This window comes from Streptomyces sp. NPDC096132 (assembly GCF_044763345.1).
Classification (GTDB): domain Bacteria; phylum Actinomycetota; class Actinomycetes; order Streptomycetales; family Streptomycetaceae; genus Streptomyces.
This window is the reverse complement of the sequence record NZ_JBIWGA010000009.1, coordinates 227,344-283,880: the sequence shown is the minus strand read 5'-3', so window position 1 is coordinate 283,880 and position 56,537 is coordinate 227,344. Positions and strand designations below refer to the sequence as shown.

The following is a 56,537-nucleotide window of genomic DNA, read 5'->3' as shown; positions in this document are numbered from 1 at the left end:
CGCCACAGCAAGGATCCGGCCAACTACCCACAGCTATCCACGGGCCCGGGGTGAGGTGCTTGCGAAGTCGGGGACGAGCGGGAACAGTCGCGGCCGTTCGAGCATTGAACCGAAAAAGCAGAGCGTGAGAGAGTGCCCGGCAACCTCGGCGGCCCGTTCCGCTGGCGCGATCTGTGGGGTGGTGCGTCACCCGGTGTGTCCTCGATGTGACGGGCACATGAAACGGTTTGCCGAACATGCGTAGGGTGCAGAGAACTCTTCAGAACACCCACGGTCTCGACGAGCGAAGGAGGGAGCCGGAGCGATGGGCGACCACAAAGAACAGCCCCTGCGCGTGGGCGCGGCCGTGCGGCGGCGACGCCGGTCCCTGGACCTCACGCTCGCCGTCGTGGCCGAGCGCAGCGGCCTGTCGGTCCCGTTCCTGAGCCAGATCGAGAACGACCGCGCACGGCCCAGCACCAGCTCCCTGGAGAAGCTCGCCGACGCCCTGCGCACCACGGCCGTCGAACTCCTCGCCGCCGCCGACCCGGCGTGCAGCGTCGACGTCGTACGCGCCGAGGACACCGAGTCGCCGGGACCCGAGCCGCGCTCCCGCTCTCTGGTGCGCGGTCACCACCAGATGCATGCCACGGAGTTCACCGGCGACCACGAGGCCGGCCGTGAATTCCAGTACCGCAACGACCAGTTGATGTACGTGGCCGACGGCGCCGTGGAGATCGAGGCCGAGGGCCGCGCCTACCGTCTGGGCCGCGGCGACACCCTCTACCTCACCGGCGGGGTCCGCCACCGCTGGCGGGCGACCGTCCCGGACACCCGGGTGGTCGTCGTCGCCGTCGCGGAGCACATCGAGGCGGTCCGGAACCGGAAGCGCTAGCGCCGGTGCGGGTCGTCTCCCTGGTGCCCTCCCTCACGGAGGCCGTGGCCGTGTCCCTGCCCGGCGCGCTCGTCGGCGCCACCGACTGGTGCAGCCATCCGGCGGACCTCGCCGTCACCCGGATCGGCGGCACCAAGAACCCTGCCGTGGAACGCGTCGTCGCCCTCGCCCCCGACCTGGTGATCGCCAACGAGGAGGAGAACCGCGAGCCGGACCTCTCCGCCCTGCGGGCCGCGGGTATCGAGGTGCTGGTCACGGAGGTACGGGACGTCCCGCAGGCCTTCCGTGAGCTGGCCCGGGTGCTGACGGCGTGCGGGGCGCGCTCCCGGCCGCGCTGGCTGGACGAGGCGGAGGAGGCGTGGGCCGCGCCGAAGCCGCCCGACGACCGCAGGACGGCCGTCGTACCGATCTGGCGCCGTCCCTGGATGGTGCTGGGCCGGGACACCTTCGCCGGGGACGTGCTGACCCGCCTCGGCGTCGACCACCTGTACGCGGGCCACGAGGAGCGCTACCCGAAAGTCCCCCTCGACGAGCTGCGGGCGGCCGCCCCCGACCTCGTCGTCCTGCCCGACGAGCCCTACCGCTTCACCCCCGACGACGGCCCGGAGGCCTTCCCCGGGCTGCCCTGCGCGTTCGTCAGCGGACGGCACCTGACGTGGTACGGCCCGTCGCTCGCCGAAGCACCACGGGCGCTGGGCGAGGCCCTGCGAGCAGCGCACCGCTGACCACCCCGCGGACGGTGTGCGCGGCGACGACGGTCCAGGCCGCCACGAGGACGACGTACAGCACGACGGCGAGCACGTCGAACGCGACCAGCCCGGTGTGCCGGGCCAGGCCGGCCACACCGGTCACACAGGTGCCGACCGGGAACGTGAACGCCCACCACGACATCGCGAACCCCATCCCCTGCCGGCGGGCGCGCACCACATGGGCGGTGGCCAGGCACAGCCACAGCAGCGCGAACCCCATGACCGGGACGCCGTACAGCACGGAGAGCACCGCGAACCCCCGGCCGTCCGGGCCGGGCACGACCCCGGGCGCGACCTCCGCGAACTTCCCGACGGCGGTGGTGGACTGGCCGAGCGGGCCCAGGACGAGGAAGAGGGTCGGGGCGAGCGCGAGCGGCAGCGGACCGCCGGTCACCAGCCGCCCGAACACGACCGGCAGCATGACGAGCGTGGCGAGCAGACTCAGCCCGAACAGCGCGAGGCACGCGAGCAGCAGGGTCTGCCGGGGCTGACCGGGCGGCAGATGCGGCACGAGCAGCGGCCCCGAGGCGGCCGACACCATGGGCGCGACGAGCGGCAGCAGCCACACCGGCGACGCCTGCCCGGGGCCCGCCCCATGGCGTACGGCCATCAGGTACGGCACTCCGACGGCGGCCGCGAGCGCCACGACCGTACCGGCGCCGAACAGCACGGCGTCGAGAGCGACCGCGGCACCGGTGCCGATCCAGTCCCGTCCGACCGTCAGGGCACCGGCGCCGACGGCGAGCAGCGCCATCGCGAGGCAGCCGTAGAAGGGGGCCGTCGCCGGGTCCAGGAGGTGGGCGCGGGCCCGGTCGGGGTGGTGGCGCCAGTGCAGGGCGCGCGCGGCCAGCAGGGCCAGCAGAAGGGCGAGGGACAGCGCCCACAGGGTGGCGCAGGCCGGCCGCAGCCCGGGGGGACGGACGGGGAGGGAGGCTCCCGCCGTGCCCACCATCGCCGTGCCCATGACCGTGACGTACCAGTTCGGTCCGAGGTGGCGGACGGCGGTGTGCAGGGGCGGCGGGGCGACGGTGACCATGATCTCCACGGTCGTGGGCCGGTGACCCCGCGACCAGGGACGACGTCTCTATGAGGACATAAACTGGCCTTATGGGTGAAGCGGGTAGGGCGGCTGCGGCGCGCACGGCGGAGGAACAGGCCGGGACCACCGGACCCCTCGCGCACCGCGTCCCGGACCTCGGGGCGCTGGAGCTGCTGCTGGCCGTGGCCCGGCTGGGCAGTCTCGGGGCGGCCGCGCGGGAGCTGGGCATCACCCAGCCGGCGGCGAGCAGCCGCATCCGCTCCATGGAACGGCAGCTCGGCGTGGCCCTCGTGGACCGTTCGCCGCGCGGGTCCCGGCTCACCGACGCCGGGGCGCTGGTGACGGACTGGGCGCGGCGGATCGTGGAGGCGGCGCAGGCCTTCGACGCGGGGGCGCAGGCGCTGCGGGACCGGCGGGACTCGCGGCTGCGGGTGGCGGCGAGCATGACGATCGCGGAGTACCTGCTGCCGGGGTGGCTGCTCGCGCTGCGCGCGGGGCGGCCGGACACGGCGGTGTCGCTGCACGCCGGGAACTCGGCGGCGGTGGCGGAGCGGCTGCTGTCCGGGGAGGCGGACCTGGGGTTCGTGGAAGGGCTGACCGTGCCGACGGGGCTGGACTCGGCGGTCATCGCCCACGACCGGCTGACCGTCGTCGTCGCGCCGGGGCATCCGTGGGCCCGGCGGCGGCGGGCGCTGGCCGCGGCCGAGCTGGCGTCGACACCGTTGATCCTCCGGGAGAAGGGCTCCGGCACGCGGCAGGTCCTGGACTCGGCCCTGGGCGGGCTGGCCCGGCCGCTGATCGAGCTCTCCTCCACCACGGCCGTGAAGGCGGCGGCGGTGAGCGGGGCGGGGCCGGCGGTGCTGAGCGAACTCGCGGTGGGGGAGGAGCTGGCGCTGCGACGGCTGGTCGCCGTACCGGTGGACGGCGTTCCCCTCGCCCGGGACCTCCGCGCGGTCTGGCCCACCGGCCACCGCCCGACGGGCCCGGCCCGCGACCTCCTCTCCCTGACCCGCGCCGGGTAGCTCAGCCCGTCCGGGGGCACCCGGCGGGGGCGAAAATCCCTCGCGGGAGGTGACGCGCGGCGGACACCATGACTCATGGTCACCTCCGCCCCGCCCGCCGAAGGCACCCGCACCCCTTGGGAAGCCCTTCCCACCCCCGTCCGCACCGCCGTGGCCGACCTCCTGGGCGCCCCGGTCACCCACGCCACCACCCAGCCCGGCGGCTTCTCCCCGGGCGTCGCCGCGAGGGTCCGCACCGCGGCCGGCCACCGCGCGTTCGTCAAGGCGGTCAGCGCCGACACCAACCCGCACAGCCCCGACCTACACCGCGCGGAGGCCCGCAACGCCGCCGCCCTCCCACCCGGCGTCCCCGCACCCCGCCTCCTCGGCACCTACGACGACGGCACCTGGGTCGCGCTCCTCTTCGAGGAGGTCCCCGGCCGCCAGCCCCACGTCCCCTGGCACGCCCCGGAGTTACGGCGCGTCCTCGACGCGGTCGGCGAGCTGAGCCGCGCCCTGACCCCGGCGCCCGTGCCGGCCCCGCCCGCGGCCGAGTCGCTCGTCGACTCCTTCGCCGGCTGGGAGCGGCTGCGGGCACCGGAGGAGGAGCGGCTCCGCACCCGCCTGGACCCCTGGACCCTCGCCCGTCTCCCCGCACTCGCCGACCTCGCCGCGGGCTGGGCCGATGCCACCGCCGGGGACACCCTCGCCCACGGCGACCTGCGCGCGGACAACATGCTGCTCACCGCCGACGACCGCGTCGTCTTCGTCGACTGGCCGCACGCCGTGCGCGCGGCCCCCTGGTTCGACCTGCTGGTCATGCTGCCCTGCGTCCGGGCGCAGGGCGGACCGGACCCGGAGGAGCTGTTCACCGCGCACCCCTGCGGCCGCGACGCGGATCCGGACGGCGTGACCGCCGCCCTCGCCGCGCTGGCCGGGTACTTCGTCGAGCGCTCCCTGCGCCCGTCCCCGCCCGGTCTGCCGACCCTGCGCGCCTTCCAGCGCGCCCAGGGAGAAGCGGCGCTCGCCTGGCTCAGGAGGCGGTGGAAACAGCCGTAGGAGCCGTCGCGTTCGTGGTCCGAGCGGCCAGAGCCGCTTCCACCAGGGCCCGCATCACCCGCACGTCCTCGCCCATCTCCGGATGCCACTGCACCCCCAGCACCCAGCCGTCGACGGAGGACAGTTCCACGGCCTCCACGGTCCCGTCCGCCGCGTACGCGCTCGGGATCAGGCCCGTGCCGAGGCGGTCGACGGCCTGGTGGTGGTAGGTCGGCACGGAGGTCTCCTCGGGGACGACACCGGCGTACCGCGTGCCCGGGACCGGCTTGACCGGGTGGCTGCCGAAGACGCCCGGCACCTCCGCGTGCCCGTCGATGTGCTGGGTCAGCGTCCCGCCGAGGGCCACGTTCAGCAGCTGCATGCCCCGGCAGATGCCCAGCAGCGGGACGCCCGCCGCCAGCGCCGCGTCGACGAGGGCCAGTTCCCACGCGTCCCGCTCCCGCGCCGGAGGCCCGGTACGGGGGTCGGGCTCGGCGCCGTACTGGACCGGTTCGACGTCCGGGCCACCGGCGATGACCAGCCCGTCGAGGCGCGCGACCGTCGCCGCCGCGTGGTCCGGCGCGTCCGGCGGGAGCATCGCGGCCAGGCCGCCCGCCCGCTGCACCAGCCGCGGATAGCCGGCCGGCAGCAGCGCGGCCTCCAGCTCCCACACGCCCCAGCGCGCCCCGGCCTCCAGATAGGTGCTGACGCCGATCAGCGGCCGCCCGCCGTCCGTCATGTGTCCTCCCGCCCCCGCAATGGACCGTTTCCAGACCAATAGCATGTCATGCGAGGAAGCCCCTGAGCAGGGCGGCCGTGCCCGCGCAGTGCTCCCGCATCATCTCCCGCGCCCCGTCCGCGTCCCCGTCCAGCACCGCCTCGACCAGCGCGGTGTGCTGTCGCTGCGAGTGCTCCAGGTTGCGCACGAGCAGCGGGATGCAGTCGAGCAGATCGTTCACCGTGGCCCGCACGGCCGCGTACTGCGCCGTCAGCGAGGGTGAGCCGCACAGTTCGGCCAGGGTGAGGTGGAGCAGGGTGTCCAGACGCCGGTAGTCGGCCAGCGGGGCGTCCGCCGTCCGTGCGAGGGCGTCGCGCAGCCGCTCCGCCTGCTCGTCCGTGAGCCCGTGCGCCGCGCACAGCCCGGCCGCGCCGACCTCGAGGACCTCGCGGAACCGCAGCACGTCCTCGATGTCGACCTCGGCGATCCGGCGCCGCAGCTCGTCCTCGCCGCCGGCGTCCGTACGCGGCAGCACAAACGTTCCGCCGTACCGGCCCCGCCGGGACTCCACCAACCCCTGGTCCTGGAGCACCTTCAGCACCTCGCGCAGCGTCACCCGGCTGATCCCGAGCCGCTCCGCCAGATCGCGCTCGGCCGGCAGCCGCTCGCCGCCCGGCACCAGACCCAGCCGTACGACCTGCAGGATCTGCTCCAGCGCCTCCTCGAAGCCGTTCCCCGCACGCACGGGCCGCAGCACCGGCGTCAACCGGTCGTCCAGTCCGCCGTCAGCTTCCACAGACATCTGGCCGTGCCCCCTTCCCAAGCAATGGTTCTCGGCAATACCTTATGGCTCCCGGCCGCCAGAGCCCACAGCAGCCCCGGAAGCCAGAGAAGCAGAGACACAAAGAAGCCATTGAAGCCGAGGAAGCCCTGAGGAGGCCCTCCCGTGGCAGACCGCACACCCCCGCTGAGCGTCGAGGAACTGCACGCCCTCGTCGCGAGCGGTGAGATCGACACTGTCGTCCTGGCCTTCCCCGACATGCAAGGGCGCCTCCAGGGAAAACGGTTCGCCGCCCGGTTCTTCCTCGACGAGGTCCTCCAGCACGGCACCGAGGGCTGCAACTACCTGCTCGCCGTCGACACCGAGATGAACACCGTCGACGGGTACGCCATGTCCTCCTGGGACCGCGGCTACGGCGACTTCGCCATGCACCCCGACCTGTCCACCCTGCGCCGCGTGCCCTGGAACGCCGGCACCGCGATGCTGATCGCCGACCTCGCCTGGAACGACGGCGGGCCCGTCGTCGCCGCCCCGCGCCAGATCCTGCGCCGCCAGCTGGAACGCCTCGCCGAACACGGCTACACCGCCCAGGTCGGCACCGAGCTGGAGTTCATCGTCTTCAAGGACAGCTACGAGCGGGCCTGGGACGCCAACTACCGGGGCCTCACCCCGGCCAACCAGTACAACATCGACTACTCGATCCTCGGCACCGGACGGATCGAGCCCCTGCTGCGCCGCCTGCGCAACGACATGGCCGGCGCCGGCCTCACCGTCGAGTCCGCCAAGGGCGAGTGCAACCCCGGCCAGCACGAGATCGCCTTCCGCTACGACGAGGCCCTGGTCACCTGCGACCAGCACGCGATCTACAAGACCGGCGCCAAGGAGATCGCCGCCCAGGAGGGCGTCTCCCTCACCTTCATGGCGAAGTACAACGAGCGCGAGGGCAACTCCTGTCACATCCACCTGTCGCTGACGGACGCGGACGGCCGCAACGTCATGGCGGGCGCGGACGGTGACGGCATGTCCGACGTCATGCGGCACTTCCTCGCCGGACAACTCGCCGCCCTGCGCGACTTCTCCCTGCTCTACGCCCCCAACATCAACTCCTACAAGCGGTTCCAGCCGGGCTCCTTCGCCCCGACCGCCGTCGCCTGGGGCCACGACAACCGCACCTGCGCGCTGCGGGTCGTCGGCCACGGCCGCTCGACACGCTTCGAGAACCGGCTGCCCGGCGGTGACGTCAACCCGCACCTCGCGGTCGCGGGCCTGGTCGCGGCGGGGCTGTACGGCATCGAACAGAAGCTGGAACTTCCCGAGCCCTGCCCGGGGAACGCGTACGCCGCGGACTTCGCCCACGTCCCCACCACCCTGCGCGAGGCCGCCGAGCTGTGGGAGACCAGCCCGATCGCCAAGGCCGCCTTCGGCGACGAGGTCGTCGCGCACTACCGCAACATGGCCCGCGTCGAACTCGAGGCCTTCGACGCCGCCGTGACCGACTGGGAGCTGCGCCGCTCCTTCGAACGCCTGTGAGAGGTTCCTTCTTGTCCGAGCAGACCGAGCAGACCGAGCTCAGGGTCCTCAACCCGGCCACCGAGGAGGTCGTCGCCACCGTCCCCGCCGCCGACGCGGCCGACGTGGACCGCGCCGTCGCCCGCGCGAGCGCCGCCCAGGGCCCTTGGGCGGCCGCCGCCCCCGCCGACCGGGCCCGGCTGCTGCGCCGCTTCGCCGACGTCGTCGACGGGCACCTCGAGGAGCTCGCACAGCTGGAGGTCCGCGAGGCCGGCCACCTCCTCGGCAACGCCCGCTGGGAGGCCGGCAACGCCCGCGACCTGCTGCTCTACGCGGCCGGTGGCGTCGAACGGCTCCTCGGCAAGCAGATCCCCGTCCCCGGCGGCTGGGACGTCACCTTCCACGAACCGCTCGGCGTGGTCGGCGTGATCGCCCCCTGGAACTTCCCCATGCCGATCGCCGCCTGGGGCTCCTTCCCGGCCCTCGCGGCGGGCAACGCGGTACTCCTCAAGCCCGCCGAGACCACCCCGCTGACGGCCCTGCGCCTGGCCGAACTCGCCCTGGAGGCGGGCCTGCCCGAGGGGCTGTTCCAGGTCCTGCCCGGCTACGGCGCCGTCGCCGGACGCGCACTCGTCGACCACCCCGGCGTGGCGAAGATCGTGTTCACCGGCTCCACCCGCACCGGCCGCGAGGTCATGGAACGCTGCGCGCGCCAGGTCAAGCCGGTCACCCTGGAACTCGGCGGCAAGAGCCCGAACGTCGTCTTCGCCGACGCCGACCTGAAGGCCGCCGTCGACCCCTTCTCCTTCCTCGACAACTCCGGCCAGGACTGCTGCGCCCGCACCCGGATCCTCGTCCAGGAGTCGGTGTACGACGAGGTCGCCGACCTGCTCGCCGCCGCGCTGTCCGCCGTGGTGGTCGGCGACCCGGCCGACGAGGCGACCCAGATGGGCCCGCTGATCTCCCGTCAGCAGGTGGACCGCGTACGGTCGTTCGTGCCGGACGACGCCCGGGGACTGCGCGGCACGGCCCCCGAAGGACCCGGCTTCTGGTTCCCGCCGACCGTCCTCACCGGCGCCGCGCCCGACTCCGACGCGGCCCGCGAGGAGATCTTCGGCCCGGTCGCCGTCCTGCTCCCCTTCACCGACGAGGCGGACGCGGTCCGGCTCGCCAACGACACCCCCTACGGCCTCTCCGGCTCCATCTGGACCCGGGACGTCGGCCGCGCCCTGCGCGTCTCGCAGGCCGTGCGCGCCGGGAACCTGTCCGTGAACTCCCACTCCAGCGTCCGCTACTGGACCCCGTTCGGCGGCTTCAAGCAGTCCGGCGTCGGCCGTGAGCTGGGCCCGGACGCCCTGACCGCCTTCACCGAAACCAAGAACGTCTTCATCAGCACGGAGGGCCCCGCACAGTGACCGCTGAGACCCCTGAGATTGTGTGCCGCCGTCTCGTCGGCCGTACGGCCGTCATCACCGGAGCGGGCAGCGGCATCGGCCTCGCCACCGCCCGCCGACTCGCCTCCGAGGGCGCGCACGTCGTCTGCGGCGACGTCGACGAGACCCGCGGCAAGGCGGTCGCCGAGGAGATCGGCGGGACCTTCGTGAAGGTCGACGTCACCGACCCCGAGCAGGTCGAGGCCCTGTTCAAGACGGCCTACGACACCTACGGCAGCGTCGACATCGCCTTCAACAACGCGGGCATCTCCCCGCCCGACGACGACTCCATCCTGGAGACCGGCCTGGAGGCCTGGAAGCGCGTCCAGGAGGTCAACCTGACCTCCGTCTACCTGTGCTGCAAGGCCGCGATCCCCTACATGCAGCGCCAGGGCAAGGGCTCCATCATCAACACGGCGTCGTTCGTGGCGAGGATGGGCGCGGCCACCTCCCAGATCTCGTACACGGCCTCCAAGGGCGGTGTCCTGGCCATGTCCCGCGAGCTGGGCGTGCAGTTCGCGCGGGAGGGCATCCGCGTGAACGCCCTGTGCCCCGGCCCGGTCAACACCCCGCTCCTCCAGGAACTGTTCGCCAAGGACCCGGAGCGGGCGGCCCGCCGTCTGGTCCACATCCCGGTGGGCCGGTTCGCCGAGGCCGAGGAGATCGCCGCCGCCGTCGCCTTCCTGGCCAGCGACGACTCCTCGTTCGTCAACGCCACCGACTTCCTGGTGGACGGCGGGATCGCCGGGGCGTACGTCACCCCGCTCTAGCCCGTCGTCACAGGAACGTGTGGCCCTCGCCCCGGTAGGTGGGCACGGTCGCCGTGACCGTGTCCCCCTCCACGAGGTGCAGCACGTCGAACCGCTCGCACAGCTCACCGGCCTTCGCGTGCCGGAACCACACCTTGTCGCCGATCAGCAGATCGTCGGCGGGGGAGCCGAGCAGCGGCGTCTGCACCTCGCCCGGGCCCTCCTGGGGGTCGTAACGCAGCCCCTCCGGGAGGTACGGCACGGGCAGCCGGTCGGGCCCGGCGGCACCGGAGGCCGGGTAACCGCCGCCGAGGACGGTCACGACCCCCACCCCCGGCCGCCGTACGACGGGCTGGGCGAACAGGGCGGCCGGACGCCCGCTGAACGACGTGTAGTTGTCGAACAGCCGCGGCACGTACAGCCCCGACCCGGCCGCGATCTCCGTCACGGCCTCCTCGGCGGCGGTGTGCTGCACACTGCCGGTGCCGCCGCCGTTGACGTACTCCAGATCCGGTGCGACGGCACGCACCGCGCGGACCACCGCGGCGCGCCGCTCGGCCAGTTCACGGCGTGCCGTGGCCTGCATCAGCCGGATCGCCCGGGAACGGAAGGGCCGCCCGGCGACGGCGTCGCCGACACCGGCGACATGACCCTCGTACGCCATGATCCCCACGAGCTTGAACCCCGGCCGCCGGACCACCGCGCGGGCCACCTCGGCGACCTGGGCGGGGGAGTGCAGCGGGGACCGCAGGGCGCCGACCCGGAGCCGGCCGCCGAGCAGCTTCAGCGAGGTGTCCAACTCCAGGCAGACGCGGACGGGTTCGGTGCCGCCGTCGCGTGCCGCGTCGATGAGATCGAGCTGCGCGACGTCGTCGATCATCACGGTGACGGCGGCGGCGAGCTTGGGGTCGGAGGCCAGTTCGGCGAAGGCGGCGCGGTCGGCGGAGGGGTAGGCGAGCAGGATGTCGTCGAAGCCGGAGCGGGCGAGCCACAGGGACTCGGCGAGGGTGAAGGACATGATGCCCGCGAAGCCGTCCTTGGCGAGGACGCGCTCCAGCAGGGCCCGGCAGCGGACGGACTTGCTGGCGACACGGATCGGCTTGCCGCCGGCCCGACGGACGAGATCGTCGGCGTTGGCGTCGAATGCCTCCAGGTCGACGATCGCGAGAGGGGCGTCGAGGTGCTCGGTGGCCCGGTCGTACCGGGCCCGGTCGGCGGCGCGCACAGTCATGAACGAAGCCTGCCAGACTGGATTACCGCAGGGTAGGGGGACGTTCCGGGCAGATGCCCCGCAGGTCGCGGACTGGTTCCCGTTCGCCCGGCGGCAGGCCGTAGAGTGACGCGCACGCACGGAGGACGGCTCCGGCCGGAGATCCACGCCGGGATGCCGGTCCGTCCGCGCGGGTATGCGTGCCCAGGAGGACCATCGCGTCCGCACCGGGCCGCCGGGCACACGCACGTCGGCCCGCGTACGAGAACGACGGCCCGGGCCTGAGGAAACGGGGGGTGCATGAGCACGGAAGCACGCCGCGCCTCGATCCCCCCACGCCCGAACGTCCCGCCGCCCCCCACCACACCACCCCAGCCCCCGACGGAAACCCCGGACGACGTGCCGAATCCGGCCACACCGGTCGTTTCTTCCGACCCGGCGGGGTCGGGCTCTGGCACGCCGGGATCTTCCGGGGCGGACGCGACGGGCTCCGCCGGGCCGCGCACCTCGGGCCCTTCCGGGGGTGCGCGCGGCTCTTCCGGGGTGGACGTCCCCAGGGGCGTCGGGGAGGGGACGTCGGCCTCGGCGGGTGCCTCGCCGGACATGCCGAGGGCTCCCCGGGACACCTCGCCCTGGGTTCGGCCGTATGCGCCGGCGCCCGGTGCGCGTGCCTCCGACACGGCTCCCGCCGCCCCTCGTGTCCCGAACCTGCGGACCCCGTCCTCCCCCCACCCCACGGACCCCATGAACCCGCCCCCGCCGCCCGCGTCGGCCCGATTTCCGGACACCCCGCCCCAGGCGGGCCGCCCGAGGCCTTCCGGCCCCGCGGTACCTCGACCTGCCGGTTCTGGCCCTGCGGCGCCTGGTTCCTCCGGTCCGGCCGTGCCTCGGCCCGCTGGCCCTGCGGCGCCTCGTTCCGGCGACGCGGTCGGGCCCCGTGGCTCCGATCCCGGAAGTTCCCGTGGGGACGGTTCCGGCGGGTCGCGCGGTGGTGTGTCGTCGGGGACCTCCCGGCCGGTGGGGTCGGAGGCGTCGCGGGGCGGGGAGTCCTTCGGTGCGCGTTCCGCCGCCGAGAGCGGGCGCGACAGTGCCTGGAGCCCGCTGCCCCGCAGCTGGGTGCCCGCCCCGAGCCATGCTGTCCAGGAGGGCACGGGTCAGGGTCCGACGGCTGCCGCGCCGCAGGGATCCGCGACCGCCCCCCGGCAGCGTGACGCCGCCTCCGTGCAGCGCCCTACCGCGCCTCCGCCCCCCGTGGACCCGGATGAGGACGCCCGGCCGGCCTGGACGCCCGCCTCTCCGGTCCGGCCCCCCGAATTCGACGTCCCGTCGGCAGCCCCGGACCCGTCCGCCCACCCCACGGCGACCCCACCCCCCGCACGCCCCGGAACAACTCCCGGCACGCTGCCTCCCCACCCGGGTGCCGCCCCTGGCGACCGCTCTGCCGGTTCGGGGAAGGCCTCCGGGGACCGCTCGGCCCAGCCCGGGACGACTCCGGGCACGTTTCCTCCTCGCCCGGGTGTCGCCCCTGGCGACCGCTCTGCCGCCGGTCCGGGGACGGCCTCCGGCGACCGCCCTGCCCGTCCTGGGAGTGCTCCCGGTAGGTCCAGGTCTGCCTTCGGTGACGGCTCGGTCCGGTCTGGGGTGGACCCCGGCTCGTTCCCTCCTCGGCCGCGCGTCGCCCCCGGCGACCGCCCTGCCGGACCCGGGACGTCCCCGGGTGACCGCTCCGCCGGTCCCGGGAGTGTCCCCGGTGGGTCCGGGTCGGCCTTCGGTGACGGCTCGGTCCGGTCTGGGGTGGACCCCGGCTCGTTCCCTCCTCGGCCCAGGAGTACCCCGCGGTCCGAGGCCGCCTTCGGCGATGGCCCTGCCAGGCCCGGGGCCGACGACGGCACGCTTCCCCCTCGGCCCGGCACGCTGCCCCCGGGGCCCCAAGCCGCCTTCGGTGATGGCCCGGCCCGGCCCGGGGCCGATGCCGGTACGTTTCCTCCGCGGCCCGGGGCCGAACCCGGCACGCTGCCGCCCCGCCCCGCCGTCGCCCCCCGCGTTCCTCCCGCTCGCCCCGGAGCCGCCTCCGGGGTGATTCCGCCGCGGCCCGTGGGGGACCCCGACGCCGGGGGCGGTGGGGTCTCGCCTGATCCGGCTCTGTCCTGGAGTGCTCCCCTGGCGCCCGGTAGTAGCGCCGGGGCCACGCGGCCCGTCGTGACGTTCGCGGAGCCGGAGGGGTTCCGGGACGCGCCGCGAGTCGTCAGCCGGCGGACCCGTACCCTCGCGGCCGCCGCCTGCGTGGTCCTCGGGCTGGGCCTCATCGGCGGTGCGGTCACCGGGAGTTGGCTGATCGGGGACGCGGAGGGCAGCGGCGCGCGCGACACGTACGCCGTCGCCGGCGGGCTGTGGCACAACGTTCCCGTCGACGAGCTGTTCCCGCCCACCGTCGAGGGCCAGGGCGCAGGCCCCGGCGGCGCCGACCGCGTCTGGACGCGGATCGCCGTCGCCCCGGACAGCGGCTGCGCCGACGCCTTCGACCCGCTGCTGCGCCAGACCCTCACCCCGGTCGGCTGCCAGCGGCTCCTGCGCGCCACCTACACCGACGCCACCCAGAGCTACGTCACCACCGTCGGCCTGCTGTTCACCACCGCCGACGCGACCGCCATGCGCTCCCTGGAGACCCGGTTCGACAAGGAGGGGCTGGCCAAGCGGACGGACCTGATGCCCCGGCCGTACGCCGCCAAGGGCACCGTCGCCGCAGGCTTCGGCGACAAGCAGCGCGCCTCGTGGACGATCTCCGTCCTCACCGACGCGCCCGTCGTCGTGTACGCCGTCTCCGGCTGGGCCGACGGCCGTACCGTCGACTCCCCGCAGTCCGCGCAGCAGGCCACCGCCTCCGGCGCGACGACGGCCCCCGCGCAGGCCGGCCTCGGCAACGAGGCCCAGGGCCTCGCCGACCGCATCGAGCGAAGCCTGCGCAAGACCGCCGTCACGCCGCCCTCGGAGCAGCCCTCATGAGCCCTCGTACCCGTCGCAAGGCCGGCACCCGCCGGGCCGCCGGGCTCCTGTGCTGCCTCCTCGCCGGCTCCGTCGCCCTGCTGCCCGCCGCCCCCGCGTACGCCGACAGCATCCGTGCCCAGCAGTGGGCCCTGGACGCCATGCACACCCAGGAGGCCTGGCAGACCACCAAGGGCAAGGGCATCACCGTCGCCGTCCTGGACACCGGCGTGGAAGCCGACCACCCCGACCTCGAGGGCAACGTCCTCCAGGGCAAGGACATGGTCGGCTTCGGTGCCGTGGAGGGCGACCGGGCCTGGGCCCGGCACGGCACCGCCATGGCCGGCATCATCGCCGGTCACGGGCACGGGTACGGCGACGAGGACGGCGTCATGGGCATCGCGCCCGAGGCCAGGATCCTTCCCGTCCGGGTGATCCTGGAGGACGGCGACCCGCAGCGCACCAAGGCCCGCAACACCCGCGGCAACGCCCTCGCCGAGGGCATCCGCTGGGCCGCCGACCACGGCGCCGACGTCATCAACCTCTCCCTCGGCGACGACTCGTCCTCCGCCCACCCGGAACCGGCCGAGGACGAGGCCGTGCAGTACGCCCTGAAGAAGGGCGTGGTCGTCGTCGCCTCGGCCGGCAACGGCGGCGAAAAGGGCGACCACATCTCCTACCCGGCCGCCTACCCGGGTGTCATCGTCGCGACCGCCGTCGACCGCTACGGCACCCGCGCCTCGTTCTCCACCCGCCGCTGGTACGCCACGGTCAGCGCCCCCGGCCAGAAGGTCGTCATCGCCGACCCCGACCACAAGTACTACGAGGGCTGGGGGACCAGCGCGGCCTCGGCGTTCGTCTCGGGAGCGGTCGCGCTCGTCAAGGCCGCCCACCCCGGGCTGACCCCGGCGCAGATCAAGAAGCTCCTGGAGGACACCGCCCGCAACGCCCCCGCCGGCGGCCGGGACGACTCCCGCGGCTTCGGCTTCATCGATCCCGCCGCCGCGATCAAGGCCGCCGACGATCTCGAGCCGGAGGGCCTGAAGTCCGCCTCCTACGGCAAGGAGTACTTCGGCTCGGGCCCCGACGCCACCCGCTCCGACGACGACACCTCCAGCTGGGCCGCCCCGCTCGCGGGCGGCGCCGGAGTGATGCTCCTGATCGGCGCGGTCGTCCTGTGGCGCGGCCGCCGCGACCCGGACGAGTACGAGACCTACTGACCGCCCGCGACGCGCAACAGCCCGCTACCGGGTGGCCTCCGCCGACGCGCTCTCGTCCGCGAACGCCGACACCGCCGCCTTCGCGGCCGCCTCCACCAGCGAGATGCCCTTCGCCTGGGTCGCGTTGCCGTTCGACAGCACCGCCACCCAGTAGGTACGTCCGTCGGCGGTCACCCGCCCGATGCTGTTGATGTCCCACAGTCCGGTGGTGCTGCGCGCCAGCCAGCCGTTCTTCAGCGCCCACGACGAGCCGTCGGCCGCCGCCGAGACACCCCAGTGCTGGTCGGCGGCTATCTGCCCCATCAGCCCCTGGATGTAGGACTGCGAGGCCTCGCTCAGCTCCGAGTCGTCCCCGAAGACCTGCTGGAGCAGTGTGAGCTGGTCGGCGGCGGTGGTCTGGGTCAGCCCCCACAGCATGTCGTCGCCGCCCTCGGTCCCGGTGAGCCCGAACCGCTCGTTCGCGGCGTCGAGTCCCTTCGCCTTGCCGATGGTCCGCCACAGCTCCGACGCCGAGGTGTTGTCGCTGTTCTCGATCATCGCGGTGGCGTCCGACTTCTCGGTCGCGGTGAGATGCCGGCCCTCGTCCTGCGCCTGGAGCAGCAGCGTCGCCAGGATGTCCACCTTCACGATGCTCGCCGTGTCGAACGCGGCGTCGCCGTACGTGGCGCTCTCCCCGGACTCCACGTCGAGCACGGCGACGGACACCTTCGCCCGGCCCGGCACGGTCACCGACTTCATCGCCTCCGCCAGCAGCGCGTCGTAGTCCACCTCGGGTACGGCCACGGGCTCCACGGACGCCTCCTGGGTCGACTCCGACGCGGACGCCGACGGCGCCGCAGAGGACGACGATACGGCTCCCCCACCGGAGTGCGCCTGTGCCTTCACATAGGCGGTGCCGCCGGCGGTGACGCCCAGGACGGCCACGGTGGCGAGCGCGGTGTAGAGGAGCGGACGGCGCCGGGACGAGCGAGCGCGGCGGCTACGGCGGGCTCTGCGAGACTCCATGCCGTGATCGTGGCGGCGCCGACTGTGCGGGCCGTTAGACGCACGTAAGAGGTACGTCAGCGGAGACTGAGAATCCTGTGAAAGCTGTCTCCGTCGCGTTTCAGGCCCCGCACAAGCCCAGCAGCATCCCCCCGATAAGGTCGGTGACCGTGGCGAACAAGAACATTCCCGACCCCGGTTACTCCGACGACGACGGCTCCGCCGACCCCCGGCTCGCCGAGGCGCTCGCCGCCTGGGCCGAGGACCGCACCGCCGTGGGGCCCGTCCTGGAGGCGCTCAAGGGCACCCGGCTGCTCGTCCCCGTGGTGGCCGTGCTCGGTGAGGTCGAGGAGGACGAGAACGGGCTGCGCCGTGAGAAGACCAGCGACATGGCCGTCCCCACCCTGAAGGCCGGCGGCCGCACCGCCCTGCCCGCCTTCACGTCCACCGCCGCCCTGGCCCGCTGGGACCCGGCGGCCCGCCCCGTCGCCGTACCACTGCACCAGGCGCTGCAGGCCGCCGCGCACGAGAAGGCGGACACCGTCGTGCTCGACCTGGCCGGGCCGGTGGCGTTCGAACTGACGGGACCGGCGCTGCTGGCGCTCGCCGAGGGCCGTACGACGGCCGATCCGCTCGCGGATCCGGCGGTGCGGGAGGCGGTACGAGCGGCGGTGGCCGCCGAACCGGAGGTCCTCAGCGCCCACCTCGGGCCGGGGCAGGCGGACGGCACCCTGGCCCTCGTGCTCGCTCCGGCCGCCGCCCCCGCCGAGGCCGCCCGGGCGGTGGCCCGGCGCCTCGCCGCCGACGAGACACTGCGGGCCCGCCTGGTGCGAGGTCTCGACCTGGCACTGCTGCCGGCCGGGACGACGCCTCCGGGCGAGCCCCTGTACGTACGCGGATGAGCCGGCCGCAGACCTGGGCCGTGTCCGCAAAGTCCCTCCCCCAGAGGGGGTGCCCCCGGCCTTGCGGGCGAACGACGGGACTTTGCGGACACGACCTAGCCGTAGACGGGGCCGGTGTACTTCTCGCCCGGCCCCTGGCCCGGCGCGTCCGGGACGATCGACGCCTCGCGGAAGGCCAGCTGCAGCGACTTCAGGCCGTCGCGCAGCGGGGCCGCGTGGAAGGAGCTGATCTCGGTCGTGCTCGCGTCCAGCAGCCCGGCGAGGGCGGTGACCAGCTTGCGGGCCTCGTCCAGGTCCTTGTACTTGTCGCCCTCCTCGGTCAGCCCGAGCTTCACGGCCGCCGCGCTCATCAGGTTGACGGCGACCGTCACGATCACCTCGACGGCCGGGACCTCGGCGATGTCGCGGGTCATCTCGTCGAAGCCGGCGGCGGAGTCCGGGGTGGCGGCGGGGTCCGGGGAGCCGGCGGGGGAGGTCTCACTCATGCCCCACACGATAGGCGCAGGCCCGCCGAGCTCCCGTATCGAGGCTCGATTCGCCGTTCCTGGCGCAGGCTGCTAATCTCGGATAACGACCGGTCGGACACGCGTGCCCCTCAGCAGGCGGGCCCGGCCCACAAGTGGAGACTCCGAGCTCCCACCCGACTGTCCTCCGGGACGGCGGGTCATCCGGTCAGGCGGCCACCATCGTTCCGTACGGACGATGGAGTCGCCCGGTAGTGCGCCCCGCGATCCTCGCGAAGGTGCTCCGGTAGTGCTTGGAGCCCCGCATGTGATCGTTCGGGGCATTTTTTGTGCTTCGGCGTGGTTATAGGTCTAACGACACAGACGTTACGCGGCCGTCCGCCAGACCGCCGCGTGGTGCTACCGAGGAGGATCCATCAGCGCCGAGCCCCGCATCAACGACCGGATTCGCGTTCCCGAGGTGCGACTTGTCGGTCCCAGTGGCGAGCAGGTGGGCATCGTCCCCCTGGCCAAGGCACTGGAGCTTGCGCAGGAGTACGACCTGGACCTGGTCGAGGTCGCGGCGAACGCCCGCCCGCCGGTCTGCAAGCTCATGGACTACGGGAAGTTCAAGTACGAGTCGGCCATGAAGGCCCGTGAGGCGCGCAAGAACCAGGCGCACACGGTCATCAAGGAGATGAAGCTCCGGCCGAAGATCGACCCGCACGACTACGACACCAAGAAGGGTCACGTCGTTCGGTTCCTCAAGCAGGGCGACAAGGTCAAGATCACGATCATGTTCCGTGGTCGCGAGCAGTCCCGGCCCGAGCTGGGCTACCGACTGCTGCAGCGTCTCGCGGAGGACGTCCAGGAGCTCGGGTTCGTCGAGTCGAACCCCAAGCAGGACGGCCGAAACATGATCATGGTCCTCGGTCCGCACAAGAAGAAGACCGAGGCGATGGCCGAGGCGCGTCAGGCGCAGGAGGCCCGCAAGGCCGAAGCGAAGGCCAACCCCGGCCGCTCGCAGAACCCCGCGGACGCCGAGTTCACCGACGCCGAGGCCGCCGAGACGGCCGAGGCCCCTGCCGAGGCTTCCGCCGAGGCGTGATCCGAGGGACACACGTCCCCTGGATGCAACCCATACAGCAGCGACGCTCCACCCAGTGCCCGGTTTCACGACCGGGCACCGGAGCGCCACCGACGAGGAGAGAACGGCGCTATGCCGAAGAACAAGTCGCACAGCGGTGCCAGCAAGCGCTTCAAGGTCACCGGCTCCGGCAAGGTGCTCCGTGAGCGCGCCGGCAAGCGCCACCTGCTCGAGCACAAGTCGTCCCGCGTGACGCGTCGCCTCACCGGCAACGCCGAGATGGCCCCGGGCGACGCCGCGAAGATCAAGAAGCTTCTCGGCAAGTGAGGCCGGGCGCTCAGCGCCTGACCCACGCACACCGGGACCCAATCGATTCCGGGCCGTGTGACGACACCCACGGCCCCGCTACAAGGAGTTAACAAGTGGCACGCGTCAAGCGGGCAGTCAACGCCCACAAGAAGCGCCGGGCGATCCTCGAGCAGGCCTCCGGCTACCGCGGTCAGCGTTCGCGCCTGTACCGCAAGGCCAAGGAGCAGGTCACCCACTCGCTGGTCTACAACTACAACGACCGCAAGAAGCGCAAGGGTGACTTCCGTCAGCTGTGGATCCAGCGCATCAACGCCGCTGCCCGCGCGAACGGCATCACCTACAACCGCTTCATCCAGGGTCTGAAGGCCGCGAACGTCGAGGTCGACCGCAAGATCCTCGCCGAGCTCGCCGTGAACGACGCCAACGCGTTCGCCGCGCTCGTCGAGGTCGCCCAGAAGGCGCTGCCGTCGGACGTGAACGCCCCCAAGGCCGCGTGACGCTGCGCCGGCTTTGAGCCGACGTGACTGAAGGACCCGCAGGCTTCCACGGCCTGCGGGTCCTGCCGTGTCTGCACAGCTGCGGGCCGGTGGGGGCTGGTCGCGCTTTCCCCGCGCCCCTAGGGGGTTGCAGTCACGCGCGCCGCCAAGTCCCCCGCTCAGCTGCGGGCAAGCGAAACCCCGGCGGTACCAGTACCACTGAGCTTCCGAAAGTGACAGAAGATGCCCTCCGCCAGCCCCGAGCTCATCTCCTCCCGCTCCCCCCGCGTCTCCGCTGCCCGCCGCCTCGCCAGGCGGAACTTCCGCAGCAAGGAGCGACTGTTCCTCGCGGAGGGCCCGCAGGCCGTGCGGGAGGCCGCGGGGTACGGCAACGAGACGCTGGTGGAGCTGTTCGCCACCGTCGAGGCCGCGGAGCGGTACGCGGACATCATCGGCGAGGCCAGGACCAGCGGCGCCCGCGTCCACCTCGCCGACGAGCAGGTCATCGCGGACATCTCGACGACCGTCACCCCGCAGGGCCTCGTCGGGGTCTGCCGGTTCGTCGACACGCCGTTCGAGGAGATCCTCGCCGCCCGGCCGAAGCTGGTCGCCGTACTGGCGCACGTGCGCGATCCCGGGAACGCCGGCACCGTCCTGCGGTGCGCCGACGCCGCCGGGGCGGAGGCGGTCGTACTGACCGACGCGTCCGTCGATCTGTACAACCCGAAGGCCGTCCGCGCCTCCGTGGGCTCCCTCTTCCATCTGCCCGTCGCCGTCGGGGTGCCCGTGGAGCAGGCCGTGGCCGGGCTCAAGGCCGCCGGGGTGCGGATCCTCGCCGCCGACGGGGCGGGGGAGGACGACCTGGACGACGAGCTGGACAAGGGCACCATGGGCGGGCCGACCGCCTGGGTGTTCGGGAACGAGGCCTGGGGGCTCCCGGAGGAGACCCGCGCCCTCGCCGACGCCGTCGTACGCGTCCCGATCCACGGGAAGGCCGAGAGCCTGAACCTGGCGACCGCCGCGGCCGTATGTCTCTACGCATCGGCCCGTGCACAGCGCGCCTCCGGAGGGTGCCGCTCCGTCACCGAGAGCTAGTAGGGTGACCAGCTCGGGGGTCCTCGTCTGGGAGGTGGGGTACGGGGATGAGTGTCGGCACGAGCAGCGCACCGGGAGCGGCCCGCCCTGCCGGTGACCTCGCCGAACTCGGCATCGACCCGGACGACCTGCCCGACGGGCTCGTCGTCGCCGACGAGCACGGCCGGGTGATCTGCTTCAACGCCGCCGCCACACGCATCACCGCCGTCTCCGCCGAGGAGGCGCTCGGACAGCGGCTGGAGAAGGCCCTCCCCTTAGAGGATCTCGAAGGCCGCCGCTGGTGGCAGCTGACCGATCCGTACGGCGGTCTCGCCATCCGAGGCGGCCAGCCCGAGCGCAATCTGCTGCTGCCCGGTGGACGGGAGGTGCTGGTCTCCGTGCGGTACGTCCGCACCCGGCCCACCGGACCCGTCCGCCGAGTCGTCGTCTCCCTTCGTGACACCGAGGCCCGCCGCCGCACCGAACGCAGCCACGCCGAGCTGATCGCCACCGTCGCCCACGAGCTGCGCTCCCCGCTCACCTCCGTCAAGGGCTTCACCGCCACCCTGCTCGCCAAATGGGCGCGCTTCACCGACGACCAGAAGCGGCTGATGCTGGAGACCGTCGACGCCGACGCCGACCGGGTGACCCGGCTCATCGCCGAGCTGCTGGACATCTCGCGGATCGACAGCGGGCGGCTGGAGGTGCGCCGCCAGCCCGTCGACATAGGCGCGGCCGTCGGACGGCACATCCAGGCCTACGTCGCCGCCGGGCAGCCCGCCGACCGGTTCCTGCTCCGCCTCGAGCAGCCGCTGCCCGCCCTGTGGGCCGACCCCGACAAGGTCGACCAGGTGCTCAGCAACCTGATCGAAAATGCGGTGCGCCACGGCGAGGGAACCGTCACGATTGACGTCACGCCCGCCGCGTCCCCCCGGGAAGGGGAGGACATCGGCACGTCGGTCACCGTGAGCGACGAGGGTGCCGGCATCCCGGAGGAGTCCATGAACCGCGTCTTCACCCGCTTCTGGCGGGGCAGCAAGCGCGGCGGCACGGGCCTCGGGCTGTACATCGTCAAGGGCATCGTCGAAGCCCACAGCGGCACCATCACGGTCGGCCGCGCCCCCGGCGGCGGCGCCGAGTTTCGATTTACGTTGCCCGTGGGGGCCCCGGCGTATCTCACCTGAGATCCGGCCCGAGCCCCACGGGCGCATTCGCTTGCCTCAACCCCGTTAGACTCGGCCTTTGGCACCTTTGTGTCCCGAAAACCGTGACGAACTGTCCACGAGTCGGTACGGGGACCATCCGCCAGCCAATCGGAAGCACGGGAAGAGATGTCGGCACCCAATAAGTCGTACGACCCTGTCGAGGTCGAGGCGTTGAAACCGGAAGAGATCGAGCGCATGCGGGACGAGGCGCTCGCCGCCTTCGCCGCCGCGGACTCCCTCGACGCGCTCCAGGAGGCCAAGGTCGCCCACACCGGCGGCACCTCCCCGCTGGCCCTCGCCAACCGCGAGATCGGCGCGCTGCCCCCGCATGCCAAGGCCGCGGCCGGCAAGCTGGTCGGCCAGGCCCGGGGCGCGGTGAACAAGGCCCTCGCCGGCCGCCAGGAGGAGCTGGAGGCCGAGCGCGACGCCCGCGTGCTGGTCGAGGAGGCGGTGGACGTCACACTGCCGTACGACCGTGTCCCGGCCGGCGCCCGCCACCCCCTCACCACGCTCTCGGAGCGCATCGAGGACATCTTCGTGGCCATGGGCTACGAGGTCGCCGAGGGCCCCCAGGTCGAGGCGGAGTGGTTCAACTTCGACGCCCTCAACATCGGCCCGGACCACCCGGCCCGCGGCGAGGCCGACACCTTCTTCGTCCAGGGCCCGGACGGCGGCACCGAGTCCGGCGTCGTGCTGCGCACCCACACCTCGCCCGTGCAGATCCGCTCGATGCTCTCGCGCGAGCTGCCGGTGTACGTGATCTGTCCCGGCGTCGTCTACCGCACCGACGAGCTGGACGCCACGCACACCCCCGTCTTCCGCCAGGTCGAGCTGCTGGCCGTCGACGAGGGCCTGACCATGGCCGACCTCAAGGGCACCATGGACCACATGGTCCAGTCGCTGTTCGGCGAGGGGATCAAGACGCGGCTGCGGCCGAACTTCTTCCCGTTCACCGAGCCGTCCGCCGAGATGGACATGGTGTGCTACGTCTGCCGCGGCGAGTCCGTCGGCAACCCCGACCGCCCCTGCCGCACCTGCTCCTCCGAGGGCTGGATCGAGCTCGGCGGCTGCGGCATGGTCAACCCCAAGGTGCTCACCGCCTGCGGCGTCGACCCCGAGAAGTACAGCGGCTTCGCGTTCGGCTTCGGCATCGAACGGCTGCTGATGTTCCGCCACAACGTCGAAGACATGCGAGACATGGTCGAGGGTGACGTCCGGTTCACCCGACCCTTCGGGATGGAGATCTGATGCGGGTCCCGCTTTCCTGGCTGCGGGAGTACGTCGACCTCCCCGCCACCGAGACCGGCCGTGACGTGCAGGCCAAGCTGGTGTCCGCCGGCCTCGAGGTCGAGACGGTCGAACTGCTCGGCGCCGACCTCAAGGGCCCCCTCGTCGTGGGCCAGGTGCTGACGATCGAGGAGCTGGAGGGCTTCAAGAAGCCGATCCGCTTCTGCACCGTCGACGTCGGCACGGCCAACGGCACCGGCGAGCCGCAGGAGATCGTCTGCGGCGCCCGTAACTTCGCCGTCGGCGACAAGGTCGTCGTGGTCCTCCCGGGCGCCGTCCTCCCCGGCGGCTTCGCCATCGCGGCCCGCAAGACGTACGGCAAGACCTCCCACGGCATGATCTGCTCCAGCGACGAGCTGGGCATGGGCGACGACGGCACCAAGGGCATCATCGTGCTGCCGCCGGAGACCGAGGTCGGCAAGGACGCCATCGAGCTGCTCGAGCTGGTCGACGAGGTCCTGGACATCGCCGTCACCGCCAACCGGGGCGACTGTCTGTCCATCCGCGGTGTCGCCCGCGAGGCCGCCATCGCCTACGGTCTGCCGCTGCGCGACCCCGCCCTGATCGACGTACCGGCCCCGAACGCCTTCGGCTACCCGGTGCAGGTCTCCGAGCCGCTCGGCTGCGACCGCTTCACCGCCCGCACCGTCACCGGTCTGAGCCCCGAGGCGCGCTCCCCGATCTGGCTGAAGCGCCGGCTGCAGAAGGTCGGCATGCGCCCGATCTCGCTCGCCGTCGACATCACCAACTACGTGATGATGGAGCTCGGCCAGCCGCTGCACGCCTACGACCGCTCGCTGGTCCAGGGCACCATCGGCGTCCGCCGGGCAGGCGAGGGCGAGCAGATCGTCACCCTCGACGGCGTCACGCGCAAGCTGCACGCCGAGGACCTCGTCATCACCGACGACCGCGGCCCGATCGGTCTCGCGGGTGTCATGGGCGGCGCCGACACCGAGATCGCCGACCACGACGACCTGGAGAACTCCACCGGCGACGTGGTGATCGAGGCGGCCCACTTCGACGCGGTGTCCATCGCTCGTACGGCCCGTCGGCACAAGCTGTCCTCCGAGGCCTCCCGCCGCTTCGAGCGCGGCGTCGACCCGGCCGCCGCCGCGGCCGCCGCCCAGCGCACGGTCGACCTGCTCGTGCTCCTCGCGGGCGGCACGGCCGACGCGGGCGTCACCGAGGTCGTCACCCCGTCCGGCCCGCACACCGTCACCGTCCCGGCGAACCACCCCGACAAGGTCGCGGGCGTCGTCTACGGCCGGGAGACCGTCGTCCGCCGCCTCCAGGAGATCGGCTGCGACGTCTACGGGCAGGACGAGCTGATCGTCACCGTCCCGTCCTGGCGGCCCGACCTCGCCGAGATCAACGACCTGGCGGAGGAGGTCATCCGCCTGGAGGGCTACGAGAACCTGCCCTCCACGCTGCCCAAGCCCCCGTCGGGCCGCGGCCTCACCCACCGCCAGCGCCTGCACCGCCGCGTCGGCCGCGCCCTGGCCGGGGCCGGTTACGTCGAGGCGCCGAACTACCCGTTCATCGGCGAGGGCGTCTTCGACCAGCTCGGCCTGGACGCCGACGACCCGGCCCGCCGCGTCGTCAAGCTCACCAACCCGCTCAACGACGAGGAGCCCGCGCTCCGTACGTCGCTGCTGCCGGGTCTGCTGGGCGCGCTGCGGCGCAACGACGGCCGGGGCAGCCATGACCTGGCGCTGTTCGAGACCGGGCTGGTCTTCCACCCGCGCGAGGAGGCCGGCGTCGCCGGTCACCTCCCGGTCGACCGCCGCCCGACCGACGAGGAGATCGCGGCGCTCGACGCCGTACTCCCCGAGCAGCCGCGCCATGTCGCCGTCGTCCTCGCGGGCGCCCGCGAGCAGGCCGGCTGGTGGGGCAAGGGCCGTCCGGCCGACTGGGCCGACGCCGTCGAGGCGGCGCGGGCGGTCGCCCGGGAGGCCGGCGCGGAGCTGGTCGTCCGCCAGGGCCAGTACGGTCCCTGGCACCCGGGCCGGTGCGCCGAACTCGTGGTCGTCGCCGACGGTGCCGAGCGGGTCGTCGGCCACGCCGGTGAGCTGCACCCGCGCGTGGTGAAGGCGCTGGGTCTGCCGGCCCGCACCTCCGCGATGGAGCTGAACCTCGACGTCCTGGAGGCGGTCGGCGACGACACCCCGCAGGCGCCGAGCATCTCCTCGTTCCCCGTCGCCACGCAGGACGTCGCCCTCGTCGTCGACAAGTTCGTCCCGCACGCCGAGGTCGAGGCCGCGCTGCGGGAGGGCGCCGGCGAACTGCTGGAGGGGATTCGGCTGTTCGACGTGTACGTCAATGACGAGCAGCTCGGCGACGGGAAGAAGTCGCTGGCGTACGCGTTGCGCTTCCGCGCGGGGGACCGGACGCTGACCGTCGATGAGGCTTCCGCTGCGCGGGATGCGGCTGTTGCTCTTGCCGGCGAGCGTACGGGAGCAGTTCTGCGGGGCTGAGGTCCTGTGCCGGTGCGGGCGGACTGTGGCTGGTCGCGCCCGCGCGGCGGAGCCGCACATCGATACAGCCCCGCGCCCCTTGGGTTTCTTCACTCATCCGAGTGAGAATCTCAGGCGAACTGGCCCCCTCGGGCCAGCCCTCGACAGAATCGGACCGGCCTTTCGGGGTCGGTCCGATCTGTGCTGTGCGGCCTTAGACGGGGGGCCAACGACCATGTTCGGCATCAGGCGGCCGCTGCGCCGGGCCCTCTCGCTGGGGTTGCCCATGACCTGGGGCGCCCTGGCGATCGCCTACAAGTTGACCTGTCCGCTGGCCCAGCAGGACGGGCTCGGTGCCAGGATTGTCACCAGTGTCGTCTTCTTCGCCGTGGGCACCGGGATCGTCCTCCATGTGCGACAGGCCCTGCTGCGTGAGCTGAAGCAGGTCAGGCGGGTCGCCGGGGCCGCCCAGAGCGTGCTGTTGCGGCCGCTGCCGCCCCGCGTCGACGGGCTCGACGTGGCCGCCGCCCAGCTCTCCGCCGACCGCGGTGCCACCGTCGGCGGCGATCTGTACGAGGTCATCGCCACCGAGCACGGCGTACGTGTGGTGATGGGCGACGTCCGCGGCCACGGCCTGCCCGCCCTGGGCACCGTCGCCGCCCTCCTCGGCAGCTTCCGCGAGGCCGCGCACGACGAACCCGACCTGGGCCGGGTGCTGCGGCGCCTGGACCGTGCCCTCACCCGCCATCTCCACGACCGCGCTCCCGACACCCAGGCCGCCGAGGAGTTCGCCACCGTCCTGCTGCTGGAGATCGGACCGGACGGCGAGGTGCACGCTCTCAACTGCGGACATCCATGGCCGTATCTGCTGAGAAGCACGGCTGTGGAGCCGTTGGCGCGGGTGGACCCCCTTCCCCCACTGGGCCTCTTCCCGCTGCCGCGTGAACTTCCGCCCGTCCGTTGCGGCCCGCTGCTCCGAGGTGAGTGCCTCGTTCTCTACACGGATGGTGCGGAGGACGCGAGGGACGCACGAGGCCGCTTCTTCCCCCTGCCGGAGACCCTGACGAAGGCGGCCAACGACCATCCCGTGTCACCCCAGCAGATCCTGCGCACCATCCTGGCCGCACTCCTGAGGCATACGGCGGGCAGACCAACCGACGACATCGCCTTGCTGGTACTTGCAAACGGGCGCGAGTGCAGTTCCCTAGGGGCGCGGGTCGATGACATCAGCGGCTCCGCCGCCCGGGCGCGACCAGCCACCACCCACCCGCAGCCGACAACGCACCCCTGACCGGCTCACCCCGCGGAGCGCAACGCCGGACCGCCGCTTATTGAGGGGGAGCCGACGGCCCGGCGAACCTCTTGCGAGGCATTTCAGTCAACCGGCTGGAAACTCTCCGCAACAGCGCACGCACAGCGCGGATACGCGCACTTGCTTCACACCCCGTGTGAAGACGGACCCACTACTCTGGCGGCACCGAGGCACCGGGGGGCACCCAATGCAGCCCAACACTCTGCTCGACGCGATCCTGGACGAGGCGGGCATCTCGCACGCGGGCCTCGCCGCCCATGTGAACCAGGCCGGTCGGGCACGTGGACTCGCGCTGCGGTACGAGCACACGGCGGTCGCCCGGTGGCTGAAGGGACAGCGGCCGCGCGGCCAGGTGCCCGACCTGATCTGCGAGGTCCTCGCGGGGCGTCTGCACCGTCCGGTCACCCTCGACGACATCGGCCTCGGGGTCCCGGGCGAGCCGTCGAATCCCCACGGCACCTCCCTCTCCGGCTTCGTCGAGCGGGCCACCGCCCTGTGGCGGTCCGACGAACAGCAGCGCCCGCACCTCCTCGGCGCGCCCGCGGTGACCGGGACGCCCGCCGTGATGCCCGTGTGGGAGTGGGAGAACCCGCCCGAGGACGTCGACGTCTCCCGGGGCGGCCGGCACCGCGTCACGTCCGCCGACATCGAGATGCTGCGGGCCGCCCGCACCCATTACGAGCAGATGTACCGCAAGGCGGGCGGCATCGCGACCCGCAGCCGGATCGTCGGTTTCCTCAACGCGGAGGCGGCGCCGCTGCTGCGGGGCAGCTACACCGACGAGACGGGACGTCAACTGCACCGGGCCACGGGCGGGTTGGTGGCGGTCGTGGGGATCTGCGCGTACGACTCCGACGCGCACGGTCTCGCCCAGCGCTACTTCCACCAGGCGCTCAGGCTCGCAAAGGCCAGCGGGGACCGGGGCCTTGGCGCGTACGTCATCGCGCTCCTCGTCAACCAGTCGCTGTTCATGCGGGAGTACCGGCAGGCCGTGGCCTTCGCGGAGGCCGCGCTGCGTGCCGCCGGCAAGCACATCACCCCCGCCCTCGCCTCCGATCTGTACGCGATGCAGGCCAAGGCGTACGCCCACCTCGGCGACGGCACGAGCGCCCTGTCGTGCATCCGGCGGGCGGAGACGGCCGCCGAACGCATCCGGCGGGGGCACGAGCCCGACGAGACCGGCTATGTCCAGCCGGGGCTGGTCAACGTCCAGGTGGCGGAGGCGCTGCTCAGCCTCGGTGAGATCGCCGCGGCCGCCGAGCACGCCCATGCCGCCGTCGGCAATCCCGCGCACGACCGGGGCCGGGTGCACCGGCTCGCCATGCTCAGCACGATCGAACTGCGCCAGGGCCATGCCGACAAGGCGGTGGTCACCGCCGTGCAGATGGCCGAGCAGGCGAGCGGAATGGAGTCGCAGCGGCTGCGCGACAGACTCAGGGCGGTGCGCGAGCATCTGGTGCGCAGCGGCTGCGCGGGCACGGCCGAGGCCGCCGAACTCATCGACGGAGCACTGCGCGTACCGCTGTAGACACGTCGTGCGGACCGCCTTTCAACGGGGTCCGCGGGGGAACACATACACCGGCGTCCCACAGTCCCTGCTGCGATATTGCCACTCACCCGACGGAAGGTGGCAGAACCGTGCAGTGGACGAAACAGAACGAACAAACTGTGTATGAAAACCGCTGGTTCAGCGTCAACCTGGCCGATGTGGAGCTGCCGGACGGCCGGCACCTCGACCACTTCCTGATACGGCTGCGGCCCGTCGCCGTGGCCACGGTGGTCAACGAGGCGAGCGAGGTCCTGCTCCTGTGGCGCCACCGCTTCATCACCGACAGCTGGGGGTGGGAACTCGCGGCGGGCGTCGTCGAGGACGGCGAGGACATCGCCCGTGCGGCCGCCAGGGAACTCGAGGAGGAGACCGGCTGGCGGCCGGGGCCCCTGCAGCACCTCATGAGCGTGGAACCGTCCAACGGCCTCACCGACGCCGTCCACCACATCTACTGGTCGGACCGGGGCGAGTACGTGGGACACCCGGTGGACGACTTCGAGTCGGACCGCCGGGAGTGGGTCCCCCTCAAGCTCGTACCGGACATGGTCGCCCGGGGGGAGGTCCCGGCCGCCAACATGGCGGCCGCGTTAATGCTGTTGCACCACCTCAGGCTCACGGGTGACTAGCGGGCCAGTGCCTGCATGGTGAGTCAACTCGCGAAGGGGGCGGGCCCGGCACTCCGGAGAGCGCCGGGCCCGTGGCGGACACGGTGGGCCATCAGTACGTGTAGAACCCCGAGCCGGTCTTGCGGCCCAGCCGGCCCGCGTCCACCATGCGCGCGAGCAGCGGGGGAGCGGCGTACAGCGGCTCCTTGTACTCGTCGTACATGCTCTGCGCCACCGACGCGACCGTGTCCAGGCCGATCAGGTCGGACAGCTTCAGCGGGCCCATCGGGTGGGCGCAGCCCATCTCCATGCCGTTGTCGATGTCCTCACGGCTGGCGATGCCCGTCTCGAACATCCGGATCGCGGAGAGCAGGTACGGGATCAGCAGTGCGTTGACGACGAAGCCGGACCGGTCCTGGGCACGGATCGCGTGCTTGCCCAGCACCTTCTCGGCGAACAGCTGGGCCCGGCTCAGCGTGCCCTCGGAGGTGGTCAGCGCCGGGATCAGCTCGACCAGCTTCTGCACGGGGGCCGGGTTGAAGAAGTGGATGCCGACGACCTGGTCGGGGCGGGAGGTGGCGACGGCCAGCTTCACCAGCGGGATGGAGGAGGTGTTGGAGGCCAGGATCGCGTCCGGGCGGGTCACCACCTGGTCGAGGACCTGGAAGATCTCGGTCTTGACCTGCTCGTTCTCGACGACGGCCTCGATCACGAGGTCGCGGTCGGCGAACTCGCCGAGGTCCGTGGTGAAGGTCAGGCGCGCCAGGGTCGCGTCCCGCTCCTCCTCGCTGATCTTGCCGCGCTCGGCGGCCTTGGCCAGGGAGTTGAACAGCCGGGTCCGGCCGATCTCCAGGGCCTCGCCGGTGGTCTCGGCGACCTTGACGTCGAGTCCGGCGCGAGCGCAGACCTCGGCGATGCCCGCGCCCATCTGGCCGCAGCCCACCACTCCGACGCGTTCGATGTCGGTCACATCGATCCCTTTCGCTCCGCTGTCTTCTCCGATGGCGGGGCAAGTCTGCCCGGGTCCCGGTCGGCCTGCTCCGATCGTGCACGTTACTAGCAAGTATCGATGATCGATCGCCGGGGTCGGTGCATGCTGTGCGCGGAGACGATCCGTGACCGAGCGGATCCATGGCGTGATGTGGGGATGGGTGCGATGGGGCGACTGACCCGGCGGGCGTTCGCGCTGGCGGCGCTGTCGGCGTTCACTGCGACGGACGCGGCGGCCGCTCCGGCTCCGCCGAGAACGGGAGCGGGAGCGGGAGCGGGAGCGACAGCGGGAGGGGGCGAGGCGGAAGGCCGGGCGACGACCGAGATGCGGGGCATGTGGCTGGCGACGGTCGCCAACCGGGACTGGCCCTCCAGGGCCGGGCTGACGGCCGCTCAGCAGCGCAAGGAGCTGATCGACTGGCTCGACATGGCGGTCCGGGCCCGGCTCAACACGGTGGTCTTCCAGGTGCGGCCCACTGCCGACGCGCTGTGGCCCTCCTCGTACGAGCCCTGGTCCCAGGTCCTCACCGGCACCCAGGGGAGGTCGCCGGGCTGGGACCCGCTGGGCACGGCCGTCGCCGAGGCCCACGCGCGCGGCCTTCAGCTGCACGCCTGGTTCAACCCGTACCGGGTCGCCACCCACGCCGACCGCTCCCGGCTGATCGCCTCCCACCCCGCCCGCCGGCATCCCGACTGGGTGGTCGAGTACGGCGGGAAGCTCTACTACAACCCGGGCCTGCCGAAGGTCCGCGCCTTCGTCCAGGACGCGATCCTGGACGCGGTGAAGAAGTACCCCGTCGACGCCGTGCACTTCGACGACTACTTCTACCCCTACCCGGTCGCGGGCCAGAGCTTCGACGACGCCGCGGCGTACGACGCCCACGGCGGCGGCTTCGCCACCCGGGCCGCCTGGCGCCGTGACAACGTCGACAAGCTGGTGCTGGAGACGGCCGCGCGGATCAAGGCCGTACGCCCCACCACCCAGTTCGGGATCAGCCCGTTCGGTGTATGGCGCAACGCCTCCACCGACTCACGCGGCTCGGACACCCGGGCGTTCCAGTCGTACGACGAGATCTACGCGGACAGCCGGAAGTGGGTGCGGCAGGGCTGGATCGACTACGTCGTCCCGCAGCTGTACTGGGAGATCGGCAACTCCGCCGCCGACTACGCCAAGCTCGTGCCCTGGTGGGCGGAGGTGGCCAAGGGCAGCCGGACGCGGCTCTACCTGGGGGAGGGCCTCTACAAGGCGGGCGCCTCGGGGCAGCCGGCGGCATGGGCGAACAAGGGCGAGCTGACCAGACACCTCACCCTCGCCAAGAAGTACCCGCAGGCGCGCGGGCACGTCTTCTTCGCGGCCAAGGATCTGCGGACGGACCGGATCGGCGCGATGGCGCGGGTGGTCGCCGACCACTACGGGCAGCCGGCGAAGCCCCCGCGCTGATCCCGCACCGTCCGATCCGACGCCGTCCGCTTCAACGCCGTTCCTCGGTCGTCCTGGTCGTGGTCCGGTGGCGGATCTCGGTGTCCGGGCCGGGTGAGCACACGCCCACGTGCCCGTCCGTGAAGCGGACGCGGAACGGCGGGTTGCCGTCCTGGCCCAGTACTTCGACGATCTCGCCGACTTTGTCGTGTTGGCCGACCACCCTGCCGTGCTGGACATACTGGTCGCCCGCGGTTCCTCGCATCTGCGGGGCCTCCTCACCGTAGGGGAGAGAGCAGTGGTCCGTGTCTCGATTTTAGCCGCGCGCCCGCTGGGTGACGGCGATGCAGACCAGCACGGCCGCGGCCGTCAGCGGAGCGGCGGGCGTCAGGTGCTCGCCCAGCAGCAGCACCGACCACACCAGTGTGAGCAGGGGTTGGGCCAACTGCAACTGGCTGGCCTTGGGGATGCCGATGGCGGCCATGCCCCGGTACCAGACGACCAGCCCGAGGAACTGCGAGCCCGCCGCGACCCACAGCAGCCCGGCCACGCTGTGCGCGGTCAGCTGGACGGGCTCGTACGCCACGGCCAGGGCGGCGGCGGGCACGCCGATCGGCAGGCACAGCACCAGCGCCCAGCCGATCACCTGCCAGCCCGGCATGACCCGGGCCAGCCGGCCGCCCTCCGTGTAGCCGGCCGCGCACACCAGCAGCGCCCCGAACAGATACAGGTCGGCGGTGGTCAGGGCCCCGCCGCTCTGCTGCACGGTGAACGCCACCACCGCGGCGGCACCGGCCAGCGCCGCCGTCCAGAAGGTGCGCGAGGGGCGGGTGCCGACCCGCAGGGCGGACAGCAGGGCGGTCGTCAGCGGCAGCAGGCCGACCACGACGGCGGCGTGCGAGGTGGTCGAGGTCTGCAGCGCGAGCGTCGTGAGGAGCGGGAAGCCGACGACCACCCCGGCGGCCACGACCGCGAGCCCCGCCCAGTGCCGCCGGGCGGGCACCGGCACCCTCAACGCCAGCAGACAGCCGCCGGCGATCAGCGCCGCCAGCACGCTGCGGACGGAGACCAGCGACCAGGGGCCGAAGCCCTCCAGACCCCAAGCGGTGGCGGGGAAGGTGAGGGAGAAGGCGACGACACCCAGGGCGGCCTGGAGGGTGCCCAGACCATGGGCCGGCGAGCTGGTGCTGACCGCTATCGAGATCGGGGCAGTAGCGCTACTCTGTGTCTTCATGCAAGAGCGTAGCAGCGTGGGTGACCTGGCGGATCAGCTGCGGCGGGAACTGGACCGCTACTCTCCCGGTGGAAAGCTCCCGTCGAGTCGGGCGCTGGTCGAACGGTTCCGGGTGAGCCCGGTGACCGTCTCGCGGGCGCTGGCGCAACTGGCCGCCGAGGGGCTGGTGGTGACCCGGCCCGGGGCGGGCGCCTTCCGAGCCCGGCCGCGTCCCGCGGTCCCCTCGGCGGGGGACACCTCCTGGCAGGAGGTCGCCCTCAGCGCGGACGGCGCCGCCGACCTCGTCCCGCGCTCGGTGGACGCCTCCGGCGTCACGGTCTCGCTGGCCGCGCCGGCACCCGGCGTGGTCGAGTTCAACGGCGGCTATCTCCACCCCTCCCTGCAGCCGGAGCGCGCGATGTCCGCGGCCCTGGCGCGCGCCGGACGGCGGCCCGGCGCCTGGGGCCGGCCGCCGATGGAGGGGCTGCCCGAGCTGCGGGAGTGGTTCGCGCGCACCATCGGCGGGGCCGTCGGCGCGGCCGAGGTGCTGGTCAGCGCGGGCGGCCAGGCGGCGCTCACCACCGCCCTGCGCGCCCTCGCCCCGCCCGGCGCACCGGTGCTCGTCGAGTCGCCGACGTACCCCGGCATGCTCGCGATCGCCCGTTCGGCGGGCCTGCGCCCGGTACCGGTCCCGGTCGACCCCGACGGGGTGAAGCCGGAGCTGCTCGCCGACGCCTTCCGGGCCACCGGCGCCCGGGTGTTCGTCTGCCAGCCGCTGTTCCAGAACCCGACCGGCGCCGTCCTCGCCCCCGGCCGGCGCGGCGAGGTGCTGCGGATCGCGCGGGAGGCGGGCGCCTTCGTCGTCGAGGACGACTTCGTGCGGCGGCTCGCGCACGAGGACGCCGGACCGCTGCCGCGCCCGCTCGCCGCCGACGACCCGGACGGGGTCGTCGTCCACGTCGGCTCGCTCACCAAGGCGACCTCGCCCAGCTTCCGGGTCAGCGCCCTGGCCGCGCGCGGGCCCGTCCTGGAGCGGCTGCGCGCCATCCAGGTCGTCGACACCTTCTTCGTGCCCCGCCCCCTCCAGGAGGCGGCCCTGGAACTCGTCGGCTCGCCCGCCTGGCCGCGCCACCTGCGGTCCGTGGCCGCCGAGTTGCGGGCCCGGAGGGACGCGATGACCTCCGCGCTGCGGCTGCACCTGCCCGAGCTCGCCCTCCCGCACATCCCTTCCGGCGGCTACCACCTGTGGCTGCGGCTGCCCGACGGCTCGGACGAGAGCGCGTTCGCGGCGGCCGCGCTGCGGGCCGGCGTCGCGATCACCCCCGGCCGCCCGTACTTCAGCGCCGAACCCCCGGCCGCCCACGTCCGGCTGAGCTTCGCGGCCGTCGCGGGCACGGAGGAGATCGCGGAAGGCGTACGACGGCTGCGGGCGGCCTGCGACGAGGCGCTGTCCGGAAACCGTTCGACATGATCCGAGCCCTCCTGTGAGGATCCGGCCATGAGCGACAGCGCGCCCCTCGCCGAGGGCTACGAGATCTCCGCCGACCCCGCCCGCGTCGACGTCGAGCGCGTCCACCACTGGCTGTCCACCGACGCGTACTGGGCGATCGGGCGGGCCCGGGAGAAGCAGGAGCGGGCCATCGCCGGGTCGCTGAACTTCGGGGTGTACGACACGGCGTCGGGGGAGCAGGTCGCCTACGCGCGCGTGGTGACGGACCTCGCGACCTTCGCGTGGCTGTGCGATGTCTACGTCGACCCGGCGGTCCGGGGCAAGGGCCTGGGCACGGCACTCGTCGCCGCCGTACGCGACCACCTGCTGCCGCACGGGCTGCGCCGGATACTGCTGGCCACGCAGGACGCGCACGGGGTGTACGAGAAGGTCGGCTTCGAGGCGCTGGAGGAGCCGCGGATCTGGATGGCGCTGATCTTCGAGAAGCTCGGGATGGCGTGACCGCTTTCCGGTGACTTGTCCGGCAGATCCTGACTGGCGGGTAAGCTTTCTCCCGTCCCTCGGCCAACACCCCTTGACCTGCGCACTTGCGCGGCTCACCATCACCGCATGCCACTTCGGGTGACGTTCGTCGCAGCCGCTCGCAGCTCACCGCTGCTCGCGGAGCGCTTCGATGACGACCGGCCGCTGGACCAGGCGGGCTGGGACGAGGTGCAGCGCGTGGCCGCGGACCTGCTGCCGCTCGCGGCCGCCGAGCTGCGCTACTGCTCGCCCACCCCGCGCAGCCGCGCCACCGGTGACGCGCTCGGGTACGCCCCGCTGGTGCAGCTCGCCCTGCGGGACTGCGACATGGGCCGCTGGCGCGGCTTCACCCTCGGCGAGGCGATGGCCCGGGAGCCGGAGGCCGTGGACGCCTGGCTGGCCGACCCGCGGGCCACTCCGCACGGCGGCGAGTCGCTGCTGGAGTTCATCTCGCGGGTGGGTGGCTGGCTCGACACCCGGCCGATCGGCGACGGCGACCGGATCGTCGCGGTGGCCGAGCCCAGCGTGATCCGCGCGGCCCTGGTGTACGCGCTGAAGGCGCCGCCGTCGACGTACTGGAACATCGACGTCCGCCCGCTGTCCACGACGACCGTCACCGGCCGGGGCGGGCGCTGGAACCTGAGGTTCGAGGGCGTGTCGGCGCAGACCACGCGCGCGTAGTCGGGCGCCTCGGCTCACGCGCGCGTGAGCCGGGCGCCTCAGCCCACGCGCCCGTAGTCCGTCGTCAGCAGCAGGTCCTTGGCGGGGCCTGCGACGCGCCACACCGTCCGCCAGTGATCCGTGTCCCGGACGGTGAACTCGCCGCGGTAGAGGTCGGCGGAGCAGGGGTGGTCGGCCGTGTGCCGGCCGGTCGTCAGGTCCAGGTCGTGGAAGGGGCGGCCGTCGGCGAACCGGACGTCGGCCGTCCCGGGCGTCGGGCCCGGCAGGAAGCGCAGAGTGCGCTCGGCGGGGCGCGGGATGCCCTGCCAGGTGAAGGTACCGGACTCGTGGTGCAGCAGCCCGCCCCCGTCGAGGGGCCGGAAGACCGTCGCACCCGTGAAGACGCCTGTGTCGCCGCCGGCCAGATCCCGCACGGACCGCTCCACCCGCCAGCTCCCCGCGAGGTAGACCAGCGCATCGGGGACTGGCCAGAACTCGTCCATCGACGTTCACTCCCGAAACTTCCGCTGCCGCGCGACCCATTGACGCCCTCCGGCCCCCTCCCTATCTTGCCGTTCGAAGTGCCGATCAAGGTCCGATATCTCGAACAATCCCTGTAAGAGAGAGCCGCGGAGTATCCATGTCACGCACCCGCTGGAGACTCGGTCTCGGCGCCACCGCCCTGCTGGTGGCCTCGGCCGTACTGCCCGCCCCCGCCCGAGCCGCCGACACCACCGACTACGCCATCACCGTCGACCCCGCAGCCAAGGGCGCGAAGATCGACGACACGATGTACGGCGTCTTCTTCGAGGACATCAACCGGGCGGCCGACGGCGGTCTGTACGCCGAGCTCGTGCAGAACCGATCCTTCGAGTACTCCACCGTCGACAACCGCTCCTACACCCCCCTGACCTCCTGGACGGTCTCCGGCACGGCGAACGTCGTGAACGACGACGGCCGCCTGAACGACCGCAACCGCAACTACCTCTCCCTGGGCGCCGGTTCGTCCGTCACCAACGCCGGATACAACACCGGGATCCGGGTCGAGCAGGGAAAGAGGTACGACTTCACCGTGTGGGCCCGCGCCGAGAGCGGTACGGCCCTGACGGTCTCCTTGCAGGACGCCGACGGCACGCTGGCCACCGCCCGGCAGGTCGCCGTACGCGCGGGCGGCTGGACGAAGTACAGGGCGACCTTCACCGCGACCCGCACCAGCAGCAACGGCCGGCTCACCGTGGCCTCCTCCGCCGCGACCGCCCTCGACATGGTGTCCCTGTTCCCCCGTGACACCTACAAGCACGAGCCCAACGGCCTGCGCAAGGACCTCGCCGAGAAGATCGCCGCCCTGCACCCGGGCTTCGTGCGCTTCCCCGGCGGCTGCCTGGTCAACACCGGCTCCATGCAGGACTACAGCGAGGCCTCCGGCTGGCAGCGCGCCCGCTCCTACCAGTGGAAGGACACCGTCGGCCCGGTCGAGGAGCGGGCGACGAACTCCAACTTCTGGGGCTACAACCAGAGTTACGGCCTCGGCTACTACGAGTACTTCCGGCTCGCCGAGGACATCGGCGCGATGCCGCTGCCCGTCGTCCCGGCCCTGGTCACCGGCTGCGGCCAGAACAAGGCCGTCGTCGACGACGCGCTGCTCAAGCGCCACATCCAGGACACCCTCGACCTGATCGAGTTCGCCAACGGCCCGGTGACCTCCACCTGGGGCAGGAAGCGCGCCCAGATGGGCCACCCCAAGCCCTTCCACCTCACCCACATCGAGGTCGGCAACGAGGAGAACCTCCCGAACGAGTTCTTCGCCCGCTTCAAGGAGTTCCGCGCCGCGATCGAGGCCGCGTACCCGGACGTCACCGTCATCTCCAACTCCGGCCCGGACGACTCCGGTTCGACCTTCGACACGGCCTGGCAGCTCAACAAGGACGCCAAGGTCGACATGGTCGACGAGCACTACTACAACAGCCCGCAGTGGTTCCTGCAGAACAACGACCGCTACGACTCCTACGACCGCGGCGGGCCCAAGGTCTTCCTCGGTGAGTACGCCTCCTGGGGCAACGCCTTCAAGAACGGCCTCGCCGAAGCCGCCTTCATGACCGGCCTGGAACGCAACGCGGACGTCGTCAAGCTCGCCTCCTACGCCCCGCTGTTCGCCAACGAGGACTACGTCCAGTGGAGCCCGGACCTGGTGTGGCTCAACAACCACGCCTCCTGGAACTCCGCCAACTACGAGGTCCAGAAGCTGTTCATGACCAACGTCGGCGACCGCGTCGTCCCCTCCACGGCCACCGGCACCCCGTCCGTCCAGGGCCCGATCAGCGGCGCCGTGGGCCTGTCGACCTGGGCGACCACGGCGGCGTACGACGACGTGAAGGTCACCGACGCGGACGGGAGCACGCTCCTGAGCGACGACTTCTCGGGCGACGCCTCGCAGTGGACGCACACCGGCGGCGGCAGCTGGACCCTCCAGGACGGGCAGTACGTCCAGACGGACGTCGCCGCCGAGAACACCATGGTCTCGGCCGGTGACACGAACTGGCACGACTACGACCTGCACGTGAAGGCCACCAAGAAGTCCGGCAAGGAGGGCTTCCTCGTCGCGTTCGGCGTCAAGGACACCGGCAACTACTACTGGTGGAACCTGGGCGGCTGGAACAACACCACCACCGCCGTCGAGCAGGCCGTGGACGGCGGCAAGTCCACCCTGATCTCCAAGGCCGGGACCATCGAGACGGGCCGCGCCTACGACATCGACATCAAGGTGCGCGGCCGCCAGGTCACCCTCTACCTCGACGGCCAGGAGTGGGGCGGCTTCACGGACGACAAGCCGGCCGAGCCGTTCCGCCAGGTCGTCACCCAGGACAAGAGGACCGGCGACCTGATCGTCAAGGTCGTCAACGCCCAGTCCGCCGACGCCCGCACGGCGATCGACCTCGGTGGCGCCAAGGTCTCGTCCGAGGCCCGCGTCACCACGCTGGCCGCGGCTCCGAACGCGGTCAACACGGAGACGGACACGCCGGTCGCCCCGGTGACGTCCACCTTCACCGGGGTCGCCGACCGGTTCACGTACACCTTCCCGGCGAACTCGATCACGTTCCTGCGGATCGGGCAGAAGTAGCGGCAGCGGTTCCGGGCGGGCGTGGGCGGATGCCGCCCACGCCCGTCAGGCGCCCTTGCGGCGGAACCAGCCCCGCTTGGCCTGCGGCTGTGGCTGCGGCTGCTGTGGCGCCTGGGGGACCGGACCGCCGAACGGGGGGAGTCCCTTGAAGCGGTCGTCGAAGGTCACCGTCGGGGTGATCCGCCGCAGCGCCGCGCGGACCAGCGTGAGCGGATGGTCGGGGAACCGCGCGTCCCACTGCTCGTCGTCCCCGACGTGGAACGGCAGACCGCCCAGCTGACCGCCCACGTAAGGATGCGGCCGGAAGTAGGCGGCCGGCCCCACCTGAGCCATGACCGTCGCCTCCCGCATCCCGGTCATCGGGCCCTCGGCGGCCTGCACCTTGACCACGGTGCTGCACGCGGCCTTGGGAATCGTCCAGCTGCCGAGGAAGGCCTGCCCCGGCCTGCTGCCCAGCGGCACCTTCACCAGTTGCCGGACGGCCGGCACGCCGTCCACCGCGCCGGGCAGCGTCTCGATCAGGCCGCCGCCCGCCTCCGCGGTGATCTGCGCCAGTCCCGCGCGCAGCCGTTCCGGCTCGTGCAGCGGGGCCGGCAGGTCCGGCACCAGCGGGAAGAAGTGGACCGACAGCACGAGCCCCGCCGCATCGGTCCACACCCCCGGCTCGCGCTCGGTGAAGCCGGTGAGGTCGAGGCCGGTGACGGGTGTCATGGCGATCATCGGATTTCCCCCTGGTCGCATCCGGGCATGATCACGGAGTCACCGATTGTGTCATCCACGGGACGAGCCCCACGGGGATCGTGGATGGATTGCATAAAAGTGCAGCGATACGTATAGTCATGCCATCCAGGAGGAGGATATCGATGGCGGTACGTGCGGCAGTGGCCGGAGCGAGCGGGTATGCGGGCGGCGAAGTGCTGCGCCTGCTTCTCGCGCACCCCGAGGTCGAGATCGGCGCCCTGACCGGCAATTCCAACGCGGGCCAGAAGCTGGGCGCGCTCCAGCCGCATCTGCTGCCGCTGGCGGACCGGGTCCTCGAGGAGACCACCCCCGAGGTGCTCGCCGGACATGATGTCGTGTTCCTCGCCCTTCCGCACGGGCAGTCCGCCGCCGTCGCCGAGCAGCTCGGCCCGGACGTCCTCGTCGTCGACATGGGCGCCGACTTCCGGCTGAAGGACGCGGCCGACTGGGAGAAGTTCTACGGCTCCGCGCACGCCGGGACCTGGCCCTACGGCCTCCCCGAACTGCCGGGCGGCCGCGCCGCGCTGGAGGGGTCCAAGCGCATCGCGGTCCCCGGTTGCTACCCCACCGCCGTCTCGCTCGCGCTCTTCCCGGCGTACGCGGCGGGACTCGCCGAGGCCGAGGCCGTGATCGTCGCCGCCTCCGGCACCTCCGGCGCGGGCAAGGCGCCCAAGGCGCATCTGCTGGGCTCCGAGGTCATGGGCTCCATGTCGCCGTACGGCGTGGGCGGTGGCCACCGGCACACGCCCGAGATGATCCAGAACCTCAGCGCGGCGGCCGGGGAGCCGGTCTCCGTCTCCTTCACGCCCACCCTCGCGCCGATGCCCCGCGGCATCCTCGCCACGTGCAGCGCGAAGGCGAAGCCCGGCGTCAGTGCCGAGTCCGTCCGCGCCGCCTACGAGAAGGCCCTCGCCGACGAACCCTTCGTGCACCTCCTGCCCGAGGGACAGTGGCCCGCCACGGCGTCCGTCTACGGTTCCAACGCCGTTCAGATCCAGGTCGCGTACGACGAGGCCGCCGGACGCATCATCGCGATCAGCGCCATCGACAACCTGACCAAGGGCACGGCCGGTGGTGCCGTCCAGAGCATGAACATCGCCCTCGGACTCGACGAGTCCACGGGGCTTTCCACGATCGGAGTCGCACCGTGAGCGTCACGGCAGCCAAGGGATTCACGGCGGCGGGCATCGCCGCCGGGATCAAGCAGAACGGCAACCCGGACCTGGCCCTCGTGGTCAACACCGGGCCGCGCCGCGCCGCCGCGGGCGTCTTCACCTCCAACCGTGTGAAGGCCGCGCCGGTCCTGTGGTCCGAGCAGGTGGTCAAGAGCGGTCAGCTGTCCGCCGTCGTCCTCAACTCCGGCGGCGCCAACGCCTGCACGGGGCCGAAGGGCTTCCAGGACACGCACGCCACCGCCGAGAAGGTCGCGGACGTGCTGGGCCTGGGCGCGGGGGAGGTCGCCGTCTGCTCGACCGGTCTCATCGGCGTCCTGCTCCCCATGGACAAGCTGCTCCCGGGCGTCGACACGGCCGCCGCCCAGCTGTCCGAGCACGGCGGCGAGAAGGCCGCCATCGCCATCAAGACCACCGACACCGTCCACAAGACCTCCGTGGCCCAGGGCGACGGCTGGACCGTCGGCGGCATGGCCAAGGGCGCGGGCATGCTCGCCCCCGGCCTCGCCACCATGCTGGTCGTCCTCACCACCGACGCCGACGTCGACAGCGAGACCCTGGACAAGGCGCTGCGCGCCGCCACCAAGGTCACCTTCGACCGGGTCGACTCCGACGGCTGCATGTCCACCAACGACACCGTGCTGCTGCTCGCCTCCGGCGCCTCCGGGGTCACCCCGGAGTACGAGGAGTTCGCCGCCGCCGTACGGCAGGTCTGCGACGACCTCGGCCAGCAGCTCATCCGGGACGCCGAGGGCGCCAGCAAGGACATCAAGGTCGAGGTCGTGAACGCCGCGAGCGAGGACGACGCCGTCGAGGTGGGCCGCTCCATCGCCCGCAACAACCTCCTCAAGTGCGCCATCCACGGCGAGGACCCCAACTGGGGCCGCGTCCTCTCCGCGATCGGCACCACGAAGGCCGCCTTCGAGCCGGACCGGCTCAACGTCGCCATCAACGGCGTCTGGGTCTGCAAGAACGGCGGCGTCGGCGAGGACCGCGACAAGGTCGACATGCGCTACCGCGAGGTGCACATCGTCGCCGACCTGGCAGCCGGCTCCGAGACCGCCACCATCTGGACCAACGACCTGACCGCGGACTACGTCCACGAGAACAGCGCCTACTCCTCATGAGCAACGCACCCACGCGGAAGCACACCGCGCTCCCCAAGGCCCAGATCCTCATCGAGGCCCTGCCCTGGCTGACCCGGCACAACGGCAAGACCGTCGTCATCAAGTTCGGCGGCAACGCCATGGTGAACGAGGAGCTGAAGGCCGCCTTCGCCCAGGACGTCGTCTTCCTCCGCCACGCCGGCCTCAATGTCGTCGTCGTGCACGGCGGCGGCCCGCAGATCAGCGCCGCCCTCGACAAGCACGGCATCGTCAGCGAGTTCAAGGCGGGCCTGCGCGTCACCACCGAGGACGCCATGGACGTCGTACGGATGGTGCTCGCCGGGCAGGTCCAGCGCGAGCTGGTCGGACTGCTCAACCAGCACGGACCGCTCGCCGTCGGCCTCACCGGCGAGGACGCGCACACCATCACCGCCACCAAGCACCAGCCCGAGATCGACGGGGAGTTGGTCGACATCGGGCGGGTGGGCGAGATCACCGCGATCGACACGGGCGCGATCGAGGCACTGCTCGCCGACGGCCGTATCCCGGTCGTCTCCTCCATCGCCCGCTCCCAGGACGACGGACATGTCTACAACGTCAATGCTGATACGGCGGCTGCGGCACTCGCTGCTGCGCTGGGCGCCGAGACCCTCATGGTCCTCACCGACGTCGAGGGCCTCTACGAGGACTGGCCCCACAGCGACGAGGTGATCAGCCGCCTCACCGCTTCCCAGCTGGAGAAGCTGCTGCCGGACCTCAGCTCCGGCATGGTCCCGAAGATGGAGGGCTGTCTGCACGCCGTACGCAACGGCGTCACCACGGCCCGGGTCATCGACGGGCGGGTCCAGCACTCGATCCTGCTGGAGATCTTCACCGACGAGGGCATCGGCACGATGGTCGTGCCCGACGAGCAACAGGGGGCTGCCGAATGACCGGGACCTCGACCAACGCGGAGCTGACCACGCGGTGGCAGGGCGCGCTGATGAACAACTACGGCACCCCGAGGCTCCCGCTCGTCCGCGGCGAGGGCGCCCGACTCTGGGACGCCGACGGCAAGGAGTACCTGGACTTCGTCGGCGGCATCGCGGTCAACGCCCTCGGCCACGCCCACCCGGCGGTCGTCGAGGCGGTCAGCAAGCAGATCGCCTCGCTGGGCCATGTGTCGAACCTGTTCATCGCCGAACCGCCCGTCGCCCTCGCCGAACGGCTGCTGCGCCACTTCGGCCGGGACGGCAAGGTCTTCTTCTGCAACTCCGGCGCCGAGGCCAACGAGGGCGCCTTCAAGATCGGCCGGCTCACCGGGCGGCCCCACATGGTCGCCACCCACGGCGGCTTCCACGGCCGCACCATGGGCGCCCTCGCGCTCACCGGCCAGCCCGGCAAGCAGGAGCCCTTCCTGCCGCTGCCCGGAGACGTCACCCACGTCCCGTACGGCGACGCGCAGGCGCTGGCCGCCGCGGTGACCGAGGACACGGCCCTGGTGATCATCGAGCCGGTCCAGGGCGAGAACGGCGTGGTCGTGCCCCCGGCCGGCTATCTGAAGGCGGCCCGGGCCATCACGGCCGCCACGGGGTCGTTGCTGGTCCTGGACGAGGTGCAGACCGGCATCGGGCGGACCGGGCAGTGGTTCGAGTACCAGGCCCACGAGGGCGTCCTGCCCGACGTCGTCACGCTGGCCAAGGGCCTCGGCGGCGGGCTCCCGCTCGGGGCGACCGTCGCCTTCGGGCGAGCGGCCGAACTGCTCCAGCCCGGGCACCACGGGACGACTTTCGGCGGCAACCCCGTCGCCTGCGCGGCCGGCCTCGCCGTCCTCGACACCATCGAGAACGAGGGGTTGCTGGAGAACGTCAAGCGGCAGAGCGAGAAGTTGCGAGGCGGAATCGAGGGTCTGGGCCACCCGTTGATCGATTATGTCCGGGGCGCCGGGCTGCTCCTGGGTATCGTGCTCTCCGAGCCGCTCGCGCCCCAGGTGCAGCAGGCGGCTCAGGAGGCCGGATTCCTCGTGAACGCGCCCGCCCCCGACGTCGTCCGGCTGATGCCGCCGCTGAATCTCGGCGACGACGCGGTGGAGGCGTTCCTCGTGGCGCTGCCCGGCATCCTCGACACAGCCAGCGGGGACGGATCCGGAGAATGAGACGACGATGAGCCACGCGCAGGACCATGAGCAGTTGGGGGGCAACGGGCCCGCCGTGCCGCAGACCCGCACCGCCCGCCACCGCCGGATCGTGGACATCCTCAACCGGCAACCCGTGCGTTCGCAGAGCCAGTTGGCGAAGCTGCTCGCCGACGACGGGCTGAGCGTGACGCAGGCGACGCTGTCGCGGGACCTGGACGAGCTGAACGCGGTGAAGATCCGCAACACCGACGGCGACCTGATCTACGCGGTGCCGAGCGAGGGGGGTTTCCGTACCCCGCGCGCGCCGCTGGGGGAGTCGGCGAAGGAGGAGCGGATGCGGCGCCTCTCCCAGGAGCTGCTGATCTCCGCCGAGGCCTCGGCCAACCTCGTGGTCCTTCGCACTCCGCCGGGCGCGGCCCAGTTCCTCGCCTCGGCGATCGACCAGGCGGAGCTGCACGACATCCTCGGGACGATCGCCGGCGACGACACACTGCTGCTGATCAGCCGGGAGCCGACGGGGGGCCAGGCCTTGGCCGACCACTTGCTGCGGCTGGCTCAGAACGGCCACTGAGGGGGCGGGTGGCCGCCATACGCCGACTGCGGGCGCGCGGGGGCTGATCGCGCAGTTCCCCGCGCCCCTTGGGTAGGCACAGTCACGCTGTCGTAACCGCGGGCAATCGTGCCTCCCCCAGTGCCTTAAGGGCCTGGGAGGTACCCCCAGGGCGGCACGGGTGGGCGCGGCGGCGCCCCGGTGGCGCCTGGCTGCGTGACCCACCCCCGCTCAGCCTCGGCTCAGCCCAGCCTTCTGGCCAGTCCGCCCGTGCAGCGCACCTCGTCGCCCGCGGTGATCAGGAGGGCCTCCACGTCCGGGAGGGACTCCAGCCACGCCAACGCCTCTCGTGAGCCCATCGCGAAGGCGGCCGTGGCCCAGCAGTCCGCCCAGGTCAGCTTAGGCGCCACGACCGTCACGGCGACGAGGTCCGTCACCGCGGACCGACCCGTGCGCGGGTCGACGATATGGGCGCCCCGCTCCGCCGTACCGGACGTCGCCACCGCCAGCTCGTCCGCCCCCGCCGCCGACACCACCGCCGCGAGCCCACCGGGCCGCAGCGGATCGGACACACCCACCCGCCAGGGCCGTTCCGGCCCGGGCACGCCCAGCAGCTGCACGTCCCCGCCGCCGTTGACGCTGACGCCGCTCACCCCGGCCACCCCGGCGACCAGCCGCGCCGCCCGCTCGGCGGCCCAGCCCTTGACGATCCCGGTCGGGTCGAGCCGGCCCTCGTAGCGCATGCTGAACCAGCCGTCGCTGGCCCGCTCCGCCTCGGCGCCCAGCTCCAGCACCTCGGCCACCTCGGGGTCGCAGTCCGCGACGGTCAGCTCGCCCCGCGCCAGCCGGGAGACCTGGCTGTCCTCGCGGTACGTGCTGAACACCTCGTTCACCCGGTGCAGGGAGGCCACCGCCGCGTCGAGCGCCGCGCGCACCGCCCCGGGATCCCCGCCGCGGACGTCGAAGGAGAAGACGGTCCCCATGACCTCCTCCGCCAGACGTATCGCGGCGGGAGCTGCTGCCGACTCGGCCACGGTGTCAGTCACCGGCCTGGTCCAGCGCCGACTGCAGGGACTTCTTGTAGCCCTCGCTGGTGTAGGTGGCGCCGGAGACGGTGTCGATGTCCGCGCTGCCGGCCGCCACGGCCGCCTGGTTGAGCTTGGGGACGGAGAGTTCCGTCTTCTGGGAGCTGGTCCCGCCCTCGGGCGCCTGGACGGCCTCCGCCTTGGTGATCTTGCCGCCCGCGACGGTGATCCGGACCTGCACCGGACCGTACTGCGTCTGCGCCACCGTGCCGGTGAAGGTCCCGGAAGCCTGGGCCGCGCCCGAGTCGGACGACCCCGCCCCCGAGCCGGAGCCGGAGCCCGCGTCGGACGACGAACCCGCGCTCGCCTTCGCCTTGTCCAGCGCCGACTGCAGGGACTTCTTGTAGCCCTCGCTGGTGTAGGTGGCGCCGGAGACGGTGTCGATGTCCGCGCTGCCGGCCGCCACGGCCGCCTGGTTGAGCTTGGGGACGGAGAGTTCCGTCTTCTGGGAGCTGGTCCCGCCCTCGGGTGCCTGGACGGCCTCCGCCTTGGTGATCTTGCCGCCCGCGACGGTGATCCGGACCTGGACGTTGCCGTACTGCGTCTGCGTCACGTCACCGGTGAAGGTGCCGGACGCCTGCGCGGTGCCCGACCCGGACCCGGATCCGGACCCCTGGGAGGCCGCGCTCGCGTTCGCCTTGTCGATCGCCGACTGGAGGGACTTCTTGTAGCCCTCGCTGGTGTAGGTGGCCCCGGAGACGGTGTCGATCTCCGAGGTCTGCTTGGCGAGGACGTCGGCGTTCAGCTTGGGGATCGCCAGCTCGGTCTTCTGGGAGCTGGTCCCGCCCTCGGGTGCCTGGACGGCCTCCGCCTTGGTGATCTTGTTGTTGACGACGGTGATGCGGACCTGGACGTTGCCGTACTGCGTCTTGACGGCGTCGCCGGTCATCGTCCCCGAGACGACTGCCCCGGATCCGCCCTGGGCCGCTTCCTGCGCCGCCGCGCCCGTGCCCGCCGCCTGCGCGGACGGGGTCGGGTCCGTCGACGGCTTCAGCGACAGCAGCAGCACGATCCCGGACACGGTGGCGGCACTGGCCAGCACGACCCGCCGAAGAGGGTGGCTCTTCCTCATCTGTTCCTGAGCTCCTGATTCACGTCGATGGCCACAGTGCGGGCCGGAAGTCCTGCGGTTGTCCGTCGCTCACATCTCGAACGACTCGTGATGGATACGGCGGGCCGGGACCCCGGCGCCGCGCAGTGCCTCGTACACGCCCTGGGCGAAGCCGTTCGGCCCGCACATGAACACGTCGTGGTCGTCGATGTCGGGGATCTTGCGCTGGAGGGACTCCGCCGAGATGTCGGGGCGCTCCCCGTCGGGGCTGTTGACCGCGTACATCAGTCGCGCCCCGCGCTCGTCGGCGATCTTCGCCAGCTCGTCCCAGAGGGCCAGGTCCTGGGTGCTGTTGGCCCGGTAGAGGAGGGTGATGTCACCGGGCGCGCCCGGCAGCGTCTCGAACAGCGTCCGCATCGGGGTGATGCCCACACCGCCGGCCACCAGCAGCACCTTGCCGCGGCTGCGCCGGGAGGCCGTCATCGCGCCGTACGGGCCCTCGGCCCACACCTTGGTGCCGGGCCGCAGCTCGCGCAGTGCCGCGGTGTGGTCGCCGATCGCCTTGACCGTGATGCGCAGCAGCTCGGGGCGGGGGTTCGCCGACAGCGAGTACGGGTGGGAGCTGAACCGCATCCCCGGGGCCAGGAACCGCCAGCGGAAGAACTGCCCGGCCTCCGCGCCGATCCGGTGCAGCTTGCGCCCGCCGATCAGGACCGACACGATGCCGGGCGTCTCCTCGATGACCGCCTCCACGTACATGCGGTGGCGGAGGTTCAGCCGGATCGGGGTGAGGATGCGGTACCAGATCACCAGCGCGGTGACCGAGCCGTAGAGGCCGTACCAGACGGTCTTGGCGGCGGGCTCGACGGCGAACTCGTTGCCGGTGGTGAGCTGGTGCCAGAACGTCAGGAAGACCGCCGCGTACGTCATCAGGTGGATGTGGTACCAGGTGTCGTACGGCATCTTCCTGCGCACCGGGCCGATCGACGACAGGCCGATGACCACCAGCAGCCCGGTGCCGATCGCCGCCTTGCCCATGTCCGGCAGCTGGTTGATCGAGTCGATCGTCTGCTGGACGATGTCGCCCAGCGACTTGCCCGCCTGCAGCGCGTACCCCCACATGATGAGGAACACGTGCGCGAAGGTCAGACAGAGCGTGTACCGGCCGCTCATCGCGTGCCAGCGCGCCACCCGGTCCGAGCCCACCCGGCGCTCCAGGGCAGGCACCCGCGCCATCTGCAGCACGACGAGCGCCATCATGTAGCCGGCGAGCAGACCGGTGATCCGTCCCGCGTTGAGGATCTTGCTGTTGTTGTCCGCGATGTTCGGCGTGTTGGCCCACCACAGCCACAGCACGCCCGCCGCGCCCGCCCATACGGCGAGCAGCAACGGGACGGCCGGGGACCGGCGCGGGCGGATGCGGCGCATCGTCTGGCGGCGGGCGGCACGTCCGCCTGCGATCGTGGTGGTCACGGTTCCTCCGTGGGACTTGGCCCTTGACCCACAGATACGCGCGACGACCGCAGAGTGTTCAGAGTCCCGCGGAGTCCAGCGCCGACTGGAGTGACTGCCGGTAACCCTCGCTCGTGTACGTCGCTCCCGACACCGTGTCGATGTCCGCGCTCTGCGCCGCCAGCGCCTCGCTCCGCAGCTGCGGGACGGCGTACGCGTTGATCTCCTGGTCGCGCGGATTGTCCTGGGGGTAGGTCACCGCGGTGACGTCCGTGATTTTGCCGTCGACGACGGTGATCCGCACCTGGACCGGGCCCCAGCGGGTCTGCACGGACTCCCCGGTGACGGTCGTGCCGCCCTCGGTCGCACCCTGGCTGCTCGACGCGGACGGCGCCGGCGCCGTGGCCGACACCGCCTCGGGTGCCGTGTGCGGCTTCAGCGCCAGCAGCATCACGACGGTGGAGACGGTGGCGGCCCCGGCCAGCACGATGCGGCGCAACGGACGGTTCTTCCTCAGTGGATGCACTGCTACGACCTCACAGCTCGAACGACTCGTGGTGGATGCGCCGGTCGGGAACCCCCGCCGTGCGCAGCGCCTCGTACACGTCCCGGGCGAAGCCGTGCGGACCGCAGACGTACACGTCATGGCCGGCCAGGTCCGGCACCGCCCGGCGCAGGGCCTGAGCGTCGAGGCCCGGGCGCTGCCCCTGCGGCCCGTTGAGCACGTACAGCACCCTCGCCCCCCGCCAGCGGGCGACCGCCTCCAGTTCCGCGCCCAGCGCGAGGTCCTCGGCCGCCCGCGCGCGGTACAGCAGGGTCACCTCGCCGGGCAGCGTCTCGAACAGCGCCCGCAGCGGGGTGATGCCCACACCCGCGCCGATCAGCAGCGACTTCGGCGAGGTCCGCCGGTCCGCGGTCATCGCGCCGTACGGCCCCTCCGCCCACACGCGTGTGCCCGGCCGCAGCAGCGCGACGCGCGCACTGTGCGCGCCGAGCGCCTTGACGGTGATCCGCATCAGCTCCGGCCGGGCCGGCGCCGACAGCGAGTACGGCGTCGAGGTCCACCCCAGCCCACCGCCGAGGAACCGCCAGCGGAAGAACTGCCCGGCCCGCGCCCCCAGCTCGTCCAGCCGCCGCCCCCGTACGACGACGGAGTACACCCCCGGCGCCTCGCGCTGCACGGACTCCACCCGCAGCCGGTGCCGCAGGTTCAGCCGTACGGGGACCAGGACCCGGAACCACAGCACCAGCCCCGCGACCCCGAGGTACAGGGCGTACCAGGCTGCCGTGGCCACCGGCCTGCCGTTCAGGTCGTTGCCGAGGGCGAGCTGGTGGCCGAAGGCGAGGAACACGGCGGCGTAGGTGAGGAGGTGGACGTAGTACCAGAACTCGTAACTCGTGCGCCGCCGCACGGCCCGTACGGACGTGACGCCGACCGCGAGGAGGATCACCGTGCCGGCCGTCGCCTTCAGCATCTCGGGATAGTCCAGGATCACGCTCAGGGTCTCGTCGACGAGCGACCGGCGGTCCTGGGCGGCGTACCCGGCGAGGATCAGCACGAGGTGCGCGAGCAGCAGAAAGATCGTGTAGCGGCCGGCCATCGCGTGCCAGCGGGCGACCCGGTCGGAGCCGATCCGCCGCTCCAGGACCGGCACCCGCGCCATCAGACCGACGAGCACCGCGCACGCGTACCCGCACAGCAGCCCGGCGATCCGCCCGGCCCCGGTCAGCCAGCCCGCCGCCCCGACCACCGACCCCGTACCGGACCACCACAGCACGAGCACGGCCGCGGCCCCCGCCCACAGCAGCGCGAGCACCGGGCCCGCCGGGGAGCGCCGGGGAGCCGGCACCAGGGCGGGTGCGGTCCGTTGCTCGTACAGGGTGGTCATGTCACGCGTCCTTCCGCAGCGGTGCCGGGACGACCCGAAGCGGTGCCGCCGACGACGCCACTGTGCGCGGCGAACTTCTGAGACCGCTCTGAGCGGCCGCCCCGCAGGGCGGACTCAGAGGAAACTCAGAGCGTCCACAGACGCCCGTGGGGTCTGCCAGGGGCGATGCTGGAAGCAGCCATGAACACCACCCGCTCCGGCCGTCCCGCCCTCACCCGGCCCGACGGCACCCCGCTGCGCGTCCTCGTCGTCGACGACGACCCCGACCTCGCCGAGGTGCTCTCCGGCGCCCTGCGCTACGAGGGCTGGCAGATCCGCACGGCCGGCGACGGCGCCTCGGCGCTCACGGCGGCCCGGGAGCTGCTGCCGGACGCGGTCGTGCTGGACGTGATGCTCCCCGACACCGACGGCTTCGCCGTCCTGCGCGCCCTGCACACGGTGAAGCCGGACGTCTGTGTCCTCTTCCTCACCGCGCGGGACGCGGTGGAGGACCGGATCGCGGGCATCACGGCGGGCGGCGACGACTACGTCACCAAGCCGTTCAGCCTGGAGGAGGTCGTCGCCCGGCTGCGCGGACTGCTGCGCCGCGCGGGCATGGCCCGCCAGCAGGAGGAGGGCCCGCGACTGATAGTCGGCGATCTGGTGATGGACGAGGAGGCCCGCGAGGTGACCCGCGCGGGGCGGCTGATCGAACTCTCCCCGACCGAGTTCGAACTCCTTCGCTTCCTCATGCGCAACCCACGGCGGGTGCTGAGCAAGACGCAGATCCTCGACCGGGTGTGGTCCTACGACTTCGGCGGCCGCGCCCATGTCGTCGAGCTGTACATCTCCTACCTGCGCAAGAAGGTGGACGCGGGCCGGGAACCGATGATCCACACCGTGCGCGGGGCGGGGTACGTGCTGAAGCCGGTGCTGCCGTGAGGCGCCTGCCGCCCCGCACACTGCGGGCACGTCTGATCGCGGGGCTGGTGGTGCTGCTGGCGGTGAGCTGCGCGGCCGTCGGCGTGGCCGCCGTGGTGGAGCTGAACGGGTTCCTGACCAGCCGCCTGGACGAGCAGCTGAGCGAGGTCGGCGTCCGCTTCCCGGCCAGCCTGGAACACGGCGGCCGGCTGCCCGACGACCACGACGGCGACGAGCACGGCGACACCAGGCGGCAGGCGGCGGGCACCTTCGGCGCGCGCCTGCTGAAGGGGACCGTGACCAACGCGGCCGTGGTCCCCGCCTCGGGCGCCGACACGACCGACCTGACGGTCGACCTGACCTCCGGCGACCGGCACACCCTCGCCGCGGTCCCGGTCGACGGCCGGGCCCGCACCCTCCATCTCTCCACCCTCGACGAGTACCGGGTACGGGCGACCGAGGGCCTGGACGGTGACGTACTGATCGTCGGCCTCCCGCTGGAACCCGTGGAGGCGACCGTCCACCGCCTCGAACTCGTCGCCGGGATCGTCTTCGGCGTGGCGCTGGCACTCACCGGCGTGGCGGGTGCCTTCTGGGTGCGCTGGTCGCTGCGCCCGCTGAGCCGGGTCGCGGCGACGGCGACGCGGGTGAGTGAACTCCCGCTGGCGAGCGGGGAGGTGGCGCTGCCCCCGCGGGCCCCCGCCGCGGATCCCCGCAGCGAGGTGGGCCAAGTGGCCACGGCCTTCAACCGCATGCTGGGCCATGTCGAGGACGCCCTCACCAAACGGCACGCCAGCGAGGAGCGCCTGCGCAGCTTCGCCGCCGACGCCAGCCACGAGCTGCGCACTCCCGTCGCCTCGGTCCGCGGCCACGCCGAACTGGCCCTGCTCCACCCGGGCCCGGTCCCCCCGGAGGTGACCCGCGCTCTGGAACGCATCGCGGCCGAGTCCTCCCGGATGGGGGAAATGGTCGACGACCTGCTCCTGCTGGCCCGCCTGGACGCCGGCCGCCCCCTGGAGAGCGTCTCCGTGGACCTCACCCACCTGGTCCTGGACGCGGTGACGGACGCGAGGGCGGCGGGCCCCGGCCACCGCTGGACCCTCGACCTGCCGGAGGAACCGGTCACCGTCACCGGCGACGCGCACCGCCTCCACCAGGTCCTGTCCAACCTGTTGGCCAACGCCCGGGTGCACACCCCCCTGGCCACGAAGGTGACGGTGACCCTGGAGACGGACGCCGGGACGGCCCGCCTCCAGGTCCACGACGACGGCCCGGGGATCCCCGCAGACATCCAGCCGGCCGTCTTCGACCGCTTCACCAGAGCCGACCGCCGCCGCACGACGGAGACCGACGGCACTGGAGCGGGCCTGGGCCTCTCGATCGTGGCGGCGGTGGTGGAGGCACATGGAGGAACGGTGACCCTGGACAGCCGCCCGGGCTCAACGACGTTCACGGTTGAACTCACGGCAGGGGTGCCGGCCTAGGTCCGTGTCAGACCCCCAACGGATTGAGCAGATCCGCCTTCCCTTCGAACGCGTACAGCAACAGGTCGGTCATCTGGAACACGCCCTGGTCCCGCCGCGAGTCCACCGGAGACAGGAACGGCCGCCAGAACGGATCCCGCACGATCGAGTACCGACTCCCCTCCATCGCCCGATGGAACGTCTCGGCCACGATCCGCCCACCGACCCCGGTCAGCCGACCCCCGCCGTTCACCTCGGCCTCGCGCAGGATGTAGAACCACAGCGGACAGTCGGCGGCCAGCCGCTTGCGCAGCGCCTCGCTCAGCTGCGCCCCGTCCCGGTTGTCGAAGTCGGACGCGTTCAGCGGCTTCACGCCGACGTCCCGGTTCATCAGGTGCTTGGCCATCTGCTGCCCGGAGGCGAGCCGGAGCATGTTGCCCCGGGTGAGGTTGCGGAAGGCCAGGTTGCGCTCGACGGGGTCGGGCGTGGTGCCGCGTGCGCCGAAGGACCCCAGCGGCAGGGTGGCGAGCGGGTTGACCAGCAGGGTGTCGATGCGCTTGGCGATGTTGAACTGCGCGTCCGTCACGCCGAGGTCGTCGCGTCCGGCCTCCCGGAAGTCGAACAGCCGACGGAAGTCGGCGATCCAGTTGGTCGGCAGGTGCTCGAAGGAGCCGGCCTCGGGGTTGTCCGGGCTGTCCGGCGGCGGGGAGAGGATGCCGCTGGTCCCGGTGAACTGGAACAGCAGCCGCAGCGTGCCGGCGCCGTTGTCGAAGATCCGGTTCCAGTTGTAGGCACCGCGCACCATGCTGTGTCCGAGCCGGTAGGCGGCCACCGAGAACTCGATGGGCATCGTCGGGAAGTCGTGCTCGCCCGGCGAGGGGTCGACGACCTTGCGGCCCTTGGTGAAGACCTCCTTGACGATCGTCTCGTCGACGATCCGGGGCAGGAAGTCGGTGCGCAGCATCCACTGGTAGTGCTTGACGACCGCCTCGCGCGCCGACTCGAAGAGCACCGCGCTGGAGACGCCCTTCTCGGCGAGGTCGCTGGCCAGCCGGTTGTGGAACCGGATGAAGGCGCAGTGGATCTGGGCGACGGCGAGGTTCTCGTCGTTGCGCGGGTCGGGGATCAGCGGCCGCCGCCGCTCGGACTTCAGCGAACCGACGCCCACCCGGGGCAGGTCGAAGCCGACGAGCGGCTGCGCGGTGATGTCCGTGGCGTTCGGGATGCCCTGGGTGGTGCCGGTCCTGAGGTGGATCCCGTCGGGCTCGTAGAAGCGCTGGTCGAAGCGGTGGTCCGGGCCGAGGCCGTAGAGGGAGTCGAGGTCGAGGGCGGGCGAGCGCCCCTGGAGCAGCTGACGGACGGTGATGTCGTCCTCCAGCTGCGCCGCCGTGGCGTCCAGGGTCAGGTCGTGGTCCACGAACTGGCCCAGGTAGGTGAAGCCGGCCGGCACCTTCGGGTTGCCGGAGTCGGGCTGGGTCCGGGTGGCGTCGGTCATGGCCTGCGCGAGCTCCGTGCGGGCGGGCCGGTCCAGCTGCCGCTCCGGCTTGGCCTGGGGACCCAGGCGGGAGAACTGGAACTTGCGCAGGGCCTCGACGGTCGAGGCGGCCAGCGGCTCCGCGGGGTCCTCGTCCCGGGAGTCGGCGAGGACGCCCTCACCGACGACGTAGTACGAGGACCTGACGTGGCGTTTGCTCTGTGGTTCGCGTGCGGGTCGGAACATGATTCCCCCATGTGTTCCCGAGGTCGCGCGTGTTGATGGGGGCCACGCTAGGCGACGAAGGGGCCGGAAGGGGGAATTCCGTCAAATGCTCTGATGATTGATTATTTCTGTACAATCAGTCAAAGCCCGTAAACCGGACAGAGGGTGCGCAGGTCTCAGGGGGTCGGCGGCAGGGGCAGCGGCAGCCCCGGAAGCCCGTCGATGCTCGTGGCGATGTGCTCCTTCTTCCCGAAGTACGCGTCCAGCGACGCGTCGTCCTCCCGCGCGAACCGCTTCCCGTGCAGATCCCGGTCCACGTCGTACGACATGAAGGGCACCGCGTACCCGCAGGTGTCCCGGACGAGTTCGGCGTGGACGACGATGATCGCGCGCAGCCCGTGCGGGGTCGGGTCGATCCCGGGGAAGTGGCGCAGGAGTTCCTTGAAGCGGGGGTCGTCCCGGAAGACCGGCTCGCCCCGCCCGTGCACCCGCACGATGTTCGGCGGCCCCTGGAACGCGCACCACATCAGGGTGATCCGGCCGTTCTCCCGCAGATGCGCGACGGTCTCCGCGTTGGAGCCGGCGAAGTCGAGGTAGGCCACGGTGAGTTCGTCGAGGACCGCGAACGAGCCCTTGAGGCCCTTGGGGGAGAGGTTGACCGTGCCGTCGCCGGACAGTGGCGCGGTCGCGGTGAAGAAGAGGGGCTGCTCCTCGATGAACGTACGGAGCCTGCCGTCGATGCGCTCATAGGTCTTTCCCATGGCTGACGATTATTCGGGAAAGTGTTTCGCGCGTCTAAGGGAATACGGAATTTCCTTGGTGGGTGCACGTATACCGCAGCGGCCGCCCCGGCCGGCGCTTCCTCGGGGCGGCCACCACGCCTGTCACGTCACTGGTTCAACGTGCAGGCGGCCAGGGCCTCCAGGCCCTGCGGCTTGGTGCCGGCCCGGCCGATGGAGATGGCGATGCGGTCGATCGTGGAGACGCGCTTGTCCTTCAGCGGGCCGAGAATCGCGTTGTTCACGAAGTTGGGCCCACCCTGGCCGACCGTGTTCTGCAGACGGGTGTTGGCCTCGTCGATCTGCGTCTGGAGCAGGGCCAGGTTGCGGTCGACCTCGGCCTGGGCGCGGGCGGGGATCTCCGGGAGCTGCGAGGCGACGTCCGGGCAGGTGATGGTGCCGACACCGCTCGCGTCGGCGCCGTTGTCCTCGGCGGCGTCACCGGTGTCCTCCGCGGCACCTCCGGCGCCCTCGGCGGCGGTCTCGGTCGCGCTGGGCGTGGCCTCGGCCTCGTCGCCCGCGCCGGCCGCGTCGTCTCCGGCGGCGGCGTCGTCACCGGCCGCCGCGCCGTCCGCGTTGAGGGTGCACGGTGCGAGCGCCTCGAGGCCCTGCGGCTTCTCCGCGGTCCGGCCGATGGCGGTGGCGATACGGTTGACGGTGGCGATCCGCTTGTCCTCCAGGGGGCCGAGGATCGCGTTCTGCACGAAGTTCGGCCCGCCCTGGCCCACGGTGTCGATCAGCCGCTGGTTGGCCTCGTCGATCTGGGTCTGGAGGAGGGTCAGGTTGCGGTCGACCTCGGCCTGCGCGGAGGCGGGGATGTCGGGGAGCTGCGAGGCGACGTCCGGGCACGTGATGGTGCCGGGGCCGGAGGCGGCGAGCGTGTTGGCGTTGGTGGTGCTGTTCTTGGACTCCCCGGCGAGGGCGGAGTTCACGACCACCGCACCGGTCAGGGCCAGAGCGGCGGCGCCGCCGACGATCACCACGCGACGCTTGTTGTACTTCGGAAGAGCCCTGGACATGCGGATGCCTCACTTGGGTCAGGAGTGGGTTTACAAACGCGGCGCCAGCGTTCAGCCGTGAGTACGGGTAAGCGGTTGCCGTTGTTCAAGGTGACTTCAAATTCCTTTTGGATCTCCCTTAAATTGACGAATCATGCAGAGGGATGCATACTCATGCATGACCTTGAGCGCAGCGTGAGGAGCAACGCAAGTGAGCAGCAACAGCGGTGACGTCCGGCTCTGGGGCGGCCGGTTCGCCGACGGTCCCGCCGAGGCCCTGGCCAAGCTGTCCGCGTCCGTCCACTTCGACTGGCGGCTCGCGCCCTACGACATCGCCGGTTCGCGCGCCCACGCGCGTGTGCTGCACAAGGCGGGCCTGCTCACCGAGGACGAGCTGACCCGGATGATCGCCGGACTCGACCGGCTCGAGGCGGACGTCGCCGACGGCTCCTTCGTGGGCACCATCGCCGACGAGGACGTCCACACCGCCCTGGAGCGCGGCCTCCTGGAGCGCCTCGGCCCCGACCTCGGCGGCAAGCTGCGCGCGGGCCGCTCCCGCAACGACCAGGTCGCCACCCTCTTCCGGATGTACCTGCGCGACCACGCCCGGATCGTCGGCGGTCTGATCGCCGAGCTCCAGGACGCCCTGATCGGCCTGGCCGAGGCCCACCCGGACGTGGCGATGCCCGGCCGCACCCACCTCCAGCACGCCCAGCCCGTCCTCTTCGCCCACCACGTCCTCGCGCATGTGCAGTCCCTCTCCCGGGACGCCGAGCGGCTGCGCCAGTGGGACGAGCGCACCGCCGTCTCGCCGTACGGCTCCGGCGCCCTCGCCGGCTCCTCCCTAGGCCTGGACCCCGAGGCGGTCGCCGCGGACCTCGGCTTCGAGCACGGCAGCGTCGGCAACTCCATCGACGGCACGGCCTCCCGCGACTTCGTGGCGGAGTTCGCCTTCATCACGGCGATGATCGGCGTGAACCTCTCCCGTATCGCGGAGGAGATCATCATCTGGAACACGAAGGAGTTCTCCTTCGTGACCCTGCACGACGCGTTCTCCACGGGCTCGTCGATCATGCCGCAGAAGAAGAACCCGGACATCGCGGAACTGGCGCGCGGCAAGAGCGGCCGTCTCATCGGCAACCTCACCGGCCTGATGGCCACCCTCAAGGCCCTG

The 56,537-nt window shown here is 72.1% G+C and carries 52 protein-coding genes (1 of these 52 running past the window's edge); 33 read left to right on the top strand and 19 right to left on the bottom strand.

What is annotated here, in order from left to right; genetic code table 11:
- Positions 1-304: 304 nt before the first annotated feature.
- Positions 305-874: a helix-turn-helix domain-containing protein gene (locus ACIRF9_RS23240; protein WP_403825287.1), complete on the top strand. Its 570-nt coding sequence runs from the start codon at positions 305-307 to the stop codon at positions 872-874.
- 5 nt (positions 875-879) lie between these two features.
- A complete protein-coding gene (locus ACIRF9_RS23235; RefSeq protein ID WP_403825284.1) occupies positions 880-1,599 on the top strand; it encodes a helical backbone metal receptor in 720 nt (239 codons plus the stop codon).
- Here ACIRF9_RS23235 and ACIRF9_RS23230 read toward each other — a convergent pair.
- The gene (locus ACIRF9_RS23230) at positions 1,511-2,659 is read right to left on the bottom strand and encodes a TDT family transporter (RefSeq protein WP_403825281.1); all 1,149 of its coding nucleotides are present in this window, start codon (positions 2,657-2,659) and stop codon (positions 1,511-1,513) included. The two genes, ACIRF9_RS23235 and ACIRF9_RS23230, sit on opposite strands and share 89 nt — an antisense overlap.
- A gap of 71 nt (positions 2,660-2,730) precedes the next feature.
- On the opposite strand from ACIRF9_RS23230, the gene ACIRF9_RS23225 reads away from it, so the two are divergent.
- Entirely contained in the window at positions 2,731-3,684 is a 954-nt protein-coding gene (locus ACIRF9_RS23225; RefSeq protein WP_403825277.1) for a LysR family transcriptional regulator, read from the top strand.
- Positions 3,685-3,759: 75 nt separating this feature from the next.
- On the top strand, positions 3,760-4,722 hold the full coding sequence (locus ACIRF9_RS23220; RefSeq protein ID WP_403825275.1) for a phosphotransferase: 963 nt from the start codon (positions 3,760-3,762) through the stop codon (positions 4,720-4,722).
- Here the strand turns inward: ACIRF9_RS23220 and ACIRF9_RS23215 are convergent.
- Positions 4,697-5,440, bottom strand: coding sequence for a gamma-glutamyl-gamma-aminobutyrate hydrolase family protein (locus ACIRF9_RS23215; RefSeq protein WP_403825273.1), 744 nt, complete (start codon positions 5,438-5,440; stop codon positions 4,697-4,699). The genes ACIRF9_RS23220 and ACIRF9_RS23215 overlap by 26 nt on opposite strands.
- Before the next feature lie 46 nt (positions 5,441-5,486).
- The gene (locus ACIRF9_RS23210) at positions 5,487-6,221 is read right to left on the bottom strand and encodes a FadR/GntR family transcriptional regulator (protein ID WP_403825270.1); all 735 of its coding nucleotides are present in this window, start codon (positions 6,219-6,221) and stop codon (positions 5,487-5,489) included.
- 144 nt (positions 6,222-6,365) lie between these two features.
- On the opposite strand from ACIRF9_RS23210, the gene ACIRF9_RS23205 reads away from it, so the two are divergent.
- From ACIRF9_RS23205 to ACIRF9_RS23195, 3 genes are read left to right on the top strand one after another with little or no spacing between them, the layout of a single operon-like run.
- On the top strand, positions 6,366-7,730 hold the full coding sequence (locus ACIRF9_RS23205; protein ID WP_403825267.1) for a glutamine synthetase family protein: 1,365 nt from the start codon (positions 6,366-6,368) through the stop codon (positions 7,728-7,730).
- An 11-nt stretch (positions 7,731-7,741) separates the two neighbouring features.
- Positions 7,742-9,124 (top strand): aldehyde dehydrogenase family protein, encoded by a 1,383-nt coding sequence (locus ACIRF9_RS23200; protein WP_403825264.1) that lies wholly within the window; start codon positions 7,742-7,744, stop codon positions 9,122-9,124.
- Positions 9,121-9,912 (top strand): 3-oxoacyl-ACP reductase, encoded by a 792-nt coding sequence (locus ACIRF9_RS23195; RefSeq protein WP_403825261.1) that lies wholly within the window; start codon positions 9,121-9,123, stop codon positions 9,910-9,912. Before ACIRF9_RS23200 ends, ACIRF9_RS23195 begins: the two co-directional genes overlap by 4 nt.
- Before the next feature lie 7 nt (positions 9,913-9,919).
- Here ACIRF9_RS23195 and ACIRF9_RS23190 read toward each other — a convergent pair whose 3' ends face one another.
- On the bottom strand, positions 9,920-11,122 hold the full coding sequence (locus ACIRF9_RS23190) for an amino acid deaminase/aldolase (RefSeq protein WP_403825259.1): 1,203 nt from the start codon (positions 11,120-11,122) through the stop codon (positions 9,920-9,922).
- Between the two features lie 2,178 nt (positions 11,123-13,300).
- Here ACIRF9_RS23190 and ACIRF9_RS23185 point away from each other — a divergent pair.
- Both ACIRF9_RS23185 and mycP read left to right on the top strand, forming a co-directional pair.
- Positions 13,301-14,104: a hypothetical protein gene (locus ACIRF9_RS23185; protein WP_403825256.1), complete on the top strand. Its 804-nt coding sequence runs from the start codon at positions 13,301-13,303 to the stop codon at positions 14,102-14,104.
- The gene (gene mycP, locus ACIRF9_RS23180; RefSeq protein WP_403825253.1) at positions 14,101-15,303 is read left to right on the top strand and encodes a type VII secretion-associated serine protease mycosin; all 1,203 of its coding nucleotides are present in this window, start codon (positions 14,101-14,103) and stop codon (positions 15,301-15,303) included. Before ACIRF9_RS23185 ends, mycP begins: the two co-directional genes overlap by 4 nt.
- A 24-nt stretch (positions 15,304-15,327) precedes the next feature.
- Here mycP and ACIRF9_RS23175 read toward each other — a convergent pair whose 3' ends face one another.
- A complete protein-coding gene (locus ACIRF9_RS23175) occupies positions 15,328-16,308 on the bottom strand; it encodes a serine hydrolase (RefSeq protein ID WP_403825250.1) in 981 nt (326 codons plus the stop codon).
- A gap of 149 nt (positions 16,309-16,457) precedes the next feature.
- Between ACIRF9_RS23175 and ACIRF9_RS23170 the strand changes: the two genes are divergently transcribed.
- The gene (locus ACIRF9_RS23170) at positions 16,458-17,189 is read left to right on the top strand and encodes an SseB family protein (protein WP_403825247.1); all 732 of its coding nucleotides are present in this window, start codon (positions 16,458-16,460) and stop codon (positions 17,187-17,189) included.
- Positions 17,190-17,284: 95 nt separating this feature from the next.
- Here ACIRF9_RS23170 and ACIRF9_RS23165 read toward each other — a convergent pair whose 3' ends face one another.
- A complete protein-coding gene (locus ACIRF9_RS23165; RefSeq protein WP_403825245.1) occupies positions 17,285-17,674 on the bottom strand; it encodes a DUF1844 domain-containing protein in 390 nt (129 codons plus the stop codon).
- A gap of 394 nt (positions 17,675-18,068) precedes the next feature.
- On the opposite strand from ACIRF9_RS23165, the gene infC reads away from it, so the two are divergent.
- From infC to ACIRF9_RS23115, 10 genes are all read left to right on the top strand, one after another.
- Positions 18,069-18,740, top strand: coding sequence for a translation initiation factor IF-3 (infC, locus tag ACIRF9_RS23160; RefSeq protein WP_403825520.1), 672 nt, complete (start codon positions 18,069-18,071; stop codon positions 18,738-18,740).
- Positions 18,741-18,851: 111 nt separating this feature from the next.
- Positions 18,852-19,046, top strand: coding sequence for a 50S ribosomal protein L35 (gene rpmI, locus ACIRF9_RS23155; RefSeq protein WP_004933563.1), 195 nt, complete (start codon positions 18,852-18,854; stop codon positions 19,044-19,046).
- Positions 19,047-19,141: 95 nt separating this feature from the next.
- Positions 19,142-19,525: a 50S ribosomal protein L20 gene (gene rplT / locus ACIRF9_RS23150; RefSeq protein WP_006141703.1), complete on the top strand. Its 384-nt coding sequence runs from the start codon at positions 19,142-19,144 to the stop codon at positions 19,523-19,525.
- Positions 19,526-19,747: 222 nt separating this feature from the next.
- Entirely contained in the window at positions 19,748-20,599 is an 852-nt protein-coding gene (locus ACIRF9_RS23145) for a TrmH family RNA methyltransferase (RefSeq protein WP_403825242.1), read from the top strand.
- 47 nt (positions 20,600-20,646) lie between these two features.
- Positions 20,647-21,762 carry an ATP-binding protein gene (locus tag ACIRF9_RS23140; RefSeq protein WP_403825239.1) on the top strand — a complete coding sequence of 372 codons (1,116 nt, stop codon included), beginning with the start codon at positions 20,647-20,649 and terminating at the stop codon, positions 21,760-21,762.
- A 147-nt stretch (positions 21,763-21,909) separates the two neighbouring features.
- A complete protein-coding gene (gene pheS / locus ACIRF9_RS23135; protein ID WP_403825236.1) occupies positions 21,910-23,031 on the top strand; it encodes a phenylalanine--tRNA ligase subunit alpha in 1,122 nt (373 codons plus the stop codon).
- On the top strand, positions 23,031-25,544 hold the full coding sequence (pheT, locus tag ACIRF9_RS23130; protein ID WP_403825233.1) for a phenylalanine--tRNA ligase subunit beta: 2,514 nt from the start codon (positions 23,031-23,033) through the stop codon (positions 25,542-25,544). Before pheS ends, pheT begins: the two co-directional genes overlap by 1 nt.
- 214 nt (positions 25,545-25,758) lie before the next feature.
- Positions 25,759-26,814, top strand: coding sequence for a PP2C family protein-serine/threonine phosphatase (locus tag ACIRF9_RS23125; RefSeq protein WP_403825230.1), 1,056 nt, complete (start codon positions 25,759-25,761; stop codon positions 26,812-26,814).
- Between the two features lie 208 nt (positions 26,815-27,022).
- Positions 27,023-28,363, top strand: coding sequence for a transcriptional regulator (locus ACIRF9_RS23120; RefSeq protein WP_403825227.1), 1,341 nt, complete (start codon positions 27,023-27,025; stop codon positions 28,361-28,363).
- Between the two features lie 110 nt (positions 28,364-28,473).
- Positions 28,474-29,010 carry an NUDIX hydrolase gene (locus ACIRF9_RS23115; RefSeq protein WP_403825224.1) on the top strand — a complete coding sequence of 179 codons (537 nt, stop codon included), beginning with the start codon at positions 28,474-28,476 and terminating at the stop codon, positions 29,008-29,010.
- Positions 29,011-29,101: 91 nt separating this feature from the next.
- On the opposite strand, the gene ACIRF9_RS23110 is transcribed toward ACIRF9_RS23115, so the two are convergent.
- Positions 29,102-29,959 (bottom strand): 3-hydroxybutyryl-CoA dehydrogenase, encoded by an 858-nt coding sequence (locus tag ACIRF9_RS23110; RefSeq protein WP_403825221.1) that lies wholly within the window; start codon positions 29,957-29,959, stop codon positions 29,102-29,104.
- Between the two features lie 186 nt (positions 29,960-30,145).
- Here ACIRF9_RS23110 and ACIRF9_RS23105 point away from each other — a divergent pair, with 186 nt between their 5' ends.
- Positions 30,146-31,420, top strand: coding sequence for a glycoside hydrolase family 10 protein (locus ACIRF9_RS23105; RefSeq protein WP_403825218.1), 1,275 nt, complete (start codon positions 30,146-30,148; stop codon positions 31,418-31,420).
- Between the two features lie 31 nt (positions 31,421-31,451).
- Here the strand turns inward: ACIRF9_RS23105 and ACIRF9_RS23100 are convergent, their stop codons facing one another.
- A complete protein-coding gene (locus ACIRF9_RS23100) occupies positions 31,452-31,664 on the bottom strand; it encodes a DUF1918 domain-containing protein (RefSeq protein ID WP_403825215.1) in 213 nt (70 codons plus the stop codon).
- A 51-nt stretch (positions 31,665-31,715) separates the two neighbouring features.
- On the bottom strand, positions 31,716-32,633 hold the full coding sequence (locus ACIRF9_RS23095) for a DMT family transporter (RefSeq protein WP_403825212.1): 918 nt from the start codon (positions 32,631-32,633) through the stop codon (positions 31,716-31,718).
- Here ACIRF9_RS23095 and ACIRF9_RS23090 point away from each other — a divergent pair.
- From ACIRF9_RS23090 to ACIRF9_RS23080, 3 genes are all read left to right on the top strand, one after another.
- Positions 32,632-34,083, top strand: a complete 1,452-nt coding sequence (locus ACIRF9_RS23090) for a PLP-dependent aminotransferase family protein (protein WP_403825209.1) — start codon at positions 32,632-32,634, stop codon at positions 34,081-34,083. The genes ACIRF9_RS23095 and ACIRF9_RS23090 overlap by 2 nt on opposite strands.
- 27 nt (positions 34,084-34,110) lie before the next feature.
- The gene (locus tag ACIRF9_RS23085) at positions 34,111-34,563 is read left to right on the top strand and encodes a GNAT family N-acetyltransferase (RefSeq protein ID WP_403825205.1); all 453 of its coding nucleotides are present in this window, start codon (positions 34,111-34,113) and stop codon (positions 34,561-34,563) included.
- Positions 34,564-34,671: 108 nt separating this feature from the next.
- Positions 34,672-35,265 carry a histidine phosphatase family protein gene (locus tag ACIRF9_RS23080; protein WP_403825202.1) on the top strand — a complete coding sequence of 198 codons (594 nt, stop codon included), beginning with the start codon at positions 34,672-34,674 and terminating at the stop codon, positions 35,263-35,265.
- Between the two features lie 38 nt (positions 35,266-35,303).
- Here ACIRF9_RS23080 and ACIRF9_RS23075 read toward each other — a convergent pair whose 3' ends face one another.
- Entirely contained in the window at positions 35,304-35,747 is a 444-nt protein-coding gene (locus ACIRF9_RS23075; RefSeq protein ID WP_403825199.1) for a DUF6314 family protein, read from the bottom strand.
- 137 nt (positions 35,748-35,884) lie between these two features.
- On the opposite strand from ACIRF9_RS23075, the gene ACIRF9_RS23070 reads away from it, so the two are divergent.
- On the top strand, positions 35,885-38,362 hold the full coding sequence (locus ACIRF9_RS23070) for an alpha-L-arabinofuranosidase C-terminal domain-containing protein (RefSeq protein WP_403825196.1): 2,478 nt from the start codon (positions 35,885-35,887) through the stop codon (positions 38,360-38,362).
- A gap of 45 nt (positions 38,363-38,407) precedes the next feature.
- Here ACIRF9_RS23070 and ACIRF9_RS23065 read toward each other — a convergent pair whose 3' ends face one another.
- On the bottom strand, positions 38,408-39,073 hold the full coding sequence (locus tag ACIRF9_RS23065; protein ID WP_403825517.1) for a hypothetical protein: 666 nt from the start codon (positions 39,071-39,073) through the stop codon (positions 38,408-38,410).
- Between the two features lie 152 nt (positions 39,074-39,225).
- On the opposite strand from ACIRF9_RS23065, the gene argC reads away from it, so the two are divergent.
- Genes argC through ACIRF9_RS23040 form a run of 5 tightly spaced genes read left to right on the top strand, consistent with a single transcriptional unit; the run spans position 39,226 to position 44,068 of the window.
- Positions 39,226-40,254 (top strand): N-acetyl-gamma-glutamyl-phosphate reductase, encoded by a 1,029-nt coding sequence (argC, locus tag ACIRF9_RS23060; RefSeq protein ID WP_403825194.1) that lies wholly within the window; start codon positions 39,226-39,228, stop codon positions 40,252-40,254.
- The gene (argJ, locus tag ACIRF9_RS23055) at positions 40,251-41,402 is read left to right on the top strand and encodes a bifunctional glutamate N-acetyltransferase/amino-acid acetyltransferase ArgJ (protein ID WP_403825191.1); all 1,152 of its coding nucleotides are present in this window, start codon (positions 40,251-40,253) and stop codon (positions 41,400-41,402) included. The genes argC and argJ overlap by 4 nt, the downstream gene beginning before the upstream one ends.
- Positions 41,399-42,313, top strand: a complete 915-nt coding sequence (gene argB / locus ACIRF9_RS23050) for an acetylglutamate kinase (RefSeq protein ID WP_403825188.1) — start codon at positions 41,399-41,401, stop codon at positions 42,311-42,313. The genes argJ and argB overlap by 4 nt, the downstream gene beginning before the upstream one ends.
- Complete coding sequence (locus ACIRF9_RS23045) at positions 42,310-43,515, top strand: acetylornithine transaminase (protein ID WP_403825186.1); 1,206 nt, start codon at positions 42,310-42,312, stop codon at positions 43,513-43,515. The genes argB and ACIRF9_RS23045 overlap by 4 nt, the downstream gene beginning before the upstream one ends.
- A gap of 7 nt (positions 43,516-43,522) precedes the next feature.
- A complete protein-coding gene (locus ACIRF9_RS23040) occupies positions 43,523-44,068 on the top strand; it encodes an arginine repressor (RefSeq protein WP_403825183.1) in 546 nt (181 codons plus the stop codon).
- 221 nt (positions 44,069-44,289) lie between these two features.
- Here ACIRF9_RS23040 and ACIRF9_RS23035 read toward each other — a convergent pair whose 3' ends face one another.
- From ACIRF9_RS23035 to ACIRF9_RS23015, 5 genes are all read right to left on the bottom strand, one after another.
- On the bottom strand, positions 44,290-45,030 hold the full coding sequence (locus tag ACIRF9_RS23035; RefSeq protein ID WP_403825514.1) for an FAD:protein FMN transferase: 741 nt from the start codon (positions 45,028-45,030) through the stop codon (positions 44,290-44,292).
- A 55-nt stretch (positions 45,031-45,085) separates the two neighbouring features.
- Entirely contained in the window at positions 45,086-46,204 is a 1,119-nt protein-coding gene (locus ACIRF9_RS23030) for an FMN-binding protein (RefSeq protein ID WP_403825180.1), read from the bottom strand.
- A gap of 69 nt (positions 46,205-46,273) precedes the next feature.
- Positions 46,274-47,656, bottom strand: coding sequence for a ferric reductase-like transmembrane domain-containing protein (locus ACIRF9_RS23025; protein ID WP_403825177.1), 1,383 nt, complete (start codon positions 47,654-47,656; stop codon positions 46,274-46,276).
- Between the two features lie 58 nt (positions 47,657-47,714).
- A complete protein-coding gene (locus ACIRF9_RS23020) occupies positions 47,715-48,161 on the bottom strand; it encodes an FMN-binding protein (RefSeq protein ID WP_403825175.1) in 447 nt (148 codons plus the stop codon).
- Positions 48,162-48,171: 10 nt separating this feature from the next.
- Complete coding sequence (locus ACIRF9_RS23015; RefSeq protein WP_403825171.1) at positions 48,172-49,524, bottom strand: ferric reductase-like transmembrane domain-containing protein; 1,353 nt, start codon at positions 49,522-49,524, stop codon at positions 48,172-48,174.
- A 180-nt stretch (positions 49,525-49,704) separates the two neighbouring features.
- Between ACIRF9_RS23015 and ACIRF9_RS23010 the strand changes: the two genes are divergently transcribed.
- Entirely contained in the window at positions 49,705-50,445 is a 741-nt protein-coding gene (locus tag ACIRF9_RS23010; protein WP_403825168.1) for a response regulator transcription factor, read from the top strand.
- On the top strand, positions 50,442-51,908 hold the full coding sequence (locus tag ACIRF9_RS23005; protein WP_403825165.1) for a sensor histidine kinase: 1,467 nt from the start codon (positions 50,442-50,444) through the stop codon (positions 51,906-51,908). The genes ACIRF9_RS23010 and ACIRF9_RS23005 overlap by 4 nt, the downstream gene beginning before the upstream one ends.
- Positions 51,909-51,915: 7 nt before the next feature.
- On the opposite strand, the gene ACIRF9_RS23000 is transcribed toward ACIRF9_RS23005, so the two are convergent.
- From ACIRF9_RS23000 to ACIRF9_RS22990, 3 genes are all read right to left on the bottom strand, one after another.
- Positions 51,916-53,607: a heme peroxidase family protein gene (locus ACIRF9_RS23000; RefSeq protein ID WP_403825162.1), complete on the bottom strand. Its 1,692-nt coding sequence runs from the start codon at positions 53,605-53,607 to the stop codon at positions 51,916-51,918.
- A 155-nt stretch (positions 53,608-53,762) separates the two neighbouring features.
- Positions 53,763-54,347: a pyridoxamine 5'-phosphate oxidase family protein gene (locus tag ACIRF9_RS22995; RefSeq protein WP_403825159.1), complete on the bottom strand. Its 585-nt coding sequence runs from the start codon at positions 54,345-54,347 to the stop codon at positions 53,763-53,765.
- Between the two features lie 128 nt (positions 54,348-54,475).
- A complete protein-coding gene (locus tag ACIRF9_RS22990) occupies positions 54,476-55,384 on the bottom strand; it encodes a hypothetical protein (RefSeq protein ID WP_403825156.1) in 909 nt (302 codons plus the stop codon).
- Between the two features lie 190 nt (positions 55,385-55,574).
- Here ACIRF9_RS22990 and argH point away from each other — a divergent pair, with 190 nt between their 5' ends.
- A protein-coding gene (gene argH, locus ACIRF9_RS22985; protein ID WP_403825154.1) for an argininosuccinate lyase crosses the window boundary here: on the top strand, positions 55,575-56,537 show its 5' portion. Its footprint extends 465 nt past the window's final position; only the first 963 of its 1,428 coding nucleotides appear in the window; the start codon lies at positions 55,575-55,577; the stop codon falls past the right edge of the window.

Bases quoted from the DNA above. Each gene is read 5' to 3' on its own strand.
- ACIRF9_RS23015 (WP_403825171.1), bottom strand. From the start codon at position 49,524: ATGACCACCCTGTACGAGCAACGGACCGCACCCGCCCTGGTGCCGGCT.
- ACIRF9_RS23100 (WP_403825215.1), bottom strand. From the start codon at position 31,664: ATGCGAGGAACCGCGGGCGACCAGTATGTCCAGCACGGCAGGGTGGTC.
- ACIRF9_RS23065 (WP_403825517.1), bottom strand. From the start codon at position 39,073: ATGACACCCGTCACCGGCCTCGACCTCACCGGCTTCACCGAGCGCGAG.
- ACIRF9_RS22990 (WP_403825156.1), bottom strand. From the start codon at position 55,384: ATGTCCAGGGCTCTTCCGAAGTACAACAAGCGTCGCGTGGTGATCGTC.
- argB (WP_403825188.1), top strand. From the start codon at position 41,399: ATGAGCAACGCACCCACGCGGAAGCACACCGCGCTCCCCAAGGCCCAG.
- ACIRF9_RS23145 (WP_403825242.1), top strand. From the start codon at position 19,748: ATGCCCTCCGCCAGCCCCGAGCTCATCTCCTCCCGCTCCCCCCGCGTC.
- ACIRF9_RS23010 (WP_403825168.1), top strand. From the start codon at position 49,705: ATGAACACCACCCGCTCCGGCCGTCCCGCCCTCACCCGGCCCGACGGC.
- ACIRF9_RS23175 (WP_403825250.1), bottom strand. From the start codon at position 16,308: ATGGAGTCTCGCAGAGCCCGCCGTAGCCGCCGCGCTCGCTCGTCCCGG.
- ACIRF9_RS23095 (WP_403825212.1), bottom strand. From the start codon at position 32,633: ATGAAGACACAGAGTAGCGCTACTGCCCCGATCTCGATAGCGGTCAGC.
- ACIRF9_RS23125 (WP_403825230.1), top strand. From the start codon at position 25,759: ATGTTCGGCATCAGGCGGCCGCTGCGCCGGGCCCTCTCGCTGGGGTTG.
- ACIRF9_RS23030 (WP_403825180.1), bottom strand. From the start codon at position 46,204: ATGAGGAAGAGCCACCCTCTTCGGCGGGTCGTGCTGGCCAGTGCCGCC.
- ACIRF9_RS23090 (WP_403825209.1), top strand. From the start codon at position 32,632: ATGCAAGAGCGTAGCAGCGTGGGTGACCTGGCGGATCAGCTGCGGCGG.
- rpmI (WP_004933563.1), top strand. From the start codon at position 18,852: ATGCCGAAGAACAAGTCGCACAGCGGTGCCAGCAAGCGCTTCAAGGTC.
- argC (WP_403825194.1), top strand. From the start codon at position 39,226: ATGGCGGTACGTGCGGCAGTGGCCGGAGCGAGCGGGTATGCGGGCGGC.
- ACIRF9_RS23075 (WP_403825199.1), bottom strand. From the start codon at position 35,747: ATGGACGAGTTCTGGCCAGTCCCCGATGCGCTGGTCTACCTCGCGGGG.
- ACIRF9_RS23000 (WP_403825162.1), bottom strand. From the start codon at position 53,607: ATGTTCCGACCCGCACGCGAACCACAGAGCAAACGCCACGTCAGGTCC.
- pheS (WP_403825236.1), top strand. From the start codon at position 21,910: ATGTCGGCACCCAATAAGTCGTACGACCCTGTCGAGGTCGAGGCGTTG.
- ACIRF9_RS23035 (WP_403825514.1), bottom strand. From the start codon at position 45,030: ATGGGGACCGTCTTCTCCTTCGACGTCCGCGGCGGGGATCCCGGGGCG.
- ACIRF9_RS23220 (WP_403825275.1), top strand. From the start codon at position 3,760: ATGGTCACCTCCGCCCCGCCCGCCGAAGGCACCCGCACCCCTTGGGAA.
- ACIRF9_RS23225 (WP_403825277.1), top strand. From the start codon at position 2,731: ATGGGTGAAGCGGGTAGGGCGGCTGCGGCGCGCACGGCGGAGGAACAG.
- ACIRF9_RS23080 (WP_403825202.1), top strand. From the start codon at position 34,672: ATGCCACTTCGGGTGACGTTCGTCGCAGCCGCTCGCAGCTCACCGCTG.
- ACIRF9_RS22995 (WP_403825159.1), bottom strand. From the start codon at position 54,347: ATGGGAAAGACCTATGAGCGCATCGACGGCAGGCTCCGTACGTTCATC.
- ACIRF9_RS23120 (WP_403825227.1), top strand. From the start codon at position 27,023: ATGCAGCCCAACACTCTGCTCGACGCGATCCTGGACGAGGCGGGCATC.
- ACIRF9_RS23140 (WP_403825239.1), top strand. From the start codon at position 20,647: ATGAGTGTCGGCACGAGCAGCGCACCGGGAGCGGCCCGCCCTGCCGGT.
- ACIRF9_RS23165 (WP_403825245.1), bottom strand. From the start codon at position 17,674: ATGAGTGAGACCTCCCCCGCCGGCTCCCCGGACCCCGCCGCCACCCCG.
- ACIRF9_RS23230 (WP_403825281.1), bottom strand. From the start codon at position 2,659: ATGGTCACCGTCGCCCCGCCGCCCCTGCACACCGCCGTCCGCCACCTC.
- ACIRF9_RS23215 (WP_403825273.1), bottom strand. From the start codon at position 5,440: ATGACGGACGGCGGGCGGCCGCTGATCGGCGTCAGCACCTATCTGGAG.
- ACIRF9_RS23240 (WP_403825287.1), top strand. From the start codon at position 305: ATGGGCGACCACAAAGAACAGCCCCTGCGCGTGGGCGCGGCCGTGCGG.
- ACIRF9_RS23105 (WP_403825218.1), top strand. From the start codon at position 30,146: ATGGGGCGACTGACCCGGCGGGCGTTCGCGCTGGCGGCGCTGTCGGCG.
- ACIRF9_RS23190 (WP_403825259.1), bottom strand. From the start codon at position 11,122: ATGACTGTGCGCGCCGCCGACCGGGCCCGGTACGACCGGGCCACCGAG.
- ACIRF9_RS23040 (WP_403825183.1), top strand. From the start codon at position 43,523: ATGAGCCACGCGCAGGACCATGAGCAGTTGGGGGGCAACGGGCCCGCC.
- ACIRF9_RS23045 (WP_403825186.1), top strand. From the start codon at position 42,310: ATGACCGGGACCTCGACCAACGCGGAGCTGACCACGCGGTGGCAGGGC.
- ACIRF9_RS23070 (WP_403825196.1), top strand. From the start codon at position 35,885: ATGTCACGCACCCGCTGGAGACTCGGTCTCGGCGCCACCGCCCTGCTG.
- mycP (WP_403825253.1), top strand. From the start codon at position 14,101: ATGAGCCCTCGTACCCGTCGCAAGGCCGGCACCCGCCGGGCCGCCGGG.
- ACIRF9_RS23085 (WP_403825205.1), top strand. From the start codon at position 34,111: ATGAGCGACAGCGCGCCCCTCGCCGAGGGCTACGAGATCTCCGCCGAC.
- ACIRF9_RS23210 (WP_403825270.1), bottom strand. From the start codon at position 6,221: ATGTCTGTGGAAGCTGACGGCGGACTGGACGACCGGTTGACGCCGGTG.
- pheT (WP_403825233.1), top strand. From the start codon at position 23,031: ATGCGGGTCCCGCTTTCCTGGCTGCGGGAGTACGTCGACCTCCCCGCC.